Origin of the sequence: Paraburkholderia sp. J7, from assembly GCF_905220155.1 — a bacterium.
In the GTDB taxonomy this organism is placed as follows: Bacteria; Pseudomonadota; Gammaproteobacteria; order Burkholderiales; family Burkholderiaceae; genus Paraburkholderia.
Genome location: NZ_CAJMYZ010000041.1, coordinates 1 through 47,119 on the forward strand (window position 1 = coordinate 1; position 47,119 = coordinate 47,119).

36 protein-coding genes, 1 tRNA gene and 4 pseudogenes are annotated in these 47,119 nt (G+C 58.2%); 16 read left to right on the forward strand and 25 right to left on the reverse strand.

Translation table 11 applies throughout. From position 1 onward, the window contains the following. Positions 1-526 precede the first annotated feature (526 nt). Positions 527-1,894 carry a hypothetical protein gene (locus tag U5A58_RS38285; protein WP_321965175.1) on the forward strand — a complete coding sequence of 456 codons (1,368 nt, stop codon included), beginning with the start codon at positions 527-529 and terminating at the stop codon, positions 1,892-1,894. Between the two features lie 252 nt (positions 1,895-2,146). Here the strand turns inward: U5A58_RS38285 and U5A58_RS38290 are convergent, their stop codons facing one another. From U5A58_RS38290 to U5A58_RS38305, 4 genes are all read right to left on the reverse strand, one after another. Beyond that, entirely contained in the window at positions 2,147-2,467 is a 321-nt protein-coding gene (locus tag U5A58_RS38290; protein ID WP_321965176.1) for a hypothetical protein, read from the reverse strand. A 292-nt stretch (positions 2,468-2,759) separates the two neighbouring features. Next, complete coding sequence (locus U5A58_RS38295) at positions 2,760-2,981, reverse strand: hypothetical protein (RefSeq protein WP_321965177.1); 222 nt, start codon at positions 2,979-2,981, stop codon at positions 2,760-2,762. A gap of 23 nt (positions 2,982-3,004) precedes the next feature. Beyond that, the gene (locus U5A58_RS38300) at positions 3,005-3,226 is read right to left on the reverse strand and encodes a hypothetical protein (protein WP_321965178.1); all 222 of its coding nucleotides are present in this window, start codon (positions 3,224-3,226) and stop codon (positions 3,005-3,007) included. Between the two features lie 15 nt (positions 3,227-3,241). Then, a complete protein-coding gene (locus tag U5A58_RS38305; RefSeq protein ID WP_321965179.1) occupies positions 3,242-3,502 on the reverse strand; it encodes a hypothetical protein in 261 nt (86 codons plus the stop codon). Positions 3,503-3,825: 323 nt separating this feature from the next. Here U5A58_RS38305 and U5A58_RS38310 point away from each other — a divergent pair, with 323 nt between their 5' ends. Both U5A58_RS38310 and U5A58_RS38315 read left to right on the forward strand, forming a co-directional pair. After that, positions 3,826-4,302, forward strand: coding sequence for a hypothetical protein (locus tag U5A58_RS38310; RefSeq protein WP_321965180.1), 477 nt, complete (start codon positions 3,826-3,828; stop codon positions 4,300-4,302). A gap of 356 nt (positions 4,303-4,658) precedes the next feature. Continuing rightward, positions 4,659-4,850, forward strand: a complete 192-nt coding sequence (locus U5A58_RS38315; protein ID WP_321965181.1) for a hypothetical protein — start codon at positions 4,659-4,661, stop codon at positions 4,848-4,850. A gap of 579 nt (positions 4,851-5,429) precedes the next feature. On the opposite strand, the gene U5A58_RS38320 is transcribed toward U5A58_RS38315, so the two are convergent. Next, complete coding sequence (locus U5A58_RS38320; protein ID WP_415774352.1) at positions 5,430-6,008, reverse strand: H-NS histone family protein; 579 nt, start codon at positions 6,006-6,008, stop codon at positions 5,430-5,432. Between the two features lie 676 nt (positions 6,009-6,684). Between U5A58_RS38320 and U5A58_RS38325 the strand changes: the two genes are divergently transcribed. Then, the gene (locus U5A58_RS38325) at positions 6,685-7,026 is read left to right on the forward strand and encodes an H-NS family nucleoid-associated regulatory protein (RefSeq protein WP_415774353.1); all 342 of its coding nucleotides are present in this window, start codon (positions 6,685-6,687) and stop codon (positions 7,024-7,026) included. Positions 7,027-7,337: 311 nt separating this feature from the next. Continuing rightward, positions 7,338-7,652: a helicase gene (locus U5A58_RS38330; RefSeq protein WP_175198076.1), complete on the forward strand. Its 315-nt coding sequence runs from the start codon at positions 7,338-7,340 to the stop codon at positions 7,650-7,652. A 337-nt stretch (positions 7,653-7,989) separates the two neighbouring features. Here the strand turns inward: U5A58_RS38330 and U5A58_RS38335 are convergent. Both U5A58_RS38335 and U5A58_RS38340 read right to left on the reverse strand, forming a co-directional pair. Further along, positions 7,990-8,406 (reverse strand): annotated as a pseudogene (locus U5A58_RS38335) (RES family NAD+ phosphorylase); the annotation flags it as partial. Then, the gene (locus tag U5A58_RS38340) at positions 8,403-8,858 is read right to left on the reverse strand and encodes an antitoxin Xre/MbcA/ParS toxin-binding domain-containing protein (protein ID WP_110388253.1); all 456 of its coding nucleotides are present in this window, start codon (positions 8,856-8,858) and stop codon (positions 8,403-8,405) included. The pseudogene U5A58_RS38335 and the gene U5A58_RS38340, both read right to left, overlap by 4 nt. A gap of 286 nt (positions 8,859-9,144) precedes the next feature. Here U5A58_RS38340 and U5A58_RS38345 point away from each other — a divergent pair, with 286 nt between their 5' ends. Then, positions 9,145-9,459 carry an H-NS family nucleoid-associated regulatory protein gene (locus U5A58_RS38345; protein ID WP_415774354.1) on the forward strand — a complete coding sequence of 105 codons (315 nt, stop codon included), beginning with the start codon at positions 9,145-9,147 and terminating at the stop codon, positions 9,457-9,459. A gap of 190 nt (positions 9,460-9,649) precedes the next feature. On the opposite strand, the gene U5A58_RS38350 is transcribed toward U5A58_RS38345, so the two are convergent. Both U5A58_RS38350 and U5A58_RS38355 read right to left on the reverse strand, forming a co-directional pair. Further along, positions 9,650-9,829, reverse strand: coding sequence for a hypothetical protein (locus U5A58_RS38350; protein ID WP_321965205.1), 180 nt, complete (start codon positions 9,827-9,829; stop codon positions 9,650-9,652). Positions 9,830-9,839: 10 nt separating this feature from the next. Then, positions 9,840-10,016: a hypothetical protein gene (locus U5A58_RS38355; protein ID WP_321965185.1), complete on the reverse strand. Its 177-nt coding sequence runs from the start codon at positions 10,014-10,016 to the stop codon at positions 9,840-9,842. A gap of 839 nt (positions 10,017-10,855) precedes the next feature. Here U5A58_RS38355 and U5A58_RS38360 point away from each other — a divergent pair. From U5A58_RS38360 to U5A58_RS38370, 3 genes and pseudogenes are all read left to right on the forward strand, one after another. Then, positions 10,856-11,239, forward strand: coding sequence for a hypothetical protein (locus U5A58_RS38360; RefSeq protein WP_321965186.1), 384 nt, complete (start codon positions 10,856-10,858; stop codon positions 11,237-11,239). Positions 11,240-12,212: 973 nt separating this feature from the next. Continuing rightward, entirely contained in the window at positions 12,213-12,443 is a 231-nt protein-coding gene (locus U5A58_RS38365; protein ID WP_321965187.1) for a hypothetical protein, read from the forward strand. A 524-nt stretch (positions 12,444-12,967) separates the two neighbouring features. Continuing rightward, positions 12,968-13,153, forward strand: a pseudogene (locus tag U5A58_RS38370) (IS110 family transposase); the annotation flags it as partial. Positions 13,154-13,264: 111 nt separating this feature from the next. On the opposite strand, the gene U5A58_RS38375 reads toward U5A58_RS38370, so the two are convergent. The 4 genes from U5A58_RS38375 to U5A58_RS38390 all read right to left on the reverse strand — a co-directional run bounded on the left by U5A58_RS38375 (position 13,265) and on the right by U5A58_RS38390 (position 16,845). Beyond that, entirely contained in the window at positions 13,265-13,456 is a 192-nt protein-coding gene (locus U5A58_RS38375; protein WP_321965188.1) for a type II toxin-antitoxin system VapB family antitoxin, read from the reverse strand. Positions 13,457-13,889: 433 nt separating this feature from the next. Then, positions 13,890-14,369 carry a hypothetical protein gene (locus tag U5A58_RS38380; RefSeq protein WP_321965189.1) on the reverse strand — a complete coding sequence of 160 codons (480 nt, stop codon included), beginning with the start codon at positions 14,367-14,369 and terminating at the stop codon, positions 13,890-13,892. Next, positions 14,350-14,688: a hypothetical protein gene (locus U5A58_RS38385; protein ID WP_321965204.1), complete on the reverse strand. Its 339-nt coding sequence runs from the start codon at positions 14,686-14,688 to the stop codon at positions 14,350-14,352. Before U5A58_RS38385 ends, U5A58_RS38380 begins: the two co-directional genes overlap by 20 nt. Positions 14,689-15,636: 948 nt before the next feature. Next, positions 15,637-16,845 carry a hypothetical protein gene (locus U5A58_RS38390; RefSeq protein ID WP_321965190.1) on the reverse strand — a complete coding sequence of 403 codons (1,209 nt, stop codon included), beginning with the start codon at positions 16,843-16,845 and terminating at the stop codon, positions 15,637-15,639. A 2,508-nt stretch (positions 16,846-19,353) separates the two neighbouring features. Here U5A58_RS38390 and U5A58_RS38395 point away from each other — a divergent pair. Then, a pseudogene (locus tag U5A58_RS38395) lies at positions 19,354-20,514 on the forward strand (IS30 family transposase). Between the two features lie 111 nt (positions 20,515-20,625). Here the strand turns inward: U5A58_RS38395 and U5A58_RS38400 are convergent. The 3 genes from U5A58_RS38400 to U5A58_RS38410 form a co-directional block, all read right to left on the reverse strand. Further along, positions 20,626-20,853 (reverse strand): AlpA family transcriptional regulator, encoded by a 228-nt coding sequence (locus tag U5A58_RS38400; RefSeq protein WP_321965191.1) that lies wholly within the window; start codon positions 20,851-20,853, stop codon positions 20,626-20,628. A gap of 62 nt (positions 20,854-20,915) precedes the next feature. Continuing rightward, complete coding sequence (locus U5A58_RS38405; protein WP_321965192.1) at positions 20,916-21,407, reverse strand: hypothetical protein; 492 nt, start codon at positions 21,405-21,407, stop codon at positions 20,916-20,918. Positions 21,408-21,411: 4 nt separating this feature from the next. Further along, a complete protein-coding gene (locus U5A58_RS38410; RefSeq protein ID WP_321965193.1) occupies positions 21,412-22,470 on the reverse strand; it encodes a PRTRC system protein D in 1,059 nt (352 codons plus the stop codon). A 558-nt stretch (positions 22,471-23,028) separates the two neighbouring features. Between U5A58_RS38410 and U5A58_RS38415 the strand changes: the two genes are divergently transcribed. After that, complete coding sequence (locus U5A58_RS38415; RefSeq protein ID WP_321965194.1) at positions 23,029-23,496, forward strand: hypothetical protein; 468 nt, start codon at positions 23,029-23,031, stop codon at positions 23,494-23,496. Positions 23,497-23,930: 434 nt separating this feature from the next. Here the strand turns inward: U5A58_RS38415 and U5A58_RS38420 are convergent, their stop codons facing one another. After that, a complete protein-coding gene (locus U5A58_RS38420) occupies positions 23,931-24,815 on the reverse strand; it encodes a hypothetical protein (protein ID WP_321965195.1) in 885 nt (294 codons plus the stop codon). Between the two features lie 1,724 nt (positions 24,816-26,539). Here U5A58_RS38420 and U5A58_RS38425 point away from each other — a divergent pair. Next, positions 26,540-26,827 carry a hypothetical protein gene (locus U5A58_RS38425; protein ID WP_321965196.1) on the forward strand — a complete coding sequence of 96 codons (288 nt, stop codon included), beginning with the start codon at positions 26,540-26,542 and terminating at the stop codon, positions 26,825-26,827. A gap of 880 nt (positions 26,828-27,707) precedes the next feature. Next, positions 27,708-29,216 (forward strand): AAA family ATPase, encoded by a 1,509-nt coding sequence (locus U5A58_RS38430; protein WP_321965197.1) that lies wholly within the window; start codon positions 27,708-27,710, stop codon positions 29,214-29,216. A 4,863-nt stretch (positions 29,217-34,079) separates the two neighbouring features. Here U5A58_RS38430 and U5A58_RS38435 read toward each other — a convergent pair. Then, entirely contained in the window at positions 34,080-35,060 is a 981-nt protein-coding gene (locus tag U5A58_RS38435; protein ID WP_321965198.1) for a ParB/RepB/Spo0J family partition protein, read from the reverse strand. Beyond that, positions 35,057-36,271 (reverse strand): ParA family protein, encoded by a 1,215-nt coding sequence (locus tag U5A58_RS38440; protein WP_321965199.1) that lies wholly within the window; start codon positions 36,269-36,271, stop codon positions 35,057-35,059. Before U5A58_RS38440 ends, U5A58_RS38435 begins: the two co-directional genes overlap by 4 nt. A 676-nt stretch (positions 36,272-36,947) precedes the next feature. Between U5A58_RS38440 and U5A58_RS38445 the strand changes: the two genes are divergently transcribed. Both U5A58_RS38445 and U5A58_RS38450 read left to right on the forward strand, forming a co-directional pair. Then, positions 36,948-38,354, forward strand: a complete 1,407-nt coding sequence (locus U5A58_RS38445) for a replication initiation protein (RefSeq protein WP_321965200.1) — start codon at positions 36,948-36,950, stop codon at positions 38,352-38,354. A gap of 920 nt (positions 38,355-39,274) precedes the next feature. After that, positions 39,275-39,625, forward strand: a complete 351-nt coding sequence (locus tag U5A58_RS38450) for a hypothetical protein (protein ID WP_321965201.1) — start codon at positions 39,275-39,277, stop codon at positions 39,623-39,625. A 1,519-nt stretch (positions 39,626-41,144) separates the two neighbouring features. Here the strand turns inward: U5A58_RS38450 and U5A58_RS38460 are convergent. From U5A58_RS38460 to U5A58_RS38480, 6 genes are all read right to left on the reverse strand, one after another. Beyond that, positions 41,145-41,956, reverse strand: a protein-coding gene (locus U5A58_RS38460; protein ID WP_321965202.1) for an IS5 family transposase whose coding sequence is annotated in 2 segments (ribosomal slippage) — positions 41,145-41,608 and positions 41,608-41,956 — 813 coding nt in all. Because the reading frame shifts where the segments join, the coding sequence is not laid out codon by codon here. An 84-nt stretch (positions 41,957-42,040) separates the two neighbouring features. Continuing rightward, positions 42,041-42,214, reverse strand: a complete 174-nt coding sequence (locus tag U5A58_RS40925; protein ID WP_415774355.1) for a type II toxin-antitoxin system RelE/ParE family toxin — start codon at positions 42,212-42,214, stop codon at positions 42,041-42,043. Beyond that, entirely contained in the window at positions 42,211-42,447 is a 237-nt protein-coding gene (locus U5A58_RS38465; RefSeq protein WP_321965203.1) for a type II toxin-antitoxin system ParD family antitoxin, read from the reverse strand. Before U5A58_RS38465 ends, U5A58_RS40925 begins: the two co-directional genes overlap by 4 nt. A 336-nt stretch (positions 42,448-42,783) precedes the next feature. Beyond that, a tRNA-Gly gene (locus tag U5A58_RS38470) sits at positions 42,784-42,855 on the reverse strand. 665 nt (positions 42,856-43,520) lie between these two features. Beyond that, the gene (locus U5A58_RS38475; protein WP_321917244.1) at positions 43,521-45,032 is read right to left on the reverse strand and encodes a CoA-acylating methylmalonate-semialdehyde dehydrogenase; all 1,512 of its coding nucleotides are present in this window, start codon (positions 45,030-45,032) and stop codon (positions 43,521-43,523) included. A 661-nt stretch (positions 45,033-45,693) separates the two neighbouring features. Further along, positions 45,694-46,122 (reverse strand): DUF305 domain-containing protein, encoded by a 429-nt coding sequence (locus U5A58_RS38480; protein WP_321917242.1) that lies wholly within the window; start codon positions 46,120-46,122, stop codon positions 45,694-45,696. A gap of 602 nt (positions 46,123-46,724) precedes the next feature. Between U5A58_RS38480 and U5A58_RS38485 the strand changes: the two are divergent. Then, positions 46,725-47,119: pseudogene (locus U5A58_RS38485) on the forward strand (hypothetical protein); the annotation flags it as partial.

Consider the following 47,119-nt stretch of genomic DNA (forward strand, 5'->3'; position numbering starts at 1 on the left):
TGTCGTAAGCACGACAATTTCGGGAAACTTGATTTCGGGAAACTTGAATTTGACGTTTCCGGGTATGTTGTCCATTCCCAAATACTGAAAATCCTCATCAAGGACTTGTCAGGCGAAGTACGTTGCGCTCGAATTGCATCGAGTGATCGAATTGCCGGTCGACGGCGGCCAGCGTGATAAGCAGGTCGGTAGAGCCCCCGCTCCATTCGCCGAAGCGCCAATTCCGCTGAAATCAGAATGCCGCGCCTTGCCTTGAAAGGGCTATCGGCTTGCCGTCGGCACCGTTGACCAGTGCGCCGGGTTCATCGCGGATCCATGAATGGTTACCTGAAACTCCTGCGTGACTTCATTCGTAATCCTCTACATTTCATATCCGCTCATGGGAAACTGGTACTTCAAGGAACCCGCCAGCCTCACCCGGGCGTACATTTACACGTCATGGAGCGAATGACGCATAAAATACCAACATCGCCGCGTCTATAATCAATACCTGCTGGACACCAACGATCGCATGGAGCCCTACTTTATGAATCAAGCCCGCGGGCGATATGCGGGATCCCGCGACAGCGGCCAACGCCAACCTCGCCACGAAAAGAAATCTCAGCCCAACCGGCCGAAGCAATCGTATGTGAAGGCGCCTGCGCAGGACTCCGTCCAGACCGCCTCGATTTTCAAGACACGGTCGTTCCAGTTTCTGGTCGATACGGTAGGCGCAGAGAATATTGCCATCGCACTTGAATCCAGCATGACGCGCGTGGCCGAACTGTTGAAGGGCGAGAGGTTCACACCCGAGACCGCCTTTCATATGGAAACTACGCTCGGCTTGCCGCATGGCTTTTTTGACCAGCCCAATCCTGGGCTCACAGCCGAGACCATCGCCCGGCTGAAGTCGCCACTCGACCTTATTCAAGCCGACGACGGACCAGACGCGGCGTCCGAAGCACTTGAGCCGGCTTCTGCCCTGACCGTCGACCCGCAACCATCTCTTAAAAACAGTTTGTCCGAGGAAGCACAAATGCCCAGGAAAGCAACTGGCGGTACGCCCAGAGCCGTCAAGAATAATCCGGGCGTAGCGGCCGGAGCCCAGACGCAGCGAAAATCTTCGCGTGCAAAAGACAGACCGTCTCCTGAAACGACCCGGCAGCAATCGCTGGCTCTGAACGATGGCGCCGACGTAGAGAACATCCGACGCGCCAACCTCCACGTTCTCACGAGTCGCAACGGATCGAAAGCAAGGCTTGGCGTGGTCATGGACCTGAGTGGGTCCAACATGGCCCACCGGCTGCATGGCAAGAAGCGCCTCGACGCTGTCGAAGCAAACCGGTTCACGGAGCGGCTTGGTTTGCCAGCTGGCTGGCTGGACACCCCGCGTTCGGAAGCCGATATTCCAGCGTCGGTGTCGCGTATGCTTGCCCCTGCGTCCCGCGGACGCGTCTCCGCCAGGCAGCACGAACCGGTTGCGCCCGCAACAAAGGATGCCATGCCGGCGAAGGCCACCGGTGCGAAGACGCGTGCGCGGCGCGCGCGGGCGGGCGATCCACAAAATCCCTCACCGGTTTCGACGGATGTGGCGGGCGAGCAGGAGGCGATCGTTGCCCGCGCGCAAGATCCTGTCAACGGTTTTCCCGACGACGTTACCGGTCACCTGTCTGAAGAAAATGGTGACGGGGCCCCGCCAGCTACAGCGTCAGCACCTGAGTCGTTCGCCGCGTCCGCAGTACCGCAGCGAAACCCGGCAGCGCTCCCCTTCGCTTCCGTGACGAGCCTGGACAATCTTCACGGTATCGAGCCGATAGCGGAAGCGTTGCTCAAGACGCTCGCAGGCAAGGCACGCACGGGTCGCCTCGACGAGCTGAAAGCGCTGGAACTGCTGCAGCAGGCGATCCTGCTATGAGCCAGTGCTGGCGTACCAGGTCCCTCGCGCCGTGACGCATATAGCGCATCGAGGTGCCTGGATTCCTGCGCGACCATGACTTCGCTACGTCAGGTCGGCTTGCCACCGACCTGCATCGGCGTGTTGGGCGCTGAGGGCGATCATCTGACGGGCGGGGGATGACTGTCGGAGGCTGGATTCTTCCGCCTGACTTCCCCTGGACTACTGGCGAGACTGTGCCGCGCTGGCCCCGGTGCGGCGATCACCTGCCAGTCAATGCAGTCTGGAAGCCTGGCGACGGCGGGCAGTTGCCAGAAGCGGATTATCGTCGGCTTCGGCGTCGCGCTCTGGCGCACTGCCATCGGCAATGACAACGTGGACGTCCTGCGCAAAGGCATCTTCGAAACAGCTGCGCGCACGTGCAACGCATTCAGATGCCGGCGCCTCACCCGCACTCGCTGCAGCCTGCGCAGTCGCTTTTGCGGCCAGACCAAACGCGGCGACTATCTCTTCCCAGGTCAGTCCGGTCGCCATCGCTTCCTGCACGAGCTTGCCCGCGACAACACCGATCTTTGCTCTTAATTCATCATCCATTGCTTCAACTCCAGCGATCCTTCGTGCCGCGCCTGCGCGACATCGTTCCACAATTAGCTTCGCTTTTCAGGCGAGAGCGGCACGGCTGGCTGCGTCGTGCCACGCCATCCCGACCGCCAGGTCGCCGGTCGTAGCCGTACCGGGCACCTTTGCCGTCATGACGTCGTATACCATCGCTCCATCTTCGCAGTATCGGGACGTTGCCGCGAACTAGCGTGCGTGCACGATTGCGCGCACCGCAACTTCGGTGTCACGACCGGGTCGATAGCGTAGTTCAAGCACGGTGCCATTCCTATGCCTTCTGGAGCACGAAATTCGCGGCCGCGTATCGTGCGTTGCAGTTCCAGACCTCCTGCCCGTCGCGGTAGAAGGTTGCCCAGCCGTCCTTGACGGTAACCTGCGCTGTCGGAAATACCTGGCTGTGCCCATTTGCTGCAGCAGAGAAGGGATTGTTTTCCTTGCAGATCGCCCAGTATTCGCCGTCATCAGGCACGTCAGTTCGGGAGGCTTCCATTTCGTGACTTCTCCGGTTGCCGGTCACATCTGCCGGTATATCGCCGGGCCACCGATCACGCCGACTGCGACTGTCGTGCCGCGACCGTAGTTGCGAGGCTCATGCCGAACCTCGTAGCCATCCTCATCGCGCCTCAGGCGGGCGATATGCGCTTCGACGGTTGCGTCCTGATCACGCACAGCCGCAAGATCACGCATCACCAGGTCCCCTGGCAACGACCGCAAACACTCCAGCAACGTAGACATCCTGCTTTTCCTTCCTCAGAACCTGATCGTATCGAACGGGACATCGATCCCGTGGTGTTGAAGCACAGCGTCGCGAAACACCTGCCACTCACCTTGTCCAGCTGGCTCATGCGTGCAGTGCAGGCACTGATCCGCACCGGCCAGCTGCTCGGTCACGGTTCGATGCACGTCGATCCCGAAGCGTTTGCTGAATCGTCCCACACAGGAGCCGTCGTGTGCGGTCACCCACACGGTATCGCCCAGAGAGGACACGTCAATGCTGTGAGGTTGCGTCATGCTTTTTCCTGTTTATCCAGCGGCAATCGTACTGCATGTTACTGCGGGCACGCACACCCGCGGGACTCTGGATCTTGTCGCTCCCGGCTCCTGTGTGACACCTGAAAGCACAGAATAAAAAAGGGCGGCGTATCTTCGCACTGCTCGCCGCGAGGCGGTGGCGGGGACATTGAGCGTTGACCGTTAGTCGCTTTTTCTAAAAGCAGTCGCGGCACAACAGCCAGCAGGGCAACCAGGATACTGAAATTATTTTGGAGGTCGCTCTTGCCTTGTAAGGTGACATCCCAATATTCCAGCTCGACATCTATCCGCCAGCGTCAAACATGTCCAACAAAAGCTATCGGTCCTCGCGTCGTCTGTCTGCCAGCGCGCATGCAAAGTCGCTCTTTCTACCCATGCCTCGCAAGGAATCCTCGGATCTCGCGCTGCGTGCACGGATTGCGCTCGAGCGTCTGCGCAGTGGAGAAGCGGACCGCTCGCTGGTCAATCTCCTCTCGCAGGTCAACATCATCACGAGCTTCATCACCCGGGCGGGTCACGGGAAACTGGAGATCGGGGAGATTGAGCGTGTTGAGCGTGGCCTCGCAGAGGTACTCAATGAGGCCGATCGCACCAGTGCCTGGAATGTGCCCGAATGGCTGATTGACGGCCTCACCGCAGTAGTGAACGAGTACGACCGCCAGCTCTGCTTCACCCGCATGGAGATCGTTTTGAGGGCGAGTGATTACCTCGGAAAGCTGGCCGGTATGGTCGCGCGTGACACCCGCGCCAACGACAGTCACCTCCAGGTTGCACAATAACTGCAGCGCGCTTCCTGTGCCCGAATCGCACCTCAGTCAACGAGTGTGGATAAGGGCGGCCGTTGAATGAGGACGTGCGGACGTGAGAGAGGCTCACACAAACGTCAGACGGATATTCTGGCACGTGAGGGTAACCACTCCCCATAGACGGAGACCATACCTCCGAACGTGCAGTACATGGAAATGAAACTGGGAGCCGTGTAGCCTGTGACTGTCGGCAGAGGCACGCGGGCGCATAGCGATTTCTGGCAACGCTCAACGAAACGAAGTCACACGCGCCACGCGCGACCCGGCGTCCCACAACCCTGCGCGCGGTCAATGCGCTGCCGGCAACCACCTCCCCGGACGAACAGAACATGGAAATTCGCGTCGCTTACGAACACAGTCTCGCCACTGCGCCTGAGGAATTCATCGTTCAGGTGCCTTCGCAGCTCGTGACCGATATTCCAGCGAACGTGCCGCGCGCCCTGTTGCCGGAGTTCATCGCAAACCTGATCGTCGAACGCTCACCAACAATCGGAAAGATTCGCAATCTGAGGATTCTCTAGCGGGCTTCTTTTGATCGTTGATATCCGGGTGTCGACAGACGTTGTTGCCCAGCCTCAGCAAAACTCAGAAAAGGCTCTGTTGCCTGATATCGCGTGCCGGAGGCAATGACGGTTTCTGGCGTCGCGCGCCCACGCGTCGGCGAATGACACGACGTACATGAGCGATCAGCTCGAAGCTCCCGTTCGCAAAACTGAGCGTGAGCCTGAACTGCGTCAGTCCATCCGGTCCGATACCGGGCTGCACCCGCAGCGACGCACGCATGTCGAGCCGACGGGCACGGTCCATGAGTTGCGCGCGACTCATCCCCGGCCACGCGTGCGAAATCAGTCGACCAACCGCCGGTGGAACCGACTCGGGAGGACAGGCAACTGGCAATGCGAGAGATACAAGTTCAAAACGGTAAGCCATTGGCTTGACGGCGCGCGGCCCTAAGTCCGCACTTCCTCACGTACAAACATGGCGCCGCTCTCACATAAGGCGACGCACGAAGGGACCTGAATAATCAGTCGTAGCGGGCCGCGATTGCGGCGTGGCCAGCATGTCACCCCGCCAGCTACGACTGGATCGCCCGTTACCCGTTACGCTGCTGCGACTGCAGGCGTGGCAGCAGCCTCAACTGCGACCGGTGCCTTTCTGGCTGCAACCTTGCGCGGCGCCGAAGCCTTTTTCGCGGGTGCTGCGGCCTTGCGCCCACGCACGCCCTTTGCCGGAGCCGCCGCTGCACGGCCAGCCTTCTTCGTGGCGACTGCCGTCTTCGCCGCCTTCTTGGCCACGACGCGTTTTGCGCCTGCCTTCTTCGCAGCTACCTTTTTCGCAGCAGCCTTCTTCGCAGGCGCGGCCTTGGCGCTGGCGGTCTTCGCCGTTGCCCCAGCTTCAATCAGGAATTTCGAACGATCCTTGACGTCGCGAATCCACAGCGGCGCAAGACCCCGGCCCGACCACGTCGCACCCGTTTTCGGATCCGCGTATTTCGGGGCAACGTGATGCACGACCGCGCCCGGGGCTTTTGCTGCCGCCTTCGCCAGCGTGGTCCCAGGTTTACGACCGCGTCGTTTTGCAACAAAGCCTTCGATGTCGGCGACAGTCAGTCCGTGCTTTTGCATCAGGTCACGTATTTTCGTCAGGCCCACCGACGACTGCTTTTCGGCAATCGCCACTGCCTGCTTCTGGAGTTTGGCAATTTTCGAGTTGATTGCGTCTAGGGTAACCATTTCTATTCCTCGCTGTGGGGTTTACCGTTCATGCGATCCTGGAACTTCCCTGGCTTGTTTGCCAGGCACTTCGAAGTTCGGTCTGCCCGTCAGAATTGACGCGATCGTCGCGGTCGTGATTATGACTTTATCAGTACGCTCGTGCAAATTGAAAGCGCAGCGCGCAACGGTTTGAATGTCACTGGAGTTCAGGAATCGGTGCACGCCCAATGTTGCCTGTACGTCCCGCAACGCTGCCTTTCTTTATTTGAATGCTATTGCGCCGCAAAATGGCCGTCTCTCTATTATCCAGACATGTACCCGGTATCGTTGGTCGGGGAGGTATGGGTCTTGAGTCAGCGATGCGCCTGCTCATTACGCACGATAAATCGCGGGCGCAACAAAAGCAGACTCAACGTGCGCAAGCAAACCTGGTGTCGCGCATAGGTTGTTTTATACTGCTTTCATGGCGGTCGCCAGCTGCGGCGCCTCCCGCGCGCCGCTCCCAGCAAAACATGATTTAAACATGCTCCACCCTCTTCGCTGCCTCGGCATTGGCAACGTTGGGTCGCGTGGTGTCCTGGCGGCACGTGATTTGCAATCACCAGCCCAACGACAGACTGTTGCGCGGAGAATACACCAGATGGATGAGAGAAAACGCGAAAGCATCGTGGCCTATCTGCGACGACGGATGGCCGAATTTGGAATCGAACCGGAAGACATTGCTACTTCAATTGCAGCCGATCAGGAGCGTTTGCAGGCAGTGCGTTTCCGCGACGCTTCGGGCAACACATGGGACGGCAAAGGCGTTCCGCCACAATGGGTGGTTCAGGCAATCAGTGCCGGCCAGTCTCTTGAGCATTTCGCAATTGACGGCGCGTCGAATCGCGACCCGGGCAAACGCACCGGCGCCGACTGGCGCAATGACCCGTTTGCCGGCACCAGACTGGCAACTGTCAGTGCGCAGAGCGTTGGGGCGGCCTGAGAGCGCAATGAAAGCAGCACCCCCGCCGTCGAACGCAGGCTTTCAGGTCGTGAAGCGACGCCTGGCATCCAGTGGACGCAACAGACCCTGACGGCCGCCGCGCCACTCAGTCAGGAGCTCCAGATTGTAGTGAGCATCCACGCGCGATCGGCCTCGCACCACGCAACGTTCGTCGCTTTGTTCAGCGTCGTTAATCCGGCCAGATCTCCACGGGCACCGGCCTGCCCCCAAGGTTTGAAGTCATCCGCGCAAATCAGGCAGGTCACGATTATGCCGACTGCTAGAATGGCTGCCTTTTTCAGGAGAGTTAAATGTCCTGGTTCATCTACGAAGTGCCCGAATACAACGAAGACGGGGCGCGCATCGAACCCTTCACCGACCTGCGTAGCCGTGTCCTGAAAGTAAGTGGGCAGGCTATGGCTGACGAACTGGAAAGCGTCCGCGAGAACGCCGCATCGACGGCGGACACGCCCTCGCGCCCGCTACGCGCCGCAGAGAATCCCCACGTATTCCCGATTCCTTATGCCGACTCAATGATCCTGGTCGGGTTTATCTTCGAACTGAAGCGCGAGTCCCGGCAACTGGTGGTGTCACCCGTGGAAATGCCCTGGCTCAAAGACGCGTAGAAAGCGGGACGATCGAATCCGCTCCAAAGCGGCGAGGCAGACTACCCTCCAGGCGGCGACCTCGTGCTTGAGCGCGTCTTCGATGAAGACCGCCATCTGCAGATGTGTCCGGTTCAATTCTCTGCGCAGTGCGCAGACATTTTCTTCATCCCTGGAAACTTCGACCGCATGCACGCAGTCACGCAACTGCCGGACGAAGAAGCCACACTGAGTATTTGCGCCGTCCGTCCGGTTGCGATGCGTCCTGCGCCGGGATAGCCGGGACGAGGGTCACTCGCGTCAGATGATCGAGATTACCTGTCGCCCAGGATAGCCCGGATCCTCGGATCGTATGGCACTCCGCGATAGTCGCTGAGGGAGCGCCGGGATGAAGAGGATTGAAAAGATAGTTATACGAACGAGGAAGTATTGCACTCGGAACCTTGAGGAGCAGCTCCTGCCCTCCCGCCAGCCATTCGCTGCCGGCGGCCTGTGTCCAGTCCGCGTTCTCGCGCCAGTCGTCGGGGATGACGTTCGCCGTGAGTTCTGCCATTGCAACGTCCCCGGTAATCTCCACGCGCAGCAGTTGATAGTTATCTGGCAACGCCTGCGGAGACCCGAATTCGTGGTGCACCATCGTCTCAAGCAGCGCGAGCGCGGGGTTTTCCGCCAGATAGACGACCGGCTGCCCCCGATGATGCCACCGGCCGGGCGCCCTCAATCCGCCGATTCCCCGAAGGTCCGCGTAGTTGCTTATCCTCCAGAACTCCATCAGGCGAAGTATCCCTCGTCGATCTGAACCAGGGTGTCCTCAACAAGCCGTGCACCGTGCTCAGTCGATGCCATCTCGAGCGGCGTTTTCCCGGCGAATCGCTCCTTCTTTCCTCGAAGCCAGTTCATGGCCTTTTCCGGGTTTCCAAACACCGTCTCCGCCTGTGCAACGATCCTGGCGAGGCGGATCGCCTTGTCCGACTCGTCGGTCGAGAGCCGCTCGCCATTCTGACGACGATGCGAGAGCGTCCGGCGAGGAATGATGAAGAGCAGCTCGTCGGCCTTGAGTCCATGCTCGCCGAGACGGTCGATCACGTCCACGCCGACGCGCTCGGTCGCCAGCGCGGCAAGATCGCTCCCGGACCGGATGTGGGCCTGGAGCAGATCGCCCAGCAGCGAGAATTCGGTATGGCGCGGGTTGACGCGCCCAGTGGGTCGGTATTCAACAGTGGCCATGGTCTCTCCGAGCAAAATGCCCAAACAATGAAGGCATTTTGCCACAGATTGGGATATCCCGCTGAGCCGCGGCTACAAGCGGGTCTCGCAGACTCTGCCGGGGGCCGATCGGGCGCCACCGAACAGCCCCGGACGCCATCAACGCCAGGATAGGCGCAAGACACGGTAGCGCGCCAAGTACACCAATGGCCATCAGGCTATGCGACGGTGGTGAGCCCCTGGCGCGCGGTTGCCCGGGGTGGAGTGGTCATGGTCGCTCGCGGCTGAACGAAAGCGCGAAAGTATCGTGACCTATCTGCGCAAACGGATATCCGAATTCGGAATCAAACCGGAAGATATCGCCACATCAATTGCGGCCGATCGGGAACAGTTGCGGGTAGTGCGTTTTTGCGACGCTTCCGGAAACACCTGGGATGGCAAAGGCGCTCCGCCGCAATGGGTCGTGCAGGCGACCAGCGCCGAGCAGTCTCTTGAGCATTTCGCAATTGACGGGGCTTCAAACCGGGACCCGGGCAAGCGCACCGGTGCGGACTGGCGCAACGATCCGTTCGCCGGCACCCGCCTGGCTACATTCAAGGCTGAGCAGGCAGCCGCCTCCTGAGCAATCGTCAGTTCTGTGCAGACTTGCTTTTGTCGCCGCGACGAAGAGGTTCTGTCCGTGGAATGTTCGCCCGCTACCCCCTGGACCGGGGAAAATCCTGCAGACAGCCTGGTCCGGAATGGCTTCTCCCGGGCGCTACGCGATGGAATAACCTGACGTTTTTCCGCCGGTGCGGAGTGAGTGGCCCGGGTCACTGCGGAGCTGGATGGGTCAAGCCTGCTTCCTCGAAAATCAACTCATATCTCTCGGCGCCGACGACGTTGAGGTACTCGCGTCTGATCAGGATGAGCGCCTGCGCCGTCCTGGAAATCACGCCGTAGGCTTCCAGCAGCTCGGCATGCTCCAGCGCCTCTCCCAGGGTCATGGCCACGTCAGCTTCCCTATTGCAGTTGAACGGCCATCAGGTCGTTGACGAACGCGGACGGGGCGGAGGCGAACTCCATCAGGTCGAAGAAGCCGTTGCTTAGCGCAAACTCCTCCAGCGCCTCCCTGCCGCTATCAGCCTTGATGCGGCTGTAGCTTTCGACCATCCTGTGGTCGGTAATCACATAATCCATCTCAACCTCTTTCCGTCCGGTGATGCCTCGAGTTGTTGTCTTCTCAAGGTTTCGTTCGGAGAGTACGTAGCGTCGCTTAAATCAGGCTTAAACAGCGCAACCGGAACGAAAGCTTTTCCCGGACGGCGATCCAGAAACGCGCGCTGGCGGGATGACCATCGTGTTCACGTAGGGTGAATACCTGGGAACGGGAGATGGGAAACGGACAAAGGGGAAACAGCGATGCAGACCGTCGTCTTAAGCACAGAAAGGACGGCAGCGACACCGCAAAGAAAATGCCCATAATTGTGCGGGCTGAACACAAATCCAGGACGGTTTGCGGACCCCGGCTCACCCTCCTGAAACTTCGCGCGGTTTCATCCTCAGAGCCGACGAAAGGCAGCGGCTAGATATTTCACTCCCACAGCGCCTCTCTACACGTTGACGATCGCATTGCCATAACACTCCCGCTGGCGCCACTGGCATCCGCAAACTTCACCATCGTTCGGTGCAAGAACGACATCGTATGGATTCTTCGCTGCCGGGCTGTGTTCGTTCGCGTGTCCATTGTCGTGTGGTCCACGACAACGACGTAACGGTGCGGGGATTAGCCTCGGCCCTTGAAACGCCCATGCGTTAAAAGCAGGAGACCGCAAGCACTATGCAGTAGTGACGCCCAGAAACCGGCCAGTAGCCATGTGGACTGCAATAGCGCCACCAGGTGTAGTGCGTCGCCCACCGTCGGGGGAGGCACGTTCACTTCCGCAGTGACAGAACCGTTCGCTGCGCGTGCCTTGTCGTCTCGGCAACACATGATAGAAATGTTTGTGATGGAATTCATACGGAACCGGAGACAACCCATGGTGAAAACAGCAGTGCAAACCGTCCTCGAATTTTGTGTCATTGCCAACGTCGCTCTCCTTGCTGGCTTCGCGTCGATGGTTGCCTGTGAGCATGTCCGCGAATACGCCACTCGGTTGACAAAGGACGACTGGCCGCAGGCCGAACTGGACACCGCAGCATCTGGCGCCCTCGCGTTCCAGAACGACTACGGACGGCTCCCCCATAACCTCGACGAACTGCGTGCCTCGCGAGCCGGGGCATACCTGCCCCGCGGCTTCGATCTGAAGGGTGTACTGTACTTTCGTGATGGGGACGGTCGTCCGCGGCTAAGCTGGCGGGATGATATCGATCGTGGCGCCGCATACTGCACCCTTGATGCCGCATTGCACAGGCACTGCTAGCCATCGAACGTACGCGAATGCGAAGTTCAGGCGCTGCGTTCAGACTCCCGGATCCTCGCGCACTAACTGCACACGCGGTCTTTTACCGCAACGTGTTGGCCGTCTCCTGGCACCGCTGCCCTTGCACGTCGCTCCGCGCTTTAACGATCGAACGATCAATGGTATTTCGACAAACGAGGTCGCTCACCCCGAAGACGGTCCGCAAATGGACATCCTTCCTTGAGGCACCCCGATCGTGCACTTCAGCCGCGACGTGGTCCATTGCGTTACGACATCGTCGCGATGGCATGGAGTTTCGAAAGGCATCCTGTGGTAGTGCCGGTCAAAAATCTGGCGCGAAATACGATACCCGCCCACCGCGTCGCCATGGAAGCAACCATACCGTTCACGCGGACGATCGCGCACAAACCAGCCAGTGACCCTAAATGAGATTTCAAATCGGATGACGGGTTTGGGCAGATTTGCGCTGGTAGTGGACGGAATTACCCCGACGTCACAGTGAAACTCGAGGCTACCGCCAGGCGCGCTGATGGTAGAGACGATGAGGCGCATCAAAACGGGCGCCCGTTCGGAGACCGGGGTGAGCCAGCAAAAGCGAGCCGTTTCCAGTCCTGAAAGGTGAGCTTTTCCGGGGCGTTGCCAATTTCGATAACGAACGCCCTCCCGCGCCGGCCTTCCGGACCGCGGCTGCACCCATGCTCTCAAGCAGCTGGCCGCGGTTTGCGGCGAAAACTATCCGCGCTACGCCACCTCTTCGGCGTGGCCAGATCAAACCTCCGAAGCACGGCTTGCATCCCGGGAAACGCGCGAGATCATAGGATATTCAAAACGCCGAGAAGGCCTGAACGACGAAACGCGCCGACCAATTCAAAATCACCACAGCGCTTTCGGCCTGCGGAGACAGCATCGATATGAGCCGGCACCACGTCTGCGGGCAGCCGGATTCATCCGTTGCGCCAGGCGTGTGCTGTAGATGATCGTGAGCCGCCATACGGTGACGCTGCCGTTTCGCAGTGCAAATCGCTCTTATCACCTCTTCCTCGACAGGGTGAAGATGGATTTCATGGTTGCGGTAGTGACCATCGAAGGCAGCAACAGGAGCCATTCCGCCAGCGTCGTGACGGTATTGACACGCGAGCATTTCGAGAATGACGGGCCCCATCGGGAAAAGGGCGCTGCGCGTCGCAGCGAGCCGAGTGCTTAATCCTGTCGATTTCGGACGTTGGGAGGAAAGGAAATTCGGACCGGGCGGCACGCGCCGCAGATACGCGTCTTCACCTATTAAAGAGTGGGGACGGCAGTACGAGCTGCGAGATCTTCAATGACGCTCCGGTCTGCGACCACTCCGTCGATGAGCATGGGCTCACAAACGCCGCCGGCCACCCCGGATTCTGGAATTGGTGCGCCAGTCAAGCGAGCTGTGTCAGCCTGCCTGTCGATTCAGTCGTCTCAATGCGCATCGTAAACACTCACAAGATTCGTCTGGGGCTTTCCGCTCCGGCGCGTGAATGCCCATGGTGCCAGGCGAAGAAGCCACACTAAGCGCTACGCTTACCGCGACTTCCACGCTTTAACGTATTCCTGGCCCCGGACGGCGACCAATGGAATAGCCGCCCCCACCTACACGCTGGGCGGTGCTGACAGGAGGCGAACCCTCACGTGCCGACGGCATCAAAGTGCCCAGACGGAAGAATATTGACGTCTTCACGTGCGAACCGGAGAGCCCAGTTGAAATATACGACCATCGGGGTGGACATCGTAAAAGATGTCTTCCAGCTTCACCAGGTGGACGCCGACACAGGTCAGATTGCAAACAGGCAACTGAAGCGGGTCGTGTTCCTGGAGCATTCTGCGAATCGCGTCCCTTGCCTGATCGGCACGGAGGCATGTGGTGGTTCCCTGCATTGGGCTAGATGACTGAATGAAACGGACCATCAGGTCAAGCTGATGCCAGCGAAGTTCGTCAATGCTTTCGATTCCCGATCATGTCGGCCGTCTCATGTATTCTGCTACCTGCGAGGGTCATCAGTCCCTTCTCATTTCGTCAAGATTGCCCTGCCAGTCGAGCTTGCCGCGGTACCCGATAATTTCTTCCTGACGCTTAAGCCGAATGATGGTCCGCAGGCCGAGCTCCACGACGTCCCGTTCCGTTTTCGGGCCGGCTGCCGCAAGGGCGTCGGCCATCAGGCGATCGTCAATTTCGAGTGTCGTACGCATGATGTGGATCCGCTAAATGACCGAACGCATGATACGCCCGTTCGCCGTCTACCGTACTTGCACACATTGCTGGTGTGGACCAGAGTCCAAGGCGATGACGCCTTAGGCAGGCAGCACTTGAGAGACGCGTACACCGTCAGTGATGTCTCAGTTCGACATCACGGCTGGTCTTCGTCGCCGCGAGACAAACGACCGCTCAATGCATCGGGTACGCGCGGGCGTGCCTCTGTCCGTGGCACGCTCGGTCGAATGCTTGAGTATTTGCTGGCGGGTCGCAACGACTTCGGCTATCAACTCACCCGTTTTACAGGTGGACTCGACGTCATGTCGGAACAACCGCAGACTGGCAACGCGCTACGTGTTCAGGCACCTTCTCGGGTTCCGATTTGTGCGTTGACCACGGTTCTTCGATCTGGTTGCGGCCCCTTTCCTGTTACTCGCTATCGGAAATCTGATGTGTACGCGATCCAGTCGACACAAGCCGGGGAGGCTCGAGAACGATACCCCACGCGCTCAGCAAACCATCAAAAGACAGCTTTCCTGCCTGCGTTCTGGGTGCAGGCAAGGCGATTCCAGTCGTCCGATAGTGAACGCGCTCCTTCGCGCTCGCGCCTGAACGAACGATGCGCTCAAGCGCGCCATTGCGCAACGCGTACTGGACGGCATCAGAAGCCGTGCGCGACTTCATCAACCCGGACGCCACAATCTCGCTCACCGTCGCGCTCGCGCGTTCGCGAAACCACGCGACGAGTAGCTCAGCGTTTTCGTGCGTGCTCATGATCGGCTCTTCCTGCGCGCAGGGCTTTACCGCGCGGTATATTAGTTGTTGTCGATCCCGTGCCTGGCCCATCAGTTCGGACCATTCAATGCCGCGCTCATGCGCCGGCGAACCGTCACGAGTCTTTCTGTTCATCGAAGGGTACGTGCTCACCCGTCGACGACTGCTTGCCAAGCTTGCCTTCATTTTCCATCGCGTCCTGCCAGGCAAGCATGGCGCTCGCGACGGCGTCCTTCTCACCGCTGAAGGACAGCACCGTCTCCCCGCACGACGGACAGATGCCGCCGAATGCAGCCTGGATACCCGCCATGTTTCGCGTGTCAAGCGCGTCAAAATCGCTAAACGCGGTCTTGCAGGCGCCGCACACCAGCTTTTCCGGACGCGATGCCTCAATCTTCGCCTTTGCCTGCGCGATGCGTTGCTCCTGCGTACCGCGTTGTCTTGCCTGTCCCATCGCTCCCGCTCCGTTTTCTGTGAACCGGTAGCGGCCCGATTTTCCGTGATACCAGGCCGCCGAGGTTCGGTTCATTCTGGGGAAAAGCCGATATTTTACCGGTCACGACAATTCGCCAATACCAAACGCGTGTGCGGCCTAGAATCCGCTATTCTAGGGCGGATAAAGTACGGCGAGCGCAGGCCACCTGCAACAGAAAATTTGAGCCTGGGTGTCTGTCGTTCCAAGAGGAAGACGGTTGCCAGCGGCCTGCGGGCAGTAGACTGCTACGAGACAGCGAGCAACGTCATGGCGTTGAGCGCTGCCTGCGTGACGCTCACTACCCAGGCGACGGACGAGTCGCCATGAAATCCAGTCAATCTAAAGTTCGCCACCGCGAGCGCGCAATCGTTGACCTTTCACCAGAGGCGGTAGAGGCCCGCATGGAAGCGTTTATCGAACGAACGCTTAGCCGGGCTACCAACGCGGCCCGGTTACGACTCCTGGATGATCCAGTTCGAACGCCAATCACCCCTGGCGCCACCGATCGCGTTAGTACACCCGAGCGCAAAGCGGGTCTCTACCCTCCATAACGGTCCGCGATCGCTCACGTGCGAACCGGGATTGTGGCCCATTCGCCCCGATAAATTGAAACTGAAGGAGCACGCCACGTATCGGCGAACATACATTCAAGGTGTGCGCTTTCCTCTGAAGGTAACCACATCCCATCGACGGCAACCTTGCCGTCGCGCCGCTTCGATCATGTAACCGGGACGTAGCTCCGTGACACGAGCTTGAGCGCCCTCGTCGCGTGACGTGACCATTACACCCCGCCGCCGACCATTGGCCGCATGGATGAGCTGAATCCATGCGCTTTCCGGTGGCGAACTCATCAGGGTGTTCAGCCAATCCCTGTTATTACGTCCGACCCGGTTCTGTCGCTGACGTTCCGGCGTGTTCATTTCCGGACTATCGCCGATGCCGACGCGCTCGTGCGCAAGGCGATGACGCTCGCATCACGGTGAGCCCGGATGCCGGTTCCGGACTCCGGGACGCAACATGTGGTTGAACCGATTCCGGCGTGCACTCAGCGCCGGACGGAATGCACTGATTGCCACCCGCAGCCGCGCCGACATACGCGACATTTCCTGCAGCATCTCGCCTGAAGGCACGGAAGTAGCTGACGATGATTTGCCGCCAGTTGCTTTCATCCTGCTCATCTGTTTCTACCACCGGCACCGTCGATCCGATCCAGGGCAGGATCTGACCATCGTAGTATCCGGACACCGGGTCGAAGCCTTCTACGGCCGACATGTTGAGTACGTATTCGGCACGAAGGCCATCCCCTACGGCGCCGGCGGTCTTCTTCGTCATGCCGATGTCTTCCATGCGCGCGTAATATTCGTGCGTATTCGATTTCAACGTCGTTGGCTTTCCGCGGCGAGTCTTCTGCCACCCGAGTTTATGGGTCTTCTTCACGCATTGCTTGATCAAGTCCATGACCGCCCTCTGCTCCGCGATCACGTACTGAATGTGCCGCTTGCGCCGACGCCCTGGACCGTCGCCAGAAAAAACATGGAGTCCTGCGCCGGTGTCAGCCATCCAGGGCTGCAGGCTGAGCGCCTCCTGGACAGTCAGACCATACGCGACCTGCGCAAGCAGGATCAGACCGAACCGCTCGTCCAAGGCAAATGCTTGTCCGATTTTCCGCTCGACGTTGATGCCGTTACTGCTCCACGCCTTTGAGCCCCCCCCAAGTGAGGACACCACCAGAAGTTCGGCCTCCAATTCGGGGAGATATGCGGCGAGGGGTTTGACCAAATGTGGCCTATTGATCCACCGCGAGAACTTGCGCAAGATTGAGAGGTCCGTTTCCATTGTTTTGACCTGCTTCTTCTGCTCAAAATACCAGTGCCGCACCAAGGACCGTACATGTGAGTCTTTGAGGTTGTGGGGGAGCGGTTTCATGCCAAGCTCTACCCATAGAGTCTCAAATGATTTCCTAAGCGATGCACGCGTAAGATCGCGCGTGCGTTCTGCCGCCTCGCGGCCGTCGACGCGCTTTGCTGCATATCGATTGAGCCACTTGTCCAGTTCCAACTTCCAGCCCGTCTCATGTTCGCCGCCACTGCGATGGTGCTCTGCTGCGTCGGGGTCAAGCTCAACAATTGTGGCCATGCTGATGGTCTCCACAGAGAAACGCCGGCCCACCCCGAACGAACCGGAGTGGACGACGCACAACGAATTGGCGATGCCATATGCACATGGCGCATGGCTTACGCCGCCTCGCCGCCTCTGCCCTGCCTCGCGTCAGGAACAGCTTTAACCCGTGGCTCAGTTGGGTTCGGGCCGCAGCGTGCCCGCAAAACGGGGTGGACTTCGACCGTGAGCGCGGTCGCTTTTGAGAATATGTTTCCGAGGGCATGAAACATGTCCGGTGTCTGCCACACGGCCCGGACCTCACGGTTACCGGGTTGCGTCGCCGAAGCGAGGCGCCGCCATCCTTTTGATGGGAGGTGACAAGCCCACGCGCATCCGATTGCAGCCTCGGTAAAGGTAGCGCGCGTACCAAAGTTGAAGTCCCTTCTCCGCAAAACTCGCGAGCAGGGGGCCCCTCCGCGTATCAATCGCTTGGCGATGAGTCCGCGGCCCGTCCAGGACGGCAAAGGTCACTTCGTGCGGGGGGATCAGAGCGGAAACTTGACGTGACTGGTGCCGAGAACGTGACGACATCGTCACTGGCACCAAGCCTGGCAAGGCTTTCGCCCCGCCATAAGCTAAAAACAGAAATCCGCTACTTTCTGAAGACGCCAAGCGGCGCCTTAAGTACTGCAATTCATCGAGGTCTGGTGCTTCATCGACCTCTATCGGGGGGTGCCTTCACGCGAGAGTTCAGGCTTGCCGCAGTGGCGGCTGCAATTATTGAACCACAACGCAGGCATCCGATCAAGTGGGCCATTTGAATAATTTTGGCATTCTTAACAATGAACAAACGAAGCAATCGGCCGAGATTCGATTTCGACGAGGTGCGCGACCTGCTCGACGAGCTTGATCGGGTCATCAGGCTGGTTACAAGGATACGCCATCGCGACAGAAAATTAACTCGTCGCCTCGAAACATGGCTAAACGTTCCCCGAAGACAATCAATGAAAAATCACGAGTCCTTTTTGGGTCGAATGAGAGCTCGGATTGCCTGTCAACACTGCGTCTTATCCAAAACCAGGCGATCACTGTTCCAGCATCCGACGCAAGCTATCGCCGGCAAGACACACGCACCACGCTACCTTCGCTGATCGGCACCTGGCGATCCTCATCACGCAAAGCTGGCCCGCGCTCTGAGGGGGGCGAACCGGGCTCCGGTTCGGCATCCGCGAACCGCTGCGTCGATACTGTCGGCGATGCCGGGGACTCTTCCCTGGCATATTTGGCCAGCAACTACCAGTTCTCCCCGATGTCCGCCCCTAGGCGATTCAACTGCAGCGCAATTGATTGTTCGCGCCTGAGAAAAGCCGCTGTGTCAGGAATATGCCTCATCGCTGCGGGACTTTCCAAGCAAGGGATTCGGGACGATCGACTGCTTCCGCCACCAGACTTAAACGCAAATTCGGGCTGCCCCTTTTCTCCAGATCTTCAGCAGCACATGTTCCCGATGCACATCACGAAAAGACAACCTCCTCCGCCGGAACTGGCGCATTGCGGCGCCGCCCCGCTGGGCAACCGCATGTGTTGCCGCCGGCCAGCAGTAAGCGCCGACCAGGCACTCCAGTGCAGATGTTCCAGGCCATCAAACCACGTGGGCCGTGCTGGGAGATATGTGGTAGCAATCTGCTGCTGCGTGGCACAACAAAGGTCACACGGGAGAGATCTGGTAGATTTCTCCACGATTGCTCGCCTTGAGCCATTTACGCGGCCTGAAGTGGAAGACGAAGCCTCCACGATCAAGTCATGGGTAATCCACGCGTTCAAACGCGTACCCGTGGCGATAGAACGACTGGACTGGCGGGCGTCCAATACGTGAAAAACGGCTGTGTCAGGGAGAGGGTGGATCGACGCAAGCCTTTACTGTCAGGGACTGCGAGGTAGTCCGGTAGTTCCGCCGCGACGCTTATGCGCAAATTCGCGCCTGCGCCGATCCTAACCTTAGAGCACGCAACACGCATCCACCGACGCGCGCGAACCTGCGAACGGCAGTCTGGTACTGATGAATGAAGATTGAGGCACCGGACTGCGGAATGTCGCCACTCTCTGGCACGCAATAAAGAGCCGCACCACGAAAGGTAAAAAACTGAACGAACTCGTCCGACATGAGGTCGAGGTAGAAGTGCGCCATGTGTGTGAGATCTTATGCAGCGATCTCTCTGGTTCTGTGGCCGACGCGAATGTATGGGAGATAACTGGTAGGCGTTGTCACGAAGTCACCCGCAGACGCGATACCACTCACATCAATCTCGGTGGCATCGGGCATAAGAGACGATCAATTCTTCAGAAAGAAGTCTCGTGCCGATAATTCTCACGTTCAGCGTTACGTCCGGATTAGAGGCGGAGAGCGACCAAAAACATCGCCACTGCAATTTGTTTCATGCAGTTGTACAAGCGATGGGGAAACGCTGAGGACTCCGTGTAGGCGGCGGATTCAACCGGTCGATGCAACACCTAGAATCTGCGTGAGCAGCGGAGGTGATGCAAATGAAGCAGCGACCGAGAAATTATTACTCCGAGACCCAGAAAGCGCTGATGTGGGACCGATGGCGCAAGGGCGAAACGATCCATCAGATTGCAAAACTGTTTGATCGGGGCCACTCTTCGATCCAGCGGATACTCGCGGAGAACGGCGGCATCGAGCCACCGCAAAGACGCCGTGCGCCGCAGACCTTGACGCTTGCGGAGCGCGAGGAGATTTCCCGCTCTCTGGTGTCCGGATTATCGATCCGGTCGATAGCCACCAGGCTGGGACGCGCTCCTTCCACTATAAGCCGCGAATTGCACCGCAACGGAGGCAGTCAAGGTTATCGAGCAAATCAAGCGGATGCGCTCGCCTGGAATCGGGCACGTCGCCCGAAGGTTTGCAAATTGGTGCAAAACCAGACGCTGGCACGAGTTGTCGCTGCAAAGCTGAAGCTGCAGTAGTCCCCTGAGCAGATTACTGGTTGGCTCAGACATGCTTATGCGGTCAACAAGGACTATCTGGTGTCGCACGAGACAATCTATCGGAGCCTCTATATTCAATCTCGTGGTGCCCTGAAAAAGGAATTGCTTGAGCACTTGCGACGCTCTCGAACCATGCGCCGGTCCCGTCATCACACACTGAAAACAGAGGGCCGCACGAACATTCACGACGCCGTGTCGATCAGTGAACGCCCCGCTACGGCGGAGGATCGCGCAATACCCGGGCACTGGGAAGGTGACTTGCTGTATGGCAACGCGACCAAGCAGATTGCAACTCTCGTCGAACGTCAAAGTCGATTCGTGATGCTGGTAATAGTGGCCAGCAAGGATTCTGAGGCTGTGGTTGACGCGCTGATACGACACGCCAGCAAGTTACCTCGGGAACTATATAAATCGCTGACCTGGGACAGGGGGTCGGAAATGGCCGACCACAACCGCTTTACCGTCGCTACCGACATTGAGGTCTATTTCTGCGATCCGCAACACCCCTGGCAACGCGGTTCGAACGAAAACACGAATGGGCTTCTGAGGCAATACTTCCCTAAGGGCACCGATCTCTCCGTCTACTCGCAGGCCAGACTGGATTCCGTAGCCAGGCGGCTCAACGAACGTCTCCAGAAAACACTAAACTTCGATACGCCAGCTGAGCGATTTAACCAAATCGTTGCATCGACCGGTTGAATCCGCCGCTAACGAAGGTCACTGCCACTAGCAGACAGTTCCAAAATCAAATGCCACGTCCAGCGCAGTCCCGGACGTAGCAAGCGGTCCTACCCGTCGCGCTCGCAGACGTCAGGCCTTTACCGCAATGTCGTCAGCGATGTCACCAGCCTTGGTGCCTGCGGGAATCCGACTCGCGAGCCAGTCGCCAATTTCGCTCTCGCGCCACCCGACTGCCCGGGCTCCGAGGCGCACTGGCGCGGGAAATTCGCCGCGTTTGACCCAGGCATAGATCGTCGTCTTCCTGACGCCGACCATTACCATCACATCATGAAGGCGCAAGATTTTTTTTTCGGACATGTGGTTTTCTCCCGTTTCACTTCGCCCAAGGCATCAATCAACCTAACACGCCGCTCGGCGCGCTATTTCCCCGCGCTCCATCCAGCAAGCATGTCCTTCGGAATGCCGCCAGCCCCGAGAGACAACCTGCTTATAGACTTCGTGCGCTCACTTCCTGAGACACTCTCACTCACCACAACAGGAACCCGCGCTGCCACGGGTTCAGTCGCAGCCTGCCGGCGCCTCGCACCCTCATGTGCCAGCTGTCTGAAGCGCGCGGCACGGGCGCGTGGCGTGCCGCATTGAAGCAGTACCTCATAAAGTCGAGGAAATTCCTCACGACGTATCACCAGCCTGATGTCGAATCCACGGCGATCTGGACGGCCCTCGTGTGCGTTGTCAGCACCTCCAGAAACGCCGGTCACAGCCAATGCCGCGAGTTGCGCGCCGTCCTCCCCGAGACGCTTGAGCAAGCCCGCGCGCTCACGCGAATCCCGAATCGCCGCCAGCAACGAGACGAGCTCGCTGTAAGCAACGCCGCGAATCACTACAGTGAAAATCAGGCGGTCGTCCATTCGCTCACCAACCGCCCTGCTCGCCAAAGAGCACAAAACCCACGACGTTCCTGTACCGGGGATCCTCGAGCTCAACGACACGGTTGCGCGGAAAAACCTCTGCGAGGGCCTGACGGTACAGATGTCCTCCACCGCCGGCCAGAAGGAAGGTCAGATCCTGCGTTCCCCCAAGGCGCGCCTGCATCGCACGCACCGTTTCCAGCGCCGCCTGATCCGCAAGCTTCTGGTGGGGACGCAGATCGACGGGCGCACCATACACCCGCAACGGTTCGCCGGTGCGCAGGGCTTGCTCGATCAGGTTTAGTTGCTCGAACGGTTCTCCCATTTGCGCGGAAAGACCTTCAGCGACCGAGCGGTAGATGTGGCTGGCTCCGCCGGGCCGCCCGCCACTGCGGTCAAAATCGATAATCAGGTCGCGGCTGACCACCCAATCGGTCGTGAAGCTGCCCACGTCTATGAGCAGGCTGAGTTCTCCCGCGAGGTTCCCCTGACCCGCAGCTTGTAGCGTGATCATGGCACCTACAGGCTGTGGGATCACGTGCACTTCACCGATCGTGACCTGTCCGCGCTCCCACGAAATGGTGTGCCGAAGATAGTTATCGATCTCGGCCTTATACCGTTGGAAGGTATGCACCGGAAGGCCGGCGACCAGTACATCAATGTGATCGAGACCAGTCGACGCCACCGCGGCATGGATCAACGCGCGATATTCTGGACGCTGAGGAAAATCACTGCTTTCGTTCCAGTCACCCTGGCGCCGGACTATGGTTGCATGCTCAGACACATCCACGTCAAATTTCGCCCCGTCCACCTCGACCGTCACAATGGACGCGCTCATGCGAGTGTTGCGGGCGGTCCTGGCAAATTCACTCTCCGTGTGCCGGCTTGCAAGAGACCGAAACGCCCTCATGACGAGTTCATCGCTTTTGTTGTCCCGGTAGGACAGCTTTGTGTAGCCGTGGCCGACATCCAGGCCAAGAACAGTACGCCCCATTCGTTTCACTCCTTGTGTGTAGAAATTTTCGCAATCGGAAGGGTGATCCGGATCGGACAACCGGTACACCCAGCCCTCCTCCCCCGCAGGGGAACCAGCCACAGCAAAAAGCAAAAGCAAAAGCAGGACAGCAAAGACAGAGAGATTCCCGCGGAACGCGGTTGGTCGCCCGCAGGCGACCAGTTGTGCGCGAGCCGGCGCACAGCGGCAAAACATTGCGGGGGACCATGGAACGTGGTCTTGACACGGGCGGCCACAATGCGCGGCCGCCGTTTGCGGAATCACTGCATTTCGGACAGTTGGTGAGATGCGTCACCTGACGCCCAAACTGGCGCCGGTTAGCTGGCTTTCTGAATGAATTGCGGCAGGCCTGGAATCGATGTCACGATCCAGGCATTGACAGGCACGCTGGCGCGTGCCTTTGGGTGGCTACCAGCGCGCGTGAGCCTACCACCCCACAACACGACTGACAGTTCATAAATTAAACGTGGTGCCAAGAATGGCACAAAAAATCTCTGCCGTTTGAGCGGCGTGCATAGATGCTATTGCAAACGCGCTCAAATCACCACGGATTTTTTTCCGGCATTTATGCCAGCAATAGCGTCCGGGATTTCTCACCGGACGCTATTGAACTTCCCCGAACGCCAACGTACGGCAATTGACGGTACCGACTCAGTTGCGAGGTTCCAGTTGCACCGTGTCGTTTTTGCAACGGCTCCGGTTGCGGAGTTGATTAACACGCTCGATGCGACCGGCCACCACTATTCGCGAAGGTTTAACCTGAAAAAGCGACTCGTCTATCGCAGTGTCGAGGAACCAGCTCAATTTGCAGCGACCGAGCCACTCGGTCAGATCCAGGCGACCGTTAGACCTCGCCAGTTCCCTCGCGCGTTGCGCAGCCCTGCTAACTTCACGCGACAGGCCACCGACGTCGTCTCCGACGGACGCTCCTGCTGCGTGCCGCACGGACCTGATGGCAGTCAGTGCATCGTCGGGCAGATGAACCACGACCATTTCAACAATCCCGCGCCGAATGGCAGGCTCGCGCAGCTTCGCCTTAAGCAGACATTCATGTTCAACCCATCCCTGCTCTGAGGCCCAGACCCACACCTGGCGAATGCGTCTGATCAGCGTTTCCGTACGCACAGTCCCGATGCGTGGAACAGTTAAGCACGCGTTTCGAAACGCCTTGCAGTCCACCTCCTGCAACGCTGATGCAAGTGGATTTCCCATCCGCATCAGCACCTCCACAATGAGCCGCGTATCCCGTTCGTGCCCTTTGCGCAACGATTCGTCGCTATGACGGTGGCATTCTCCAAATTCCGTTACTACCCAGACAAGCGTCAGCGGACTCGGTACAGGCACGCGCACGCGCCTCATGCCAAGCCAGCTATCGTAAGCTGCGTGCCAGTCGCATCCGTAACTGATCTCCCTGCCCGATTTGGCGTCGACGACCGCAAACCGGTATTGACCTCGCGGTCCAGCGCGAACAATCATGCCGCACATATGATATGGATTCCGAATTATATTCATATCTGATAGTACACCAGTACCGGGCGAAAGTGCCCAAGCTCAATGCTCACGAGTTGAACTGCAGCCATGAAATCGAATCCGAGCGACATCAAGGTAGCCACACGCTCCTGAGCGAATCCATGCCGAAGGCCGTGTGCCCCGTCAGATGAGCCGAAAACGTTCCAGCTCGCTTCAGAAAAGCTCTGACTGAAAGCCTGCCCGCCCCCGATTCCATAAAGCGATTCATGGTGTACACCCCGGTCCGTTATCTTCACTACCTCCGGGAGGCGGTACGTCTCAAGTGCTTCGGCCAGCGGCCGCGCAAGCGCAACCGGTCGACGCAAGCCGCCCTTGCCGGTTGTGACCATCCTCACGTAATCATCGCGTCCAAGAAACATCGTTTCGGGCCATGTCCGGTGGGGCGACGGCTCGAGTTCATCATCTCGCCTCAGCTCGAGCAGTTCAGCTGCGCGCAATCCCGCGTTAAATGCGATCAGAGTGGACAGCGCGTTCCAGTGACGTTGATGGCGGGCAATCCTCCGGACTTTTTCCCAAGCGATACCACGACCGCGCCGGATGGTTTCTATCAGACTCGGGACGTGCTCAAACCGCACGCCAAGCACGCGACCGAGGCTGAGGCGCGTCGCATCGAGGTCCGATTGCCCATGAGTTTCCGCGTATTCATGGAGGAACTCCATCACCTCGTCCTTCAGGTAAGGCCCGTCCAGGCAGAGACCGTTATCCATCCGCCAGGCCATAAAGCGCTTTTCAGCCTGCGCTGTGATGCGCCCGGTACCTACGGACGTAATCACAGTGCCTCGGTGCTCACCGAGTTCGGACTTTGCCACGCCATGGAGCGTTATCGATTCACGAATTCTGGAAAACGTTCGTTCACGGCTCATTTGAATACCTCCGCATCGCGTCGGCCAAACCCCAGATAGCCAGCCTCCGCGTCAGGGTAGACACCGCAAACCGGCGCCCGGCCCTCCGCTCGATAAGCCGCGAGAGTCGTTGGTAGGTAAATCGCGAAGGATTCTCAGCACGCGCACGCCGGACGACAAAGGCCTCCACGACTGGCCGGTACTGATCCAGTGCAGAACGCCGCATCCGACGCCGTTGCCCTACGCTTTGATCCGCCGTGATTGGAGCGCCGCCATTGTTGGCGTCACCGATGCTGGCACCCGTTGAAGAATGCCTTTTCATTCGCGCCGGAACGTAGTGCTGGTTGAGTGCGGCAACAAGTTCGTCGATGGTCCTTCGTTTCATTTCTACTTCTCCTTGGGGAAAAAAGCGAAATCAAACGGGGAATCGAATCGCCGTCGTGCGATAAGCTCGCTACGAGTCCTTGACAGGGAGAAGCTTCCGTGTCGAGCGATGCGAGCGAAGTCTAAGTGAGGCCTTGCGCCAAGGTCGTTTCGTTCGTGCCCGGTAAATGCACTTCACGTTCAGCGCGTGAAAACCGTTCGGTTTCCCGGCTAATTGCAGATCAAGCAGGTCTCGCCGGCGCGCACGTCGGAGGATCCGAGGAGCAACGGGAATAATCGTGTGGGCGATCGATTCGCTAGTGACTTTACAGCGCAGTGCCGACGTCGTCGCCAAATCACCGCATCAGCGCGTGGTCGAATGAAGAAACGAGATCACCTGCCCACGATAGACTCAAACGCGAGCGGAACTTCCCGCCACCACGCGGTTGCAATTGATGAAGTCTTGCGAGCTGCCGCCCTTGCCCGTACATGCCCGGAAAGGGGGAGTGAAGTACCACGAAAAATTGACACGCTCCGACGTCTCGTCGGGCGAAATTGATGCTGCCTACAGATTCGGCCTTCTCCTAGGACAACTGCGTCTGGAGCAAGGTTTTACAGGCGTTGCGAAGTTATGCCGCAGCGGCGGCCCAGCCACACCATTCTATAGGGGCGGCTCGCGCCACGCAAGCGCGATCTGGCACCGTCGTCGCTCGCTCTGGTGGCGCACCTCGACATGGATGCGTTTGAGCGCCCGCATCGCGTGATGTACCCATCACACCCCGCAATTCGATCATCGACCACACGGATGAGCAGGCTCCATGCGCTCGCCGGTGAAGAACTTCTTCCGGGTGCCTATCCAGTCGTGCTGCCACAGCCGACCCGATGTTCGCACTGACGTACCGGCCTGTTCATTCGTGCAACCAATGGGCGTCCGGGCCGCGACGCATCAAGATTCCGGTTACATCTTACTGATGGCGTGTTACGCGGTCTGCGCCCTTTTCCTTCCACACGCTCCCTGTACCCGGGTCGTTCGCCAGGCGTGACTTGCGCTCCGCGAATCCCGTGAGAAGCTGAATCGGTCGCCAACGCCAATCGTGGAAATGCGGGACAGGCCAGCCGCCGCTCTCGGCAGGCACGGGTTCGTTTTCGTCAGATAGCGCAGGCGGCACGAAATGGGCAGACACAACCGTCGTTTAAATTTGGAGTACGTAACAATGACCAAGAAAAGCAGACTCTGCGAAATCGTCGTCGATGAGGCGCGTGGTTTTTTACTCGACGTCTTCGATCCTCTCATCAGACTCGCCAGATGGATTCGCCGTCGCGACAGGAAGTGAACGCGCCGGACGCCCGAATCAAAAGACAACGCCTTCCGGAGACAACTGATGAAAATTCGCCGGTTTACTTTCAAACCGAACGAGAAATCCGTGACTCGCATCTCGAGTCGACGGATGACGGTCTACATACCCGACGAAGTCCCCGTCGAGGTTATCCAGCTCTGGCTCGCGCGCCTGACGCTTCCCATGAAAGGGCGGCTGTCGACGCTGCGCCGCGTCCGCAAGCGTGAAACGCGAAGAAAGCGCGTACCGGTTTGCCGGTTGAAACGGCGCCGCATCCGGCACAAGCGCATCCACGTTCCGGTTCGCTTCTGGCGACACGCGGCCGCCCGCTAAGCCTGCCCCCTGGCGTTCCCATTGCTCGCAGTCGACATGCATTGCGCGGGACTGGGCACACACTGAAATGGAATGCCCCGGACGGAAACCTTCCTGCCGCCCGGAACACTTCTCCTGGAACTTGACATGAAAATCGTACGCTTCGCATTACTCACCATTATCCGTGCCGTCGTTGTTTTCCTGTGTTTCGCTTTCATGAGTCACAAATGGCGAACGCTATTTCAGCATGGTTCCGCTCGATCAGTGCAAGCATCACGCTGGACTCGGTAGCAGCGACGTGTATTCGCTAGCTGGATACGTTGAAGTCACCGAAAGCGCGGTTCAAGGTCCAACAAATTCCCGATTCAGTCGGTGCGTATACGTCCGTTCGCCGTTTTTGAAGGTGCGTTGGCGGCACCGACTTGCATCCGCCCAATCGCATGAGAACCTGGTCCTGTCCTTGTGCTGCACAGCAAACTGCAATAACAGGACCTAACGAGCACATCCCAGCCAACACATTCATGAGGTCTCTATGGACCATTCGGCCACCCAGAAACCGTTTCCCAATCGTAAATTGGAGCTCGTTGTCGAAGGCTCCCGCGCCTGGATTCCCCTGCAACACAAGATCAGCCGGTCCCCATCTAAAGCCAACACAGCGGTTCAAGTCATTCGTGAAGTCGAGCCGGCGGCTGCGTCCGCCCAGAAGACCGTGAGTGAACCCGCTAATACCAAGACCGTCTCTGCGACGTCAGCGCCCCCTACCATACCGGTGAGCCAGTCGACGGAACCCCACCCTTCTGCGCGTCCCGCATCACCCGAAGCAGCAAGGACAGAGGCGATTCCGTACGATTGCAGTGACTTGGTGCGCCCGCCCCGACGCACATTCCAGCACATCGCAGGAATGGACGACATCAAACGCCGTCTGCGGCGTTCGGGGGAGGATATCCTTGCCGGTGTGGAATACGAGCCACGCAATGGCATCTTGCTCCATGGTGAAAGCGGATGTGGAAAGACGTTGCTGGCTGAGGCGCTCGCAGCTGAGCTGGGCATCCCGCTCCTTTCAGTTGCCTTTGGCGACATGGCCTCAAAGTGGATCAACGAGACGTCCGAAAAACTGCGAGGTCTTTTTCGTACCGCGCGTCGCTGCGCCCCCTGCTTACTCTTGATCGATGAGGTCGACTCGTTTCTCAAGCCTCGCGATGGCTCCGGCACAACGCACTCGCTCGATCGCGACGTTGTCAACACTCTGCTTAAGGAGATTGTCGAAATCCGCCACGCCCGGGGAGTTGTACTAGTCGCCGCCACAAATTACTTAGAACAACTAGACAGTTCGGCGATCCGATCGGGGCGCTTCGATTTCCACATCGAAGTTCCAGCTCCCGACTTTGAGGCGCGCCGCAAGCTAATCTGGGCACCTATCGTCCAGCGCTTCGGCCGCGCAGCCATCGATATGCATGTCGTCGATGAGCTCGCGCGCCGCTGGGAAGGCTTTAGCGCAGCACGCCTTGCTGCCCTCGCCCCGCAGTTGAGTGACATGAAGCGCGATTTCGAATTCGATGGCCCTGTCACCTTCGACCTTGCAACGCGGGCGATGCGCCTCATCCAGGGCCAGCGCAGCACACTCCCGACACACGTGGTGCCGCTTGCGGATCTCGTCATGCCCGAATCATCGCGCAGAATGCTGACCGGGCTTGCCGACCGTCTCAGCAATATTTATGACTTCATCGTGATGGGCGGTACGCTGCCACGCGGGATCCTGTTATACGGTCCTCCCGGCACGGGCAAGACTATGGCGGCAATGTCGCTCGCGGACAATGCCCGCTTCACTTTCCTCCCGACGACCGGCACCGACCTGATCGCCCGCCCCGATGAGTGGGAGAAATTAGTACGCCAGGCGAAGGACCTACGCCCGTCGATCGTTTTCATCGACGAGGCCGATTCGATCCTGGCCGACCGTCGTCACTCTAATGTTTCCGCGCTCACCAACCGGATTCTCGCCACGATCGACGGGACTGGTGGAAGGGTGCAGGACGTCATCTACATCGCGGCGACCAATCATCCAGATGTGCTTGACCCGGCCGTGCTCCGAGGCGGACGCTTTTCGATGCAGATCCGTTTCGATGTACCCGACGCGGCAGACATGCTCGCATGGGTGGAGTCCACGCTGGACGAACGGCAGATGAAACTGGACTTCGTGCTCCAAGGCGGTACTGCGGAGCTTGCTGCGGCGTTGCTGGCTGGACGCCCCATCGCCGATGCGCAGGCACTCATCGACGAGGCCATCAACTTGTGTGCGATGCGATTCCTCGACGATCGGGAGGAAGATCAAGACGGGCCCTTTCTGCGCCGAACAGATATGCAAGACGCCGCCCGGACCCTCCAAATCGATTCCAGGGAGTTGCAGTCCTAAGCCGGCTTGCTCTCTGCGACACGGGCGACCATGGTTTCACCCCTCGCGCCGAGCAGTGGGATGGGGCGTACTGCGACCGAAGCTCCCTGACACTTCGGAATAGGCACGGCGTCGCCTGGCCGTCCAACCATCAGCTAGCAAACTTGATGAGCCCTTCGCCCGCACAAAGAAGATCAAGAGAAGGGGCATACAAATGGTCCAAGCCCCTCCCCGCACCGCTTTACTTGCCGCCGACGGCCCTCACGCACCGCGGAATCGGGCCGACATAACGTTGGAGGCTCCGCCATTGCCGAAGATTAAGGGCGATGCGGGTTGCCTCGAGGCTTTCAAACAACGCTTTGCACTCCTCGACATTAGCAGCGGTAACTGCGCTGAGCCGTGCGCGTAGCTCATCCCAAGCCGTCAACGGTCGTTCACGTCCAGGCGACACCCATGCCGCCGTCCTACCCTTGGGAGCGCGGCTTACACCTGCCGCGCGTTTCTTGTATCCGCTCATCTTTGAAGCGCTCCTTTTGGGGGGCTGCCAACGCCGCAACCCGAACCGAATGTGGCCAATTCCCGTGCGTACCCGCACCAGGTCCGGGGACAAGGCCTGCCCCTCGTTTCTATAAAATCAATGCGCGCAGACGAGCAGACGAGGCGTGTGACCGAACGGATGCGGTTGCGGATTAATGGATCGCGATCTTCGCAGACTTAATTAGTTAACCTTATCAACTGCGTTCAGCGAAATGAAGCGCCGACGACGCAATTGCCAATACTTTAGTGATGCGAATGAATTTGCGTTACTCCGAGATTCGGAGCGAATTGAAACTGTGGAGCGGCTACAGTTCAAATGCGCGCATGCGCTATTGCAATGGCGGACTCGTAGAATCAGGAATGGGAAACGGCGAATGGCGTCTGCCTCGACGTCGGTCGAGTGGCCACATACTTTTATGTGGCCTAGCGTTTCACTACTTGCGGCTCATCACGGAAAGACGCCCGGTACAGTCAGTGACCTAACCAAAGAACCCGATGCGGATGGCCAGACAAAATTGAGATGCGCATGGGAAACTGCGCAGATGCCACTACCACTGGACATCGGCGGACAAATTCCTAACCCCGCTACGGAGCTTCACGCATAGCGCGCAAGAACTGGCCGGATTGCAACGATTCAAGATGATGCCGCAGTGGCGGCGTGGTTTATATGGTACCACGTTCGGGGCGCCTGATGATGGCTCTTTATAGGTGACCTTGCTGCACGTAAGCGCTGCGCTAGCGCGTAAATCGACTGCACCCACCCCGCAAGGAAGCCTAAGGCCTGTGGGGCCTTGTGCTGCTCGCGCGTACTGCGTTTGAGCGGCTGCAAAACGGCGCGGCAGACGGGTTTCTGGCCAATCCCTCTTCCCGGATCGTCAAGATGCCGAGTTTCCCCATTAGAGCGGGACATCGAAGCTCGTTATTGGGAAAGTGAAAGCGTCGAACAGGGAGGTACTCGTCGCTGCCGATCGAAAGCAAATGCGGGATATGTCCGACTGATTGATCGAGGAAGGCACCGCAGTGGTGAACGAGCACGACCTCGTGCGGCCTGACGGTCGCTTGAATTTCCGTTTTGCGAAAGTCGTAGTGCCTTGACGAGACCGGTTGTTCCATCTCCCATCCGCACGCGGTCACGCGAAGCCCGTAACAGTTCCGTATGAAGCTTCGTCAATGGAGTTGGAGTCTGTGAGCACGAAGGTGGGGGACCAGTGGGTACGACCAACACGTGTGAACTTTTGATAAGCGTCGCTCATTCGACCGAGCCAAACGTGCTGAAAAGGTCGACGCACACGAAAGCCTCCGCGTAGTCGACAGCGCAGATTCTCAACAGCGTCACATTTTGGCTCGAACGCAGCGACAATGATCAACCCGCTGGAACGTTGCGTTGTTCCGCCTAGACAGAGGACTATGCGCATAGCGATGCCGTCGAATTCTGCAAGAGCATCAAAGATCTTGCAGCCATCGTAGAGCAATCGATGAAGCTTGATCCGCCCACGCGGACATCTACACTTTCAGCAGCCACCTTCGCGGTCGTATTAAGACGCTACTCCTGAGCACAACGGCGTCTGCAAGGCGAGGACATAAAGCCCACGAGCAGTTGAAGCGCGAACGGCATTCTTGTCCATGGCATCGGTCGAACGGAAGCAGGTCGTAGTTGGGCAACTGAACGCGCACGACGCTGGTCTCGACGAGCGATCTGTCGAACGCCAACTCGTCGATGTGCCGCAATGAAGCCGCGCTCCGCCGCCTGCGCGACGTACTGTTTGGGCGTTGTTTCGCTAGTTGATCCGGGTGCGCCGCAAGCCTTCTTCGCAAGGAGCGACTGAAGTAGTCGCCGATCGTTGAACTACGCCAACCAACTGACGTTGTCCTCGGCCTGGCCGAACGCACTGCCGAGGAGCGATTGTCAGTTCCCCGAGGAATCGGGTCGGTTACTGGTCTAGAGGGCTCGCTCGAATGCTGTTCGGTCAATTCGCACGAAACTCTGCGGTTAATACGACTGCTCGCATCCTCGTGGCCATACGAGTAACAAAACTACGCATTACGTAGCGTTTGATACGACTATTGATTACGCAGTGGGCAGAAGGGGAAACCAGCAGTTGTTTCGGCGAATTTAACCTCCGCGCCTATAGTTTTCCGTGAAACATTCACCCGAAATTCGCCCGAATCTCCCGTCGCATAACGGTTTGCTCTGATTTGACTATCTTTCATTGATGTTTCACGCGTGCGGCTGCCGCGAAACACAAACGGAGATCATCCCGCGTAACAAAGCACAACCTTCTCAAGTGACCGAGGGCCTACGCTTTCGTCGCTCTCTAAGCCCCCGTATAGCCGAGCGGATCCAGCCGCGGTCTTTCCTTCGTTCTTCAATGTATCGCGCGGCGCGCGGGTGGGGACTCAGGCAGCTTGTACCCGGGCGCTCCATTGCTTCGCACAGTTGGTTGCTCTCTTTGTTTAAATTAGGGACAAAACATGCACGATTGTGAATGTTGGAATTGCGGTCAGCCGGGCGGAAGGCGGTGCGTCGTTATCGTAAGTGCTAGCGGAAATGGCGTATCGTCCCTTTGGCTCGTCCAGCAGCGTGGCCCGAACTGATCGCTGCCCGCGCAACGCATCGCCACCTCTGAGGCTGGCGCAACGGGGAGGTCGCTGAATGCGAATGCTGCTGCGCTCGGCTCAATCGATCTCGGCCCGGAAGCGTGGTACGTCGACGTGCGGCTCATCGAGCTTAGCCCGCAGGGTATCTATGCGCCCGTGGAACACAGGTGCGACATCATGCAGGAATTACATGGAGGGAAGCGAGTGGCTCAATCGCCGTGCGGGCTTCCACCGCTACTATCTGAAGGAACCGGAACACTTCCTTTGATTCTGCGTATATGTCCAGCGTAAAACCGCGGCCGGCGTGAGCGCTGACGAAAGCAAACACTACCCCGCGACTTCGGCCATGCTGCTGCAGGACTAGGTGATGACGCCAAAACACAGTGCCGCTCTTCGCGCTCGCGCCCAATTGCCCTCCGGGTCCCTGCTGACTCCCAGCGATATCCCGGTCTCGAGCTGCCTCGCCTTTTCGAAAGACCGACTGGCCGTCCGCCCTCTGGCCGACAACTGGTGGCTAGCGGTCGCGTTCGAGTCGGCGCCGTAAGAGCACCAGATCACCATGAAGAGGGCTCACCTCGGAATGCTTTTCAGAGCGCGCGATTGATCCATTGTGCAAAGTGGGCCAACCGTAGGTCCAAATTCGACGTCTCCTAGTGCGATCGCACCGCGCTCGTCCATCGCAGTGTCTGAGACGACTTGCGAGAAGGACACGCGTTGGGGCGAGGACGGTAGCCATGCAGAGAAAGGCGTCACGGCGGGAGCCGTCAACGACGTCCGCGCTGCCCCGACTCGCCGAAAGGTGAAAGCGTCCCCGGGTACATTGAGCGCGCTCTGTTGCGCGTGGTGGCTCGGCACGCTCTCTGCCACATGTTGGTTTCGGATACCATCGCGCCCGAGATGCCGCGCGAGATCGTTCAGTAGTCGAGAGAGGTCACGCGTTCCCTCAACACTACCGCCATCTACACGCGCGCCAAGCGCAAACGCCGCATCGACGAAGTCGCAAAGCAGCGGCAGCGATGCCTTTCCCCTTCGGCGACCTTGACTCGTACCGTTACGGTCCGGCAATCATGCACATAGATCGTGCGGCCGGGTCTTACCTAGCAGGGGAGAATCACATCGAGGCCGAAAAGAAGCGCGGGCAATGCTCGCTTTGGAACCGGGGCAAAGAAGTCCACGGAGACATCAAGCAATAATTGAGGGAGTTGGGTAGATGCTGGTATCAACCGCTATTGAGCCACGTAGTGGCACGTTGGGCAGCTTGCCCAAGATCATTGAGCGCATATTGTAGGGCCAAATATGAAGATGCTAATAGCCGCAGTGATTTCGAAGGGCCGTGCCAATCGCTGTCTAGGGTAGGGACTGCTGATTGCTGCAAACCATTCGAGCGGCTTCAGTAGCACTTTCCGCCCATCGTCCAAGAGTCGGAATGTCTCGCCGGAACAGCGAGACTCCCGCGCGTCGGACTGTTCAATTTCTGGCAGATCACCCCCAAACACCTTGTCGCCCCAAAACCCTCGGCGATTCAATGTGAAGCCCGCGCCAAGCAGTTCTCCACGCGTGAGTGTTCGGATCCGAACACCGTGCCGCACGCAAGCGTTCAGCCGATTGACGAGGAGCAAAACTCCGAACACCGCAGCTCATCACGAAAAAAAGTGTTCGGATCCGAACACTCACACGATCGCAATAAAATTGGCGGCGCAATAAAAAAGCCCCGCGAACTGCGAGGCTTTTTCTCTTAGTATGACGGGCCTATTCTGGTTGAACCGAGAACATCTTCGCGACGGCCTCCCTAAGTGCCCGCTCCTGCTCCTCGGAAATTACCCCGGCCTTGAATTTGAAGGTCAGACCCGACACATCTTTCGTGATGCTGCCCGCCTGAACGTTCCCGGAGAAAATTTTGAGTATGCTCCGTCCCGCCGCATCATGAGTCGACACACCGCGAGTCGCTGCAGCAAGAATCGCAGGAGCGACCTTTGACTCAAGGAGGTCACCCGCTGCTACCTGCACCCATAACTCCGCTAACGCTTTCAATCCCGCATCGCCGGTCTTCTTCAACGCACTCACAATTTCTTGCGCCTGATTCGATTGCAAGAGCGTCGGCCTAAGGTCCAAATCACGCTTAACGAAGTCAGGAAGCTCATCGAAGGCAAGATATCGGTAGAGTTCGTTTCTGGAAATGCCCATCGTCTTGGCAAGACGTGTCCTATTTGGAAACTCACTCTCTGCGCGACGGACCGACACTGCAATCTCGTAATCAGAGAGATCGTCACGCGTCACGTTCTCGACTAGCGCGAGGGCGGCCATATCTTGGTCAGTACAGTCAATGACCACACTCTTGATGGTCTCTCGATTCAAGAGCTTGTGTGCACGCCAACGCCTCTCCCCAGCTACCAGTTGATAAGCGTCATCGCCCACTCGACGCACTAGCACCGATTGCAGTAGCCCGGTCTCTTCAATCGAACGAGCCAATTCATGCAGCTTCGTTTCATTGAATTCGCGGCGAGGTTGCCATGGGTTCGGTGAAATCTCATTGACCGGTAAATCGGTCCCAACTCCCTTATCCTCAAGCTCCTGGATTCGAATTTGCGCGGCGGTCAAGGCGCTAGTAAGTCCCGGCATGGTTTGCGGACTGCGAGTGGCCTTATCAGCCTCTTTCTTAACCGGCGCCATTTCAGCCGGCGACGCTAGGCCTGCCGTCTTAGCCAACAGCTGCGCGCGAATATTGCTCATGCCTCCTCCTTCCAATTCTTAACGAACATGTCATCAAGCCAACGCGCATATTGCATCAACGGTTGCTTCACCCGTTGAAGCGACTTAGCTGTCGAATGCGTATTCGTGATATCCAGTGCAGTGGAGAATGAAAGGGCCCCGCCACTCATCACTGAGCTTGCGGGAATTTCAAACGGGTCTAACCATTTCCCGTAAGCTGTCTGAGCCCATTGCCGAACTACCGGGGCCGAGGAAGTCTTTCCGTAGTCCACCTTGGAAAGAAGAATGGAGATGAATTCGTAGGCTTTGTCTTCCTCGTACGCGAGGAAGTCGCCCGCGACTTCTGAAAAGAGGCGCCAGAACGCCATCGAGCTGATGAAGTCTAGGTTCTCCGGAACCATCGGCATAACGAGTGCGTCTGCGGCAAGCAATGCATTGAGGTTCATGTACGACAGCGACGGCGAGGTATCCATCAGGATGTAGTCGTATTGCGAACGCAGCGGATCGAGGCCTTCGCGAAGTACCGACCAAAACCGAAAACCCTTCATCGTCTTCTGCCTAGCCGGCAATAGAAACTCAGCGCCATATAAGAACGTGTGCCCTGGAATGATGTCCAGGCCATCCCAATAGGTACTCTGTACCTTGGAACTCAGCCCACCTTCGATGGACTGGTCATAGATGTAGGGGAGAACGGTATCCTCCCCACTGATTTCCTTCTCTGCGTATAGTCCGCACAATTCCGAAGCGGAGGCCTGCGGGTCCAGGTCGATAATGAGCACTTTGCGTCCGAGTAAAGACAAGGCTTGTCCGAGGCAGACGGTGGTGGTGGTTTTCGCGGAACCTCCCTTCAGCTGAGCCGTCGTTAGCACCCTCCCTCGGAAATTGCTGTCCGGTTCACCAAGTCGAGTTTGATAAATATCCGAGGTCATCTTCACCCAAGTGCGTACTTCGGCAAGCGTAAACGTCCGGCTACGACCGCTGCCGTTTAGCGTGCCCGACGGAAGCCCTTGGTCCGTCCTCGTCACCAGATACTGAATCTGCTGGCGTGACAGATTGCACATCTCCGCCAACTCGCTGATAGTAAATATGGGAGCAGTTTTGCGCGGCCTCGGGGCCAGAATCTGCTCGCGCAGGTTGTCCGCGAACGGAGCGAGTTTTTCGGCGAACTCTGCAACCTCGCGAAGCGTCGTCCGACGGCTCTCAATAGGGAGGGCGGTAGCCACTGCGTCCATTCTGCACTTCTCCGTGTTTTGACAATGAAGCGCAGAATACACCATTATGCGTAAACAGGGTTGCGATGAGACTAGTCATTTAGCCAAAACGCGAAGATTCTGCGCTAGTTTCTTGAATTCACGCCTTAATCGAGAGTCCCGGTGAGACTTGGCATGCTTCGTTGGCGGTAGAACCTAGACGAAATGCTCGTGCTAGGTGCCCATTTCACGCTTGCAAAGACAGAACAATACGGTGGTACGCACAAAAACCGCCCCTAGGACGGTTTTTGTGGTTCGCGTGTTAGTTTGTATAATATCCTTTTAAATCAAACGGTTACGTCGTAACGATCCTCGCGTTTGTGACTAGTTCTTTTGATTTCTGCGTCGATGTATGTTTGCTTTTTGTAAACATAAACCGACAAGCAAACATACAGGATCAAAAAATCCCTTTCTTATCAAAGCAAAAGCCTGTGGATAGAGACGGTTTTTGTGAGGACAGAGACGCTTTTTGTGACGCCGGGGGCAGAAATTGGGTATGGATGCGCAGAAATTGTGAATATGCCGAGCGGTTTTTGGGCGACAGCTAGAAAGTAAGGGGTGGTTTTTGTGCGGGAAGATGGCCCAACATCGGGGGTGGTTTTTGTGTTGACAGCCGCTACTTGGCTGATAGAGTGCCGGCATTGAGCCGAAAGAACGAATGGAAAATCCGACGCTTCCTGCCACACCGCATCAACTTGCCTTGGACATCTACGACGATATGTCCGGCAAAGACGCGCGGATAGACCAAGCGGACAGGGACATTGGGTATCTCCGAAACAACATCTTCACGCGTGTCGGCGGACTCGGTATCGCCGCACGCCGAGTGCTCGACGCCGCATACTTCATCGTCGCATCGAAGGCGCCTGACGAACTCATCGACGACAAGGTCTACACATTTTCCGAGGACATCAACTACTTCAAGTGGTTGATGCGCTACGACAGTCGCAACCACAGTCATCTCGTCGCCCAGATGCGTGCCGCAGCAAAGGCCCGTGTTGAAATCATGACAGCCCCCTCAATCGAAGAGATGACTGAGAGGGACTCGTGGGGCACGATAAGTCTGCTTGGCGATTGCTATATCGAGCGAAACGTGGTGTGCATCTTGCTCTCAGGCAGGGTGATTCGATATCTCATTAGCCCGTACAAAGCGCATTGGCTCAGCCTACGCGATGCCGCGAAGTTTACGCTATCGCTCGCGCGCGCAGTCTATGACCGCCTCATTCCATGCGAGGGCCATGGTGTAACCGAGTGGTTCGCTTACGAAGAGGTTCTCGAGTGGCCGGGGAAGGTCGGCGCATCGCGCAGGGTCTTCAAGGAGTTCCGGAAGCATTTCCTTGAGCCCGCCGTGCAGCAGCTCAACGAAGAGTCGGATTTCGAAGTCAAATGGGAAGCGAACGCCGCGCGCGTCTCGGCGGACAAGATGAAACTGCGCTTCCGTTTCACGAAGAAGCAGGGCGCTGATGCCGCGCGCGCAGGCATTCCAGATGAAATGTACCTCGTGCTTCACAATGAGTTCGCGTTCGACGAGTTGGACTTTCTGCGTCTCGCAAATAATCGGCACACCTGGACGGATGAACGTCTGGTGCAGGCTATCGAATACACACAGACCAGGTTGACGCAGGGCAAGGTAACGATTAGCCCCAAGGGCTATCTCTTCAAGTCGCTCGAAGGGAACTACCGGATTGGTGGCGCCGAAAAGAAGATGCTGGCTGTTCAGTCGCAACAGTCCCAGCAATCGGAAGAGGAAGCACGCGTCCGTCAAAACGCGGAGTCGCAGCGACGAGAGGCTGAGAAAGCGCAGGCCGAAATAGCGGCCGCCAAAGTCCGCTCGGAGGCTGAAGCCGGCAGGGAGTTCTTTGAGGCGGCGGATGCCCATGTCCGAAAGGAACTACTGCACACTTTTGTAACGGGTCTGCTGCACCAGCGGCAAATGGCGAGGGTTGGCGTCTCGCGCGAGTCGCTCACTACTGAGAACATCCTTACGGCAAACCGGCAACTCGCTGAAACTTTCTGCACCCATGTGTGGTCGCGCATGAAGAAGGTCATCGACGCACGATCGAAGTAAGCGAGGCGGGCAGCCGACCACCGGTTGCGCGCGACCTCGTAAATCTGCTTATGCAGCCCCGACTAGTATTCACGTTCGTCGCGCTCGTTCGGACGTTTGGGCGACAACGGATCGCAAAGAACTGTCGCGGCTGGTCAAGTCGTAGCAATGAGCCCATTGGCTAAGTATTCCTAAGGAAATCTATCTCCCGACGATCACGTGTTCCTGCTTCGGACCAGGTAGTTGCCGGCGTACACCATCGACAGACAGACGCGCTGGAGAGCTAAAGGGCGGACGTACTTCTTGACGTTATTTGTAGTATTTTGATACCTCCGTATTGCTGTCTCGCAGCTTGGCGACATGACACATCTCGCCACGTGAACAACAAGTTGAAAAACCTTACCGCCGGTGCCGACTAAAAGCTCTTTGCGGTGGTACCGACGTGCTTGGCGCAGGCTAGTTGATAGTGTTCGCTTCTCCATACGTCGCGGATAGCGCCCCGCTGTAGTCGTGATTCGCCAACAGTTACGGGCACAGTCGTCGTTCTGCGACTTGCGTTCGCCTGCCTCAACGTCTCATTGAACGTGTTTGCCGATCACTGGCGTGTCTCAGACATCTGAGCGTTAAATGACCGGTCATCAGTAGCTGGTCCTCCAAAAACGCCGATCGCAGCCGGGCGGACTCCATTCACCCAAATCGCAGAATTTCCTTCTCACGATGACGTGATTGCGGGAATGATCGTCTTATTTTCGCGCACCCATTCAAATGGCGAGACTTGTGCCGATACCAGAACACCGGCCAGCAAGCGTTGTCGGCTGTCAAGGCAAGTTCCACTGCCTTTAGGCGCCGCGAGGCAATTGGTCGTAAGAGGCGCGCCTAGACCCGCCTAGGGCGAAGGTGCAGCGATGGATGACGTCTGGATTGAAGGAGAGCAGCACTCAATGAAATACATGAAAGTCGCGGCGAGATGCACACCAGAGGAATTACATCGGCACCTCAAGGGTTTCCTACCACTCTTCCGCGGCTTAGCGGCTACCGTGATAACGGTTCCTGCAGCCAAGTCCAGGTTCAACGCGGCCGTGGAGAGTGCCATGGTAATTTTGGACCGCACTCCCAGTGTCTCCACCTGCTCCGAACTGGAGAGCCTCTTCGATTTGATGGCGGTTCTCTTTGTCGATGCACCGCTGCTTAAATCGAAGCCACGCGATCAGGTGAAAGAGGTGATAGGTTGGATAGAAGAATTGAGGGCTGGCCTATCTTTTGTCTCCCGAGAGTGGCACCGGTATCACTGAACGGGGCTGCGTAGGAGGTCTCGTGGAAGACGTGGACGATCGTGTCGCATAACCCGCGCGTGTATCGCGAGCGGCAAGTCGGTGCGTACGCCGTGAACGGCACCGTCCCGCCGAGTTTTTATCGCATGCGCAAGGACTGATTGCTCGCACGGCGTTCCGTGCACGTAGCCGCCTTGACGTAACGCACAGGCTCTGCGTCTATTCGAAGCAATAGCGATGTGAGCGAGTCGGACGTGCCGCGGGCGACACCTGTGGCACGTCCGCTGCCGGCTGCGAAAAGCAACGGGCGTCGGCCCATGCGGGGCCACGCGGTTTCGATTCGGCTCACAGCCAGCCGTCACGATCAGCAATCAACTGCGACCCAGCGAAGCGCTGCGCATTCACGCCTGCTATGCCCGCGAACTCATCGCATGCAACGGGCGAGACGGCCATGCACGACGCGTAGCTGCTCGCCGACTAGTGCGCAGCTTCAGCCGGAGGCGGTAACCCGCCGTCGCGGAACGGCAGCAACGTCTGTTAGCGCGGACTTGCCGTCGAGACGGTGACCAAGCAAAGGGCCAACGATGGATGGTGGCCAGCGCATCAGCGCCACTCGCAACGGCTTCGACTGAGGATGGCGCGGTCTGAAAGCTAGTGGGCACGGCGTTGGTGAGGCATAGGAGGTAGTCGACGCCAGTGCACTTGCGCGGGAGCCCAGCGTCGCGCGAAACGACAACGTCGATTAGGAAACGCTCTGATCATGTGAGGCGCGAGCTTGCGATGTCCGTTTCGTGCAGAGCGCGTCACGCTCCGTATTTCGGCCGACGCGGGCGCCGGCGTGCGCCGTCGACAAGCAAAAGCGGAAGAGGGTCAACGACGGGGCGTGTTTTTCAACATTACGCCGCCGAATGTCAAACCGCTATCGGCCGTAACCCACTTTGACGGCCTGATGGATAACTCGACTAGTCAACGGTCCGTCAGAATTTGGCACCCGACACGACACGATGTACAAAGCCGGTCTTCAGGCAAAGGGGGTATCTGCTGAGGCGCGCGGCTGACGCGTCGATGCGGTACCGCTCTGACGTCCTGATGCCGCGCAGCGAATTGAGTTTCGGAGGCGTCTGGCACCTCGCACACGTGCGCCGGCTTTAATCTCAATACTCGTTACGAACCCTGCCATCGGTGAGTGCCGCATCGAGGATGAAGCCTTCGCTGGAGGGATTGTAGACGAATGATGTCAGCCACGCAGAACTAATGGACTCAACAAGGGATGATCAAATTATTCGCAATCCTATGTAATTGCGTGGAGAAAGTCTGAAAATCAAGAGACCCGTGATCCCGCGGGCTTTGCGCCGTGCAGATGGTGTCAATGGAACTCGCTGTCATCGCTCAACAGCCACGCCGGAATATCACGCTTGCCGTTGAGCACGCGCCAAACCTCGACATGACCCTTACGCTCAATGTAGAAGATCAGATGCGGGTAGCGATCGAGAGACCAAGAGCGCAGGCCCGGTACGTCCAACTCGTACGCTTAGAGGTGTTAACAGAATGACTTTTGCAGGTGTCGCCAGCATATGATGCAGCAGGCGATTCTGAGGAAAGCCTCGTGGATGAAGGCGAGCTGTTCGAAGCGGATACGCAGTCGGCGGAAGTTGTGAAGCCACGAGATGGTCCGCTCGACAACCCAGCGTGTTTTGCCCAGCCCACTACCATGAGGCTGACCACGTCGAGCGATTTCGGTTGCAATGCCGGCGGCATGCAGTGGACATCGATATTTGTCGTGGTCGTAGCCTCTGTCGCCCTGAACGACCCGAGGCTTTGATAGTGGTTTGCCACGCTTGCCGCGGATTGGCGGAATTGCCTCGACCAGCGCTTGAAGTTGAGTGACGTCGTTGCGGTTGGCGCCTGTCAGAATCACCGCGAGCGGGACGCCCTGCGCTTCGGTGATGAGATGGTGCTTTGAACCGGGTCGTGCACGGTCTGTGGGATTCGGTCCTGTTTTTGACCTGAGCCCACAGCGCGGATTGAAGAGGAATCGACGATGACGCGAGACCAGTCGATTTGGTCGGCTGCGCGCAATCGCGCAAGCAGCACCTCGTGCAACTGCTCCCAGACGCCAGCAGCTTGCCAGTCACGTAGGCGACGCCAGCAACTCATGCCGCTGCCGCAACCCATCTCGCGAGGTAGCAGGTCCCAACGCAGGCCTGTCTGCAGGACGAAGAGAATGCCGGTGAGCACCGCACGATTGTCGAGCGGCTTGCGCCCCGGATAACGGGTTCGTCGTAGTTTGGGAGGGGGCAGCAACGGTTCGATGAGTGCCCACAGTTCGTCGTCGAGTATCGGCTTGGCCATGTCCTGTTCGTCGTCGAAACAATGAAAAGGTTAACAGCATTCATCGAGGGTTAACAGCCCCTTCGTTCATTTTGTTAAGGATTCTTAACGGGGAGAGCCGATGTTGGGGTGTTTGGCGAGATGCGCGTACGCGTGCTCGATCTCTGCAATAAACCCGAGCGCTGCCTGTTCCGAGCCTTCGTCCACGAGGTAGTAGGTTAGCTCGTCTTCTACGTCCTGCCTGGCCAGCCGGGTCGGGATGACGGGCTTGGCCGTCACTTGCGCGAAGTACGTACGCGTGCGCGCAGCGATTCGAAGTAGTCGGCATCAGCCGGATCCGCGAGACCCGAAGTTGCCCCCTGGAGGATCATTGCACGCAGGCGCTTGCGATCCTGATCCTTACGGATAAGTTCGCGCACGTATTCGCTGCTCGTGCCGTAGCCGCACACGCCGACCTGCTCGTCGACATATTCCTTCAGCGAATCGGGGAGGGAAACGTTCATCGTACACATGTGAACCAGTCTATCCGGCTTTGGCAAAATTTGCCAAGATCGCCTTTCCGAAGATGTTCTGATGTGGTCCGACCTGCTCGAATAGCGTTATCTGGCGTGACTTTCTGGGGAATTGTGCGGCTGTCCGCTGCCAGGCACCTAATGCTTTGTTGAGCGCTAAGCGTAGGGTGGTGGGGCGACCGATGGACAAGGCGACGCACGAACGCATCGTTGCACTGCCCACCGGCGGCCATAGCATCGACGATAAGGCGCGCATGGCGGGGTTTAGCGAGAGTCAGGTAAAGCGAGTGTGGTCGCTGGCCCAAGAGGGCGCGCGCCACGCATGAGCTAGCTGGTCCCGGGCTACGGGTAATTGAACCCGTGTGGATGGCTGGGAAGGCCGTCGCCAAACCGCCAGGCGAAGCCCGCAAGGCGCTTTTACATCAATGCGCGCTACGCTCGAATGTTGCAGCGTTTCAGGGTCATCCCGCAGGCACGCGGCCGCGTTCGCGGACTGCCGCAACAGTCTCGACGAGAAAGCGGGACATAGCCGATCGCGCGCAAGTGCACCCTTATGGAAAACGCGTGCTCTCAAAAATTTCGATAATTTCTTATACGTCAACTTTGCATCGTAAGATACATCATGGCGTATCTCGCAACTAACCGTCCGACCGGCAGCTTGCAGCAGACATTCAGCTGAACCGCCGCGGACCGCGCGGCAATCAGTACGTCTCGAATCTTGAAGTTAGCGTCACAACTACTTCGATTCGAATACCTAAGCAATTGCGAGGGTATGGCGACTGCCAGAGGATGGAAAGACTCACGGGCACGATTTACATCACTGACCTACTACGGGCGAGATAAGATAAGAAGGCAATTATCTCAATGGCAGAGTTTCACGTCGATTTCCGAAGAAAACTCTATCCGCACGCACAAAAGCAGCGAATGTGTTGCTGGCTCGTCGAGCGCGGGCGAGGCGAACGTCGCCGCATCGAGCGGTGGCTATGGTCAAGGTCGAGGGACGCGCGCAGGCCGCTCTCAAGGAGGATAGGCGCATCGCTTCCCCCAGTGTTGGAGGAAGCGAAGGCTTGAGATCACTCCGCTACGGGCATCGAGAACTCGGCACCCTTTTCGGTGCTTTCCGGCCAGCGCTGCATGATCGACTTCTGCTTCGTATAGAAGCGCACGCCTTCTTCGCCATAAGCGTGCATGTCGCCAAAGAGGCTGCGCTTCCAGCCGCCAAAGCCGTGCCATGCCATTGGCACCGGAATCGGCACGTTGATGCCCACCATCCCCACTTCGATCTGGCGGCCGAATTCACGTGCCACGTGGCCGTCTCGCGTGTAACAGGCCACGCCGTTGCCGAACTCGTGGTCGTTGATCAACTGCACAGCCTCGGCGAAGTCCTTCACGCGGACGCAGGCGAGCACCGGCCCGAAGATCTCTTCCTTGTAGATCCGCATCTCGGGCGTGACATTGTCGAACAGCGTGCCGCCCGTAAAGAAGCCATTCTCATGGCCGGGCACCTTCAGGCCGCGCCCGTCGGCCACGAGCTTCGCGCCTTCCTCCACGCCGGTCGCGATATAGCCTTCGATGCGCTCGAGCGCCTGCTTCGTTACGATCGGGCCCATTTCCGCGTCGGCTTCCATGCCGTTCTTGATGACTAGGCTCTTCGCGCGTTCAGCCAGGCGCGGCACAATCTTGTCAGCCACGTCGCCCACCAGCACAGCCACCGAGATCGCCATGCAGCGCTCGCCCGCTGAGCCGTAGCCTGCTCCGATGAGCGCATCAACGGTCTTGTCGAGGTCCGCATCGGGCATCACGACCATGTGGTTCTTCGCGCCGCCGAGCGCTTGCACGCGCTTGCCGTGCTTTGCACCAGTCCCGTAGATGTAGTTCGCGATCGGCGTGGAGCCCACGAAGCTGACTGCCTTCACGTCGCGGTGTGCGAGGAGGGCGTCAACCACCACCTTGTCGCCCTGTACGACGTTGAACACGCCGTCGGGCAGGCCGGCTTCCTTGAGCAAGCGCGCCATGAAGAGCGAAGCCGAAGGATCGCGTTCGCTAGGCTTGAGGATGAACGTGCAGCCCGCGGCGAGCGCCACCGGGAACATCCAGCAGGGCACCATGCAGGGGAAGTTGAACGGCGTGATGCCGGCCACCACGCCCAGCGGCTGGCGCACGGTCCAGTTATCCATGCCCGTGGAAACCTGTTCGGTGTAGTCGCCCTTGAGTAGTTGCGGAATGCCGCAGGCATATTCGATCACATCGATACCACGCGCCACTTCGCCCCGCGCGTCGGACAACACCTTGCCATGCTCGGCCGTGATGATCGCCGCAAGTTCGTCAGCGTGACGATTCATCAGCCCGAGAAAACGCAGCATGACGCGCGCGCGGCGAATCGGCGGCGTGTCGCGCCACTTCGGGAACGCGGCTTTCGCGCTCGCCACGGCCGCGTCGACATCGGCACCTTCGCCCAGCACGAGGCGGCGTGCGGCGGCGCCGGTCGCGGGGTTGAAGACCGCTTGCGTGCGCTCGCCGGCGCCACGGGCGGTCTTGCCGCCAATGAAGTGAGCCACGTCTGCGGTATCAATAAAAGGTTGCATTTCGTCTCCTCGGCAATGGTTGATGATCACCAGTGTACGAAGCCTGGAAATACATGAAAAGAGACCGCGACTGAAATGATTGTTTACGTATACGAACAATCATCGGTCGAGCACGTAAAAAATAGAAAGGGCAACGAACGTGCCATGATCGGCGATTAACTCGCGTAAGCAGGTCTCAGGCGTATCCGCGCGACGACTGAACGGATGGGATGGACGAGTGGTAGGTGCCGTCGAGCACGTCTTCGGTACGCTCAAGCACTGGATGGGTCCTGCACACTTCCTGACCCGAACGCTCGCACGATGGGCGCGGTAAGAACCCTGAAGGCCGTGAAGTTGGCTGGGAGCTAAAGCCCCGAGGGGTGTTGTTGTGCTCGTGACATTCGACTCTTCAAACTCACCGTAAAAAAGTTTGACCGGTCCGGTCATGAATTGTTCACGCGGTAGAAAAATACGTTTCGACACGCCCTGGACCCACTTCGGCCGTTGAAACTAGCTGGACATGAACGCTGGTTTCAGAGGTCCAGCGTTCATCCACGCGTGCGTGCTGTCCGTCAAGTCATCGGCCCAAACTGCCGCCGCTCGTCGCAGCAAGACGAGATCGTTCGGCGGAGCCTTCGAAAGCCTTCGCGACCCAGCGAGGCGCCCCATGCTGCCTCGCGCGTCACGTCTTTTTGTTGTGCTTGGACTGCCACTGCGTCATAAAGGCAATCTCCTCCTTTTGTGCCTTGATGATTTTTTTCGCCAGCGCCTTCATTTGGGGATCTTTGCCGTACTTGAGCTCGACTTCGGCTTGATCCACCGCTCCCTGATGATGCGGGATCATGTGCGCCACAAAGTCCGCGTCTGTATCTCCGGTGTATCCGGGTGCGCTCATGTTTTTCATCATCTTTGCCGCGTTGTTCTCAAAGGCCGACGTCGGCGCAGACAGCGGCCCACCGGTTTCCGCAGGCGTATCCATTTTTCCAGCAGACATGTTCATCTGCCCATTTGCCATGGCAGTGGCTTGCTGCGCGCTCGCGTTGAGTGCGATGCCACACAACACGATTCCGACGTTGATCGAGAGGACGGTGAGTAAATGGTTGACTTTCATCTGAATGTGCCCAATAGGTGGATAACTGGATCGTTAGCGGGCGACTGCGCTCCTAATCAGGCCCCGCGTATTGATCATCACCCTTCCTATCGTTGGAAGGTCAAGCGTCCAGGGACCAGCGCACACTTTTGCAGAAACCGAGACTTGTAATTGCGCGAAGGGCTGCTTTGCCTGACAACTTATCGGATCGAATCCGTACCTGAATGGCCGGTATTTAGGCGCTCGAGACGTTCGAATGGCAAAGTCGACGCGCCGGCCAGCGTCCGAAAGTGGCCGACCAGCGCCCCGCGACCGGGCTCGGTGATCGCCTAGGGCGCGGCTCTCATGCAAAAGCATGAGCGGAAGTCTGTATTCGAGACTCAGTGCCGCAGAGCGGTCTGTCGAGTTACCACGTGACGTGGAGGCTTCGTTCCTGTGTGCGTGCCCCGACTCACTGCGACTAGGTGCAAGAGGCTTCAGTCTCAACCTCTCGTGACGAACCCGGCCATCGGCGAGCCCGCATCGAGGATGAAGCCTTCGCAAACGGGCCAGTTAACGAACGATGTCGGCCGCATAGAACTAACGAACTCAACCAGCAGCTAGAGGAGGGAGCAAGGTTGCGCGTGAGTGAGCCGAAACATCACTTCCCATTGGAAGACAGTATGGAGCACTCGATACTCGTCGCCGGCGGAATTGGCATCAGGCCAATTATCAGTATGGCTGATAAGCTCGCTGATTCCGGTCGTTCCTTCGAACTCCATTACTGCGTAAGAACTTGCAATAAAGCTGCCTTCCTGGAAGAACTCACAAGGGAGAGATTCTGTTCGGCAGTGAGATTGCACGTTGACGACGAACCGGATCAAAAGTTCGATGCAGAGTCGATTTCCAAACATGCTCCGGGGCGTAACAGACGTGCGCCGCCCATCTGCCAGATGCCGACTTTGTGGTTGACCGCCCCGGCGGGCCGCCAAACGCGTGGCTTTAATTGTTCGTACGGTCTGGTGCGCATCGTGGGGGC

Bases quoted from the DNA above. Each gene is read 5' to 3' on its own strand.
- U5A58_RS38290 (WP_321965176.1), bottom strand. From the start codon at position 2,467: ATGGATGATGAATTAAGAGCAAAGATCGGTGTTGTCGCGGGCAAGCTC.
- U5A58_RS38360 (WP_321965186.1), top strand. From the start codon at position 10,856: ATGGTGAAAACAGCAGTGCAAACCGTCCTCGAATTTTGTGTCATTGCC.
- U5A58_RS38390 (WP_321965190.1), bottom strand. From the start codon at position 16,845: ATGGCCACAATTGTTGAGCTTGACCCCGACGCAGCAGAGCACCATCGC.
- U5A58_RS38285 (WP_321965175.1), top strand. From the start codon at position 527: ATGAATCAAGCCCGCGGGCGATATGCGGGATCCCGCGACAGCGGCCAA.
- U5A58_RS38375 (WP_321965188.1), bottom strand. From the start codon at position 13,456: ATGCGTACGACACTCGAAATTGACGATCGCCTGATGGCCGACGCCCTT.
- U5A58_RS38365 (WP_321965187.1), top strand. From the start codon at position 12,213: ATGATCGTGAGCCGCCATACGGTGACGCTGCCGTTTCGCAGTGCAAAT.
- U5A58_RS38380 (WP_321965189.1), bottom strand. From the start codon at position 14,369: ATGAACAGAAAGACTCGTGACGGTTCGCCGGCGCATGAGCGCGGCATT.
- U5A58_RS38420 (WP_321965195.1), bottom strand. From the start codon at position 24,815: ATGAGCCGTGAACGAACGTTTTCCAGAATTCGTGAATCGATAACGCTC.
- U5A58_RS38295 (WP_321965177.1), bottom strand. From the start codon at position 2,981: ATGGAAGCCTCCCGAACTGACGTGCCTGATGACGGCGAATACTGGGCG.
- U5A58_RS38400 (WP_321965191.1), bottom strand. From the start codon at position 20,853: ATGTCCGAAAAAAAAATCTTGCGCCTTCATGATGTGATGGTAATGGTC.
- U5A58_RS38315 (WP_321965181.1), top strand. From the start codon at position 4,659: ATGGAAATTCGCGTCGCTTACGAACACAGTCTCGCCACTGCGCCTGAG.
- U5A58_RS38330 (WP_175198076.1), top strand. From the start codon at position 7,338: ATGTCCTGGTTCATCTACGAAGTGCCCGAATACAACGAAGACGGGGCG.
- U5A58_RS38430 (WP_321965197.1), top strand. From the start codon at position 27,708: ATGGACGACATCAAACGCCGTCTGCGGCGTTCGGGGGAGGATATCCTT.
- U5A58_RS38355 (WP_321965185.1), bottom strand. From the start codon at position 10,016: ATGGATTATGTGATTACCGACCACAGGATGGTCGAAAGCTACAGCCGC.
- U5A58_RS38425 (WP_321965196.1), top strand. From the start codon at position 26,540: ATGAAAATTCGCCGGTTTACTTTCAAACCGAACGAGAAATCCGTGACT.
- U5A58_RS38405 (WP_321965192.1), bottom strand. From the start codon at position 21,407: ATGGACGACCGCCTGATTTTCACTGTAGTGATTCGCGGCGTTGCTTAC.
- U5A58_RS38340 (WP_110388253.1), bottom strand. From the start codon at position 8,858: ATGGCCACTGTTGAATACCGACCCACTGGGCGCGTCAACCCGCGCCAT.
- U5A58_RS38450 (WP_321965201.1), top strand. From the start codon at position 39,275: ATGAAATACATGAAAGTCGCGGCGAGATGCACACCAGAGGAATTACAT.
- U5A58_RS38385 (WP_321965204.1), bottom strand. From the start codon at position 14,688: ATGGGACAGGCAAGACAACGCGGTACGCAGGAGCAACGCATCGCGCAG.
- U5A58_RS38480 (WP_321917242.1), bottom strand. From the start codon at position 46,122: ATGAAAGTCAACCATTTACTCACCGTCCTCTCGATCAACGTCGGAATC.
- U5A58_RS38300 (WP_321965178.1), bottom strand. From the start codon at position 3,226: ATGTCTACGTTGCTGGAGTGTTTGCGGTCGTTGCCAGGGGACCTGGTG.
- U5A58_RS38440 (WP_321965199.1), bottom strand. From the start codon at position 36,271: ATGGACGCAGTGGCTACCGCCCTCCCTATTGAGAGCCGTCGGACGACG.
- U5A58_RS38445 (WP_321965200.1), top strand. From the start codon at position 36,948: ATGGAAAATCCGACGCTTCCTGCCACACCGCATCAACTTGCCTTGGAC.
- U5A58_RS38305 (WP_321965179.1), bottom strand. From the start codon at position 3,502: ATGACGCAACCTCACAGCATTGACGTGTCCTCTCTGGGCGATACCGTG.
- U5A58_RS38325 (WP_415774353.1), top strand. From the start codon at position 6,685: ATGGATGAGAGAAAACGCGAAAGCATCGTGGCCTATCTGCGACGACGG.
- U5A58_RS38465 (WP_321965203.1), bottom strand. From the start codon at position 42,447: ATGTGTACGATGAACGTTTCCCTCCCCGATTCGCTGAAGGAATATGTC.
- U5A58_RS38435 (WP_321965198.1), bottom strand. From the start codon at position 35,060: ATGAGCAATATTCGCGCGCAGCTGTTGGCTAAGACGGCAGGCCTAGCG.
- U5A58_RS38475 (WP_321917244.1), bottom strand. From the start codon at position 45,032: ATGCAACCTTTTATTGATACCGCAGACGTGGCTCACTTCATTGGCGGC.
- U5A58_RS38310 (WP_321965180.1), top strand. From the start codon at position 3,826: ATGTCCAACAAAAGCTATCGGTCCTCGCGTCGTCTGTCTGCCAGCGCG.